Annotated in this window: 55 protein-coding genes, 4 tRNA genes and 1 pseudogene (1 of these 60 cut by a window edge); 43 read left to right on the top strand and 17 right to left on the bottom strand. The window is 59.4% G+C overall.

The genetic code is table 11. The annotated features are described in order from the left end of the window. On the bottom strand, positions 1 to 948 hold the 5' portion of the coding sequence (locus tag ACM6IR_RS05580) for an ATP-binding protein (RefSeq protein WP_414906768.1). 954 nt of this gene lie to the left of the window's left edge; the window shows 948 of its 1902 coding nt (coding positions 1–948); its start codon is at positions 946 to 948; the stop codon falls past the left edge of the window. Further along, the gene (locus tag ACM6IR_RS05575) at positions 945 to 1886 is read right to left on the bottom strand and encodes an ABC transporter substrate-binding protein (RefSeq protein ID WP_414906767.1); all 942 of its coding nucleotides are present in this window, start codon (positions 1884 to 1886) and stop codon (positions 945 to 947) included. Before ACM6IR_RS05575 ends, ACM6IR_RS05580 begins: the two co-directional genes overlap by 4 nt. Positions 1887 to 2170: 284 nt before the next feature. On the opposite strand from ACM6IR_RS05575, the gene ACM6IR_RS05570 reads away from it, so the two are divergent. The 10 genes from ACM6IR_RS05570 to ACM6IR_RS05525 all read left to right on the top strand — a co-directional run bounded on the left by ACM6IR_RS05570 (position 2171) and on the right by ACM6IR_RS05525 (position 11043). Next, entirely contained in the window at positions 2171 to 3196 is a 1026-nt protein-coding gene (locus tag ACM6IR_RS05570) for an NAD(P)H-dependent glycerol-3-phosphate dehydrogenase (RefSeq protein WP_414906766.1), read from the top strand. 33 nt (positions 3197 to 3229) lie between these two features. Next, on the top strand, positions 3230 to 3577 hold the full coding sequence (locus tag ACM6IR_RS05565; RefSeq protein WP_414906765.1) for a DUF4389 domain-containing protein: 348 nt from the start codon (positions 3230 to 3232) through the stop codon (positions 3575 to 3577). Continuing rightward, positions 3574 to 4026 (top strand): phosphohistidine phosphatase SixA, encoded by a 453-nt coding sequence (gene sixA, locus ACM6IR_RS05560; RefSeq protein ID WP_414906764.1) that lies wholly within the window; start codon positions 3574 to 3576, stop codon positions 4024 to 4026. Before ACM6IR_RS05565 ends, sixA begins: the two co-directional genes overlap by 4 nt. A gap of 299 nt (positions 4027 to 4325) precedes the next feature. Continuing rightward, on the top strand, positions 4326 to 5993 hold the full coding sequence (locus ACM6IR_RS05555) for an AMP-binding protein (RefSeq protein WP_414906763.1): 1668 nt from the start codon (positions 4326 to 4328) through the stop codon (positions 5991 to 5993). A 32-nt stretch (positions 5994 to 6025) separates the two neighbouring features. Further along, complete coding sequence (locus ACM6IR_RS05550) at positions 6026 to 6469, top strand: hotdog fold thioesterase (protein WP_414906762.1); 444 nt, start codon at positions 6026 to 6028, stop codon at positions 6467 to 6469. A gap of 266 nt (positions 6470 to 6735) precedes the next feature. After that, positions 6736 to 7542, top strand: coding sequence for an alpha/beta fold hydrolase (locus tag ACM6IR_RS05545; RefSeq protein ID WP_414906761.1), 807 nt, complete (start codon positions 6736 to 6738; stop codon positions 7540 to 7542). After that, the gene (locus ACM6IR_RS05540; protein WP_414906760.1) at positions 7539 to 8393 is read left to right on the top strand and encodes an alpha/beta hydrolase; all 855 of its coding nucleotides are present in this window, start codon (positions 7539 to 7541) and stop codon (positions 8391 to 8393) included. The genes ACM6IR_RS05545 and ACM6IR_RS05540 overlap by 4 nt, the downstream gene beginning before the upstream one ends. 50 nt (positions 8394 to 8443) lie before the next feature. Then, positions 8444 to 9103, top strand: coding sequence for a glutathione S-transferase family protein (locus ACM6IR_RS05535; RefSeq protein ID WP_414906759.1), 660 nt, complete (start codon positions 8444 to 8446; stop codon positions 9101 to 9103). A gap of 8 nt (positions 9104 to 9111) precedes the next feature. Further along, a complete protein-coding gene (locus ACM6IR_RS05530; protein ID WP_414906758.1) occupies positions 9112 to 9918 on the top strand; it encodes a DUF4892 domain-containing protein in 807 nt (268 codons plus the stop codon). A 69-nt stretch (positions 9919 to 9987) separates the two neighbouring features. Next, a complete protein-coding gene (locus ACM6IR_RS05525) occupies positions 9988 to 11043 on the top strand; it encodes an AI-2E family transporter (protein WP_414906757.1) in 1056 nt (351 codons plus the stop codon). A gap of 76 nt (positions 11044 to 11119) precedes the next feature. On the opposite strand, the gene xopAW is transcribed toward ACM6IR_RS05525, so the two are convergent. The 3 genes from xopAW to ACM6IR_RS05510 all read right to left on the bottom strand — a co-directional run bounded on the left by xopAW (position 11120) and on the right by ACM6IR_RS05510 (position 14004). Then, positions 11120 to 11974 (bottom strand): XopAW family type III secretion system calcium-binding effector, encoded by an 855-nt coding sequence (gene xopAW, locus ACM6IR_RS05520; protein WP_414906756.1) that lies wholly within the window; start codon positions 11972 to 11974, stop codon positions 11120 to 11122. A 201-nt stretch (positions 11975 to 12175) separates the two neighbouring features. Next, complete coding sequence (locus ACM6IR_RS05515; RefSeq protein ID WP_414906755.1) at positions 12176 to 13234, bottom strand: sensor histidine kinase; 1059 nt, start codon at positions 13232 to 13234, stop codon at positions 12176 to 12178. Beyond that, complete coding sequence (locus tag ACM6IR_RS05510) at positions 13234 to 14004, bottom strand: response regulator (protein WP_414906754.1); 771 nt, start codon at positions 14002 to 14004, stop codon at positions 13234 to 13236. Before ACM6IR_RS05510 ends, ACM6IR_RS05515 begins: the two co-directional genes overlap by 1 nt. Before the next feature lie 281 nt (positions 14005 to 14285). Between ACM6IR_RS05510 and pyrF the strand changes: the two genes are divergently transcribed. Further along, the gene (gene pyrF / locus ACM6IR_RS05505) at positions 14286 to 14984 is read left to right on the top strand and encodes an orotidine-5'-phosphate decarboxylase (protein ID WP_414906753.1); all 699 of its coding nucleotides are present in this window, start codon (positions 14286 to 14288) and stop codon (positions 14982 to 14984) included. A gap of 139 nt (positions 14985 to 15123) precedes the next feature. Here pyrF and ACM6IR_RS05500 read toward each other — a convergent pair whose 3' ends face one another. Then, the gene (locus ACM6IR_RS05500) at positions 15124 to 16128 is read right to left on the bottom strand and encodes an NADP-dependent oxidoreductase (RefSeq protein WP_414906752.1); all 1005 of its coding nucleotides are present in this window, start codon (positions 16126 to 16128) and stop codon (positions 15124 to 15126) included. 235 nt (positions 16129 to 16363) lie between these two features. Here ACM6IR_RS05500 and ACM6IR_RS05495 point away from each other — a divergent pair, with 235 nt between their 5' ends. The 4 genes and pseudogenes from ACM6IR_RS05495 (at position 16364) to ACM6IR_RS05480 (ending at position 20888) form a co-directional block, all read left to right on the top strand. Continuing rightward, the gene (locus ACM6IR_RS05495; protein ID WP_414906751.1) at positions 16364 to 17125 is read left to right on the top strand and encodes an SDR family oxidoreductase; all 762 of its coding nucleotides are present in this window, start codon (positions 16364 to 16366) and stop codon (positions 17123 to 17125) included. Positions 17126 to 17429: 304 nt separating this feature from the next. Then, on the top strand, positions 17430 to 18815 hold the full coding sequence (locus tag ACM6IR_RS05490) for a PLP-dependent aminotransferase family protein (RefSeq protein ID WP_414906750.1): 1386 nt from the start codon (positions 17430 to 17432) through the stop codon (positions 18813 to 18815). Positions 18816 to 18923: 108 nt separating this feature from the next. Next, a pseudogene (locus ACM6IR_RS05485) lies at positions 18924 to 20027 on the top strand (HAMP domain-containing protein); the annotation flags it as partial. Next, positions 20007 to 20888, top strand: coding sequence for a methyl-accepting chemotaxis protein (locus ACM6IR_RS05480; protein WP_414906813.1), 882 nt, complete (start codon positions 20007 to 20009; stop codon positions 20886 to 20888). The pseudogene ACM6IR_RS05485 and the gene ACM6IR_RS05480, both read left to right, overlap by 21 nt. A 393-nt stretch (positions 20889 to 21281) precedes the next feature. Here ACM6IR_RS05480 and ACM6IR_RS05475 read toward each other — a convergent pair whose 3' ends face one another. Further along, positions 21282 to 22052, bottom strand: coding sequence for a hypothetical protein (locus ACM6IR_RS05475; protein ID WP_414906749.1), 771 nt, complete (start codon positions 22050 to 22052; stop codon positions 21282 to 21284). A gap of 381 nt (positions 22053 to 22433) precedes the next feature. Here ACM6IR_RS05475 and ACM6IR_RS05470 point away from each other — a divergent pair. From ACM6IR_RS05470 to ACM6IR_RS05455, 4 genes are all read left to right on the top strand, one after another. After that, positions 22434 to 22509, top strand: a tRNA-Glu gene (locus ACM6IR_RS05470). A gap of 2 nt (positions 22510 to 22511) precedes the next feature. Next, a tRNA-Gly gene (locus ACM6IR_RS05465) sits at positions 22512 to 22587 on the top strand. Positions 22588 to 22692: 105 nt separating this feature from the next. After that, a tRNA-Glu gene (locus tag ACM6IR_RS05460) sits at positions 22693 to 22768 on the top strand. 3 nt (positions 22769 to 22771) lie between these two features. After that, positions 22772 to 22847 (top strand) — tRNA-Gly (locus tag ACM6IR_RS05455). A gap of 58 nt (positions 22848 to 22905) precedes the next feature. Here the strand turns inward: ACM6IR_RS05455 and ACM6IR_RS05450 are convergent. Continuing rightward, the gene (locus tag ACM6IR_RS05450) at positions 22906 to 23775 is read right to left on the bottom strand and encodes a helix-turn-helix domain-containing protein (protein WP_414906748.1); all 870 of its coding nucleotides are present in this window, start codon (positions 23773 to 23775) and stop codon (positions 22906 to 22908) included. A gap of 410 nt (positions 23776 to 24185) precedes the next feature. Between ACM6IR_RS05450 and ACM6IR_RS05445 the strand changes: the two genes are divergently transcribed. From ACM6IR_RS05445 to ACM6IR_RS05395, 11 genes are all read left to right on the top strand, one after another. Next, positions 24186 to 24386 carry a Flp family type IVb pilin gene (locus ACM6IR_RS05445; protein WP_414906747.1) on the top strand — a complete coding sequence of 67 codons (201 nt, stop codon included), beginning with the start codon at positions 24186 to 24188 and terminating at the stop codon, positions 24384 to 24386. Between the two features lie 28 nt (positions 24387 to 24414). Next, on the top strand, positions 24415 to 24945 hold the full coding sequence (locus ACM6IR_RS05440) for an A24 family peptidase (protein ID WP_414906746.1): 531 nt from the start codon (positions 24415 to 24417) through the stop codon (positions 24943 to 24945). 2 nt (positions 24946 to 24947) lie between these two features. Further along, positions 24948 to 26279 carry an AAA family ATPase gene (locus ACM6IR_RS05435; protein WP_414906745.1) on the top strand — a complete coding sequence of 444 codons (1332 nt, stop codon included), beginning with the start codon at positions 24948 to 24950 and terminating at the stop codon, positions 26277 to 26279. Positions 26280 to 26294: 15 nt separating this feature from the next. Further along, on the top strand, positions 26295 to 27110 hold the full coding sequence (gene cpaB, locus ACM6IR_RS05430; protein WP_414906744.1) for a Flp pilus assembly protein CpaB: 816 nt from the start codon (positions 26295 to 26297) through the stop codon (positions 27108 to 27110). A gap of 75 nt (positions 27111 to 27185) precedes the next feature. Next, entirely contained in the window at positions 27186 to 28511 is a 1326-nt protein-coding gene (locus tag ACM6IR_RS05425; protein ID WP_414906743.1) for a pilus assembly protein TadG-related protein, read from the top strand. A gap of 8 nt (positions 28512 to 28519) precedes the next feature. Then, a complete protein-coding gene (locus tag ACM6IR_RS05420; protein WP_414906742.1) occupies positions 28520 to 29014 on the top strand; it encodes a TadE/TadG family type IV pilus assembly protein in 495 nt (164 codons plus the stop codon). Continuing rightward, positions 29014 to 29493 carry a TadE family protein gene (locus ACM6IR_RS05415; protein WP_414906741.1) on the top strand — a complete coding sequence of 160 codons (480 nt, stop codon included), beginning with the start codon at positions 29014 to 29016 and terminating at the stop codon, positions 29491 to 29493. The genes ACM6IR_RS05420 and ACM6IR_RS05415 overlap by 1 nt, the downstream gene beginning before the upstream one ends. Then, positions 29487 to 30707, top strand: coding sequence for an AAA family ATPase (locus ACM6IR_RS05410; RefSeq protein WP_414906740.1), 1221 nt, complete (start codon positions 29487 to 29489; stop codon positions 30705 to 30707). Before ACM6IR_RS05415 ends, ACM6IR_RS05410 begins: the two co-directional genes overlap by 7 nt. A 3-nt stretch (positions 30708 to 30710) precedes the next feature. Next, positions 30711 to 32144: a CpaF family protein gene (locus tag ACM6IR_RS05405; RefSeq protein ID WP_414906739.1), complete on the top strand. Its 1434-nt coding sequence runs from the start codon at positions 30711 to 30713 to the stop codon at positions 32142 to 32144. Then, on the top strand, positions 32141 to 33127 hold the full coding sequence (locus ACM6IR_RS05400; protein WP_414906738.1) for a type II secretion system F family protein: 987 nt from the start codon (positions 32141 to 32143) through the stop codon (positions 33125 to 33127). Before ACM6IR_RS05405 ends, ACM6IR_RS05400 begins: the two co-directional genes overlap by 4 nt. Before the next feature lie 29 nt (positions 33128 to 33156). After that, on the top strand, positions 33157 to 34125 hold the full coding sequence (locus ACM6IR_RS05395) for a type II secretion system F family protein (protein ID WP_414906737.1): 969 nt from the start codon (positions 33157 to 33159) through the stop codon (positions 34123 to 34125). A gap of 300 nt (positions 34126 to 34425) precedes the next feature. On the opposite strand, the gene ACM6IR_RS05390 is transcribed toward ACM6IR_RS05395, so the two are convergent. The 6 genes from ACM6IR_RS05390 to ACM6IR_RS05365 form a co-directional block, all read right to left on the bottom strand. Continuing rightward, entirely contained in the window at positions 34426 to 34698 is a 273-nt protein-coding gene (locus ACM6IR_RS05390; protein WP_414906736.1) for a DUF3613 domain-containing protein, read from the bottom strand. Positions 34699 to 34716: 18 nt separating this feature from the next. Beyond that, positions 34717 to 35427 (bottom strand): tetratricopeptide repeat protein, encoded by a 711-nt coding sequence (locus ACM6IR_RS05385; protein ID WP_414906735.1) that lies wholly within the window; start codon positions 35425 to 35427, stop codon positions 34717 to 34719. A gap of 119 nt (positions 35428 to 35546) precedes the next feature. Next, a complete protein-coding gene (locus ACM6IR_RS05380) occupies positions 35547 to 36770 on the bottom strand; it encodes a type II and III secretion system protein family protein (RefSeq protein WP_414906734.1) in 1224 nt (407 codons plus the stop codon). Between the two features lie 641 nt (positions 36771 to 37411). Beyond that, positions 37412 to 38053 carry a LysE family translocator gene (locus ACM6IR_RS05375; protein WP_414906733.1) on the bottom strand — a complete coding sequence of 214 codons (642 nt, stop codon included), beginning with the start codon at positions 38051 to 38053 and terminating at the stop codon, positions 37412 to 37414. 1 nt (position 38054) lies between these two features. Further along, entirely contained in the window at positions 38055 to 38825 is a 771-nt protein-coding gene (locus ACM6IR_RS05370; protein ID WP_414906732.1) for a 2OG-Fe(II) oxygenase, read from the bottom strand. 83 nt (positions 38826 to 38908) lie between these two features. Beyond that, the gene (locus ACM6IR_RS05365) at positions 38909 to 39535 is read right to left on the bottom strand and encodes an alanyl-tRNA editing protein (protein ID WP_414906731.1); all 627 of its coding nucleotides are present in this window, start codon (positions 39533 to 39535) and stop codon (positions 38909 to 38911) included. A gap of 91 nt (positions 39536 to 39626) precedes the next feature. Here ACM6IR_RS05365 and ACM6IR_RS05360 point away from each other — a divergent pair, with 91 nt between their 5' ends. Continuing rightward, on the top strand, positions 39627 to 40625 hold the full coding sequence (locus tag ACM6IR_RS05360) for a LysR family transcriptional regulator (protein WP_414906730.1): 999 nt from the start codon (positions 39627 to 39629) through the stop codon (positions 40623 to 40625). Between the two features lie 152 nt (positions 40626 to 40777). Here ACM6IR_RS05360 and ACM6IR_RS05355 read toward each other — a convergent pair whose 3' ends face one another. Then, on the bottom strand, positions 40778 to 41185 hold the full coding sequence (locus tag ACM6IR_RS05355) for a PA2817 family protein (RefSeq protein WP_414906729.1): 408 nt from the start codon (positions 41183 to 41185) through the stop codon (positions 40778 to 40780). Positions 41186 to 41259: 74 nt separating this feature from the next. Next, complete coding sequence (locus ACM6IR_RS05350; protein WP_414906728.1) at positions 41260 to 43707, bottom strand: acyl-CoA dehydrogenase; 2448 nt, start codon at positions 43705 to 43707, stop codon at positions 41260 to 41262. A gap of 228 nt (positions 43708 to 43935) precedes the next feature. Between ACM6IR_RS05350 and ACM6IR_RS05345 the strand changes: the two genes are divergently transcribed. The 4 genes from ACM6IR_RS05345 (at position 43936) to ACM6IR_RS05330 (ending at position 47104) form a co-directional block, all read left to right on the top strand. Beyond that, on the top strand, positions 43936 to 44595 hold the full coding sequence (locus ACM6IR_RS05345) for a transglutaminase-like domain-containing protein (RefSeq protein WP_414906727.1): 660 nt from the start codon (positions 43936 to 43938) through the stop codon (positions 44593 to 44595). A 43-nt stretch (positions 44596 to 44638) separates the two neighbouring features. After that, positions 44639 to 45262 carry a glutathione S-transferase family protein gene (locus tag ACM6IR_RS05340; protein ID WP_414906726.1) on the top strand — a complete coding sequence of 208 codons (624 nt, stop codon included), beginning with the start codon at positions 44639 to 44641 and terminating at the stop codon, positions 45260 to 45262. Positions 45263 to 45395: 133 nt separating this feature from the next. Next, the gene (locus ACM6IR_RS05335) at positions 45396 to 46328 is read left to right on the top strand and encodes an ABC transporter ATP-binding protein (protein ID WP_414906725.1); all 933 of its coding nucleotides are present in this window, start codon (positions 45396 to 45398) and stop codon (positions 46326 to 46328) included. Continuing rightward, on the top strand, positions 46325 to 47104 hold the full coding sequence (locus tag ACM6IR_RS05330) for an ABC transporter permease (RefSeq protein ID WP_414906724.1): 780 nt from the start codon (positions 46325 to 46327) through the stop codon (positions 47102 to 47104). The genes ACM6IR_RS05335 and ACM6IR_RS05330 overlap by 4 nt, the downstream gene beginning before the upstream one ends. A gap of 170 nt (positions 47105 to 47274) precedes the next feature. Here ACM6IR_RS05330 and ACM6IR_RS05325 read toward each other — a convergent pair whose 3' ends face one another. Then, positions 47275 to 47790 (bottom strand): DUF2062 domain-containing protein, encoded by a 516-nt coding sequence (locus ACM6IR_RS05325; protein ID WP_414906723.1) that lies wholly within the window; start codon positions 47788 to 47790, stop codon positions 47275 to 47277. Between the two features lie 135 nt (positions 47791 to 47925). Between ACM6IR_RS05325 and ACM6IR_RS05320 the strand changes: the two genes are divergently transcribed. The 8 genes from ACM6IR_RS05320 (at position 47926) to murB (ending at position 54772) form a co-directional block, all read left to right on the top strand. Further along, positions 47926 to 50148: a DNA internalization-related competence protein ComEC/Rec2 gene (locus ACM6IR_RS05320; RefSeq protein ID WP_414906722.1), complete on the top strand. Its 2223-nt coding sequence runs from the start codon at positions 47926 to 47928 to the stop codon at positions 50146 to 50148. A gap of 98 nt (positions 50149 to 50246) precedes the next feature. Further along, positions 50247 to 50882, top strand: a complete 636-nt coding sequence (locus ACM6IR_RS05315) for a MotA/TolQ/ExbB proton channel family protein (RefSeq protein ID WP_414906721.1) — start codon at positions 50247 to 50249, stop codon at positions 50880 to 50882. After that, complete coding sequence (locus tag ACM6IR_RS05310; protein ID WP_414906720.1) at positions 50879 to 51310, top strand: ExbD/TolR family protein; 432 nt, start codon at positions 50879 to 50881, stop codon at positions 51308 to 51310. Before ACM6IR_RS05315 ends, ACM6IR_RS05310 begins: the two co-directional genes overlap by 4 nt. Next, positions 51310 to 52320 (top strand): tetraacyldisaccharide 4'-kinase, encoded by a 1011-nt coding sequence (gene lpxK / locus ACM6IR_RS05305; protein WP_414906719.1) that lies wholly within the window; start codon positions 51310 to 51312, stop codon positions 52318 to 52320. The genes ACM6IR_RS05310 and lpxK overlap by 1 nt, the downstream gene beginning before the upstream one ends. Before the next feature lie 25 nt (positions 52321 to 52345). After that, positions 52346 to 52531, top strand: coding sequence for a Trm112 family protein (locus ACM6IR_RS05300; RefSeq protein WP_007945752.1), 186 nt, complete (start codon positions 52346 to 52348; stop codon positions 52529 to 52531). Continuing rightward, entirely contained in the window at positions 52528 to 53292 is a 765-nt protein-coding gene (kdsB, locus tag ACM6IR_RS05295) for a 3-deoxy-manno-octulosonate cytidylyltransferase (RefSeq protein WP_414906718.1), read from the top strand. The genes ACM6IR_RS05300 and kdsB overlap by 4 nt, the downstream gene beginning before the upstream one ends. Beyond that, positions 53292 to 53756 carry a low molecular weight protein-tyrosine-phosphatase gene (locus ACM6IR_RS05290; protein ID WP_414906717.1) on the top strand — a complete coding sequence of 155 codons (465 nt, stop codon included), beginning with the start codon at positions 53292 to 53294 and terminating at the stop codon, positions 53754 to 53756. Before kdsB ends, ACM6IR_RS05290 begins: the two co-directional genes overlap by 1 nt. After that, positions 53753 to 54772 (top strand): UDP-N-acetylmuramate dehydrogenase, encoded by a 1020-nt coding sequence (gene murB / locus ACM6IR_RS05285; RefSeq protein ID WP_414906716.1) that lies wholly within the window; start codon positions 53753 to 53755, stop codon positions 54770 to 54772. Before ACM6IR_RS05290 ends, murB begins: the two co-directional genes overlap by 4 nt. The last annotated feature ends 291 nt before the right edge of the window (positions 54773 to 55063 follow it).

Below are 55063 nucleotides of genomic sequence, written 5' to 3'. Positions count from 1 at the left end.
GACTTTGAGCAAATGTTCGGTGGACTCCGAGGCCAGCGCCGCGTATTCGAGCTGCTCCTCGGTCATGTTGGTGGTTTCCAGCAACTGCAGCATGCCGAGCACGCCATTCATCGGCGTGCGCAATTCGTGGCTCATCATCGCGAGGAAATCGGATTTGGCGTTGTTGGCTTTTTCCGCCTCTTCGTGGGTCCTGATCAACTGTGCCATCGCCTGATGCTGCTCGCGACTCGCTTGCTCGAGACCATGGGCGAGGTTATTGATGTGTTGCGACAGCGCACCCAGCTCGGCGTCATCGACAATCGGCAGCGGGGTTTTGTAGTCGCCCTCTTGAATCGCCTTGACCGCGTTGCCGATATCACGGATCGGTTGCGACAGGCTACCGGCCAGGCGCCGAGCCACGAGGAACGTAAACAGCAGGGCGAACAGCGCCAGGATGCCGGCCTTGAGCAGGATTTCCTGCTGACGCTGATTGAACGCGTCGCTGGACAGGCCAACGATGACCCGCCCCAGGTAATCCCCGGCGGGAGCATTGCCGGTGACTTTGCTGTTCTGGAAAAAATCATTGTGCAGCGGGATCCGTTGCAACCGCACCGGGGCCTGGAACACTTCGATCTGTTGCGAGCGGTCGTGGTCTTGCGACGGCTGCTCGACGTACACCAAACTCCGGTTGGCGCTGTCCTGCACTTCCATAAAACGCACATTGGGCGTGGCCAGGGTCGCCTTGAGCAAGCTGTCGAGTACTTCATTGTTACCCGAGATCACCCCGTATTCCGTGGCGGGTGCCAGTTGATTGGCGATCAACTGACCGGTGTGGTTGAGTTCCTGACGCAGGTCCTGGATCCGCACGAAGGTGAAAAAGCTGATCAACAGCAACGTCAGCAACAGGGCCGGGCCGAGGCTGATGATTTGGGTACGGGTATTGATGTCCCAGCGACTCCGGAAGGTCATTGGCGGCGTTCCCCTTCGGTCAACTCTGTGGCGAGAGACGCTTCATTCGTTTGTTCAATCCCTAATGAACGAGCTACTTGTGCGTTGCTCAAGACTTTGAAGTGGTGCGGGTAGCGCGCGCGCGGCCAGGTGTCGGGTGGTTGGTCGAGCAGTTCGTTGAGAATCGCCAGCCAATCGCTCTGATCGCTGTAGGTGCTGGCCAGACTGCCCGCCTTGACGAACCCGGCGTTGGGGCCGATCAGCGCCCGTTGCTGCAGGTAGCTGCTGAGCAGCAGGTTTTTCGCGGTTTTCGGGTTGTACAGGTCGGGATCGTCGAGCCCCAGTAACACGTCGCTGTTTTTTAGCAGGTTTTGCAATGGTCGACTGTCATTGGTGTTGTCCCAGCGCTCAGTGACGATTTCAAAGCCCAAGGGCCGGGCGGCTTGACGCAATTCTTTCAAGAGGAATTCGCTGCGGCTGTCGTACAGCACACCGATCCGTCGGACCTGCGGCAGCAGGAGTCGCGTCAGGCGCAATTGCCGGTCCAGTTGCGGATCGCTCCAGAGCAGACTGAAGTGTTGGGGCTGGGCAGCCCCCATATATTGGCGGGCTTGCAGGCGACTGATGCGCAACACCAGCGTCGCCGGGCCCTGGTTGTCTTGCAGGCGCCAGTCGAGGCTTGGCAGGTCAAGCAAAATCAAGCGGCTGCTGGCGGGTAGTTTGTCCGGAGTCGGCAGGCTGAGCAGTGACTGGAAACGCACGCTGTCGGCCGGACGCAAGTCGCCAAGGGCCTTGGCGAAAGACCGCACCCCGGGGCCGTCTTCGGCGCCGACCAACAGGATGTCTGCGGCGTCCGTCGGCAGGCTGCTCAGTAAGCCGGCAAACATAAGGCACAGCATGGCCAGCAGGCGGCCAAAGATTGGCGTCATCCATGACGAATAACGCGTCTTATAACGCATCTTAGAGCGCCCGTTCCGCGCTGAAGCGTTGCGCAAGCATACCGGCCAGTGCCAGTGGCGAGCGGATTGAAGGAGAGCCAAGAGACACAAGATAGCCTTGATCGCGATTAACTGGTGCGCATGTTAACCGAGACGGTCGAGTTTTCCAGTCACGATGCCGGCATTTTCCTCGGTTTTGCTGGTCTTCTTTCTACAAGTGCCGGTAATTGACGCGGGGGCTGGCCGCCACTGGGCCGCTCCGTATAATGCCGACATCGTCACTGGTATGGATTAACGGATTGCATATGACTGAACAGCGCCCAATTGCGGTCCTGGGAGGCGGAAGTTTTGGTACCGCCGTGGCTAATTTGCTGGCCGAGAACGGGCATCAGGTCCTGCAGTGGATGCGTGATCCTGAGCAGGCCGAATCTATTCGGGTCAATCGCGAGAACCCGCGCTACCTCAAAGGCATCAAAATTCTTCCGGGCGTGGAGCCGGTCACTGACTTGCAAGCCACGCTGGACACCTGCGAGCTGTGTTTCGTCGCGCTGCCGTCCAGTGCGTTGCGCTCGGTATTGATGCCGCATGCGGACCGTTTGAGCGGCAAGCTGCTGGTGAGCCTGACCAAGGGCATCGAAGCCCACACGTTCAAGCTGATGAGCGAAATTCTCGAAGACATCGCCCCGCAAGCGCGTATCGGCGTGCTGTCCGGGCCGAACCTGGCGCGTGAAATCGCTGAGCACGCGCTGACCGCCACGGTGGTCGCCAGCGAAGACGAGGAACTCTGCCAGCGCGTCCAGGCCGCGTTGCATGGCCGCACCTTCCGCGTCTATGCCAGCGCCGACCGATTCGGCGTGGAGTTGGGCGGGGCCCTGAAGAACGTCTACGCGATCATCGCCGGTATGGCGGTGGCGCTGGGCATGGGCGAGAACACCAAAAGCATGCTGATCACCCGGGCGCTGGCGGAAATGACCCGCTTCGCGGTCAATCAGGGCGCCAACCCGATGACCTTCCTCGGCCTGGCCGGCGTGGGCGATTTGATCGTCACCTGTTCGTCGCCGAAAAGCCGTAATTATCAGGTTGGGTTCGCCCTCGGTCAGGGTTTGAGCCTGGAAGAGGCGGTGACGCGCCTGGGCGAAGTCGCCGAAGGCGTGAACACCCTCAAAGTGCTCAAGGCCAAGGCTCAGGAGGTCGGCGTGTACATGCCACTGGTCGCCGGGCTGCACGCGATCCTGTTCGAAGGGCGCACGCTTAATCAGGTGATTGAGCTGTTGATGCGCGGTGAACCAAAAACCGATGTCGACTTTATTTCCACCAGCGATTTTAACTGAGCACACTCCCTATAAGGAGCAGGAGAGCGAGACATGAACGATCCGAAAACAGAAGCCAAGTACGAATCCATCCTGCTGCGGGTGTTGTGGATGATCGTCTTCGTGCTGGTCTGGCAGGTGGCGCAATTCATCCTTGGCGCAGTGGTACTGGTGCAGTTGATCTATCGTTTGATCTATGGCGCCCCGAGCGCCAGCCTGATGAACTTCGGCGATAGCCTGAGCCAGTACCTGGCACAGATCGGGCGTTTCGGCAGTTTCCACAGCGACCAGAAACCCTGGCCGTTCGCCGACTGGCCGACGCCGCGTACACCGGAAGGTGAAGCGCCGCACGTTGTGGCACCAGCCCCGCATCCGGCCCGAGATGAGGAACCCAAGCTATGAAACTCTGGGTATTGCGTCATGGTGAAGCCGAGCCCTATGGCTCGCGTCCAGACTCCGAACGGGAATTGACGCCCCACGGTCGCGAAGAAGTGCTGCGAAGCGCCGCCGAGCTGATCGGCCAGCCGATCACGGCTATCTACGCCAGCCCTTACTTGCGAGCGCAACAGACTGCGCAGCTGGTGAGTGACGCGTTGGGGTTCCAGCCGGACATTCGCACTGTTGAATGGCTGACCCCAGACAACCGTCCGCAAGCGGTGGCAGAGCAATTGGTGTCCGTGGACTACGCGTTGCTGGTCAGCCATAACCCATTGGTGGCTAACCTCTTGGGTTATTTGCAGCACGGTCATGTACAGGACCCGGAAACGGTGAAAACCGCCAGCCTTGCCGAGCTTGAAGGTGACTTGCCGCTCGCCGGCGCGATGAAGCTCAAGGGCATCAAGCATCCTTAGAAGCAAAAGATCGCAGCCTCGTTGCACTCGACAGCTCCTGCAAGGATTGCGCATTACCCTGTAGGAGCGAGCTTGCTCGCGAAGGGCTTGAAGGCAACGCGTTTACTCGGGAAGGGCGCGTTATCGTTAACGTCCTTCGCGAGCAAGCTCGCTCCTACATTCTCCGGTCAACATACAAGGAGCTGTCGAGTGCAACGAGGCTGCGATCTTTTGATCCCGCTTTTGCCCTTAAATATTTAACCAAGCAACTGCTTGGTTGACTACGCTTGCTCCAGATCAAAAAAACAGGAGCGAGTCGTATGTCTGCTGCTTTGCGTTTGCCGCTGGACGTCTTCTATGAGCGGGAGGCCCGTCATCCCCGCCAGCGCTTTCTGGTACAGCCCATGGGTGGTGGACAGGTCGAGACACTGACCTGGGAAGACGTCGGTCATCAGGCCCGTTGCGCTGCGCACTGGCTGCGAGCACGCGAACTGCCTCAAGGTAGTCACATCGCCTTGATCTCGAAAAACTGTGCCCACTGGATCATCGCCGACCTGGCGATCTGGATGGCCGGGCATGTCTCGGTGCCGCTGTACCCGAACCTGACAGCCGAGTCCGTGGCTCAAGTGCTCGAACATTCCGAAGCCGTGCTGGTATTCATCGGCAAACTCGATGACTGGTCTGGCATGTCCCGTGGGGTTAAACCGGAACTGCCCACCATCAGTCTGCCGTTGCATCCGCCAGGCCACTTCGATTTCAGCTGGGCCGACCTGCAGCGCAGCTCGCCGATCCAGGACGATCCGAAACCCGCCGCCGATCAATTGGCGACCATCATTTATACCTCCGGCACGACCGGCCTGCCCAAAGGGGTGATGCACAGCTTCGGCAATCTTGGGTTTGCGGCCAGCCGTGGCACGCAACTATTCGGCCTCAACGAGTCGGACCGATTGCTGTCCTACCTGCCGCTATGCCATGTCGCCGAGCGGATGTTCGTCGAGCTGGCGTCGATCTACAGCGGGCAAACCGTATTCTTTGCCGAGAGCCTCGATACCTTCCTCACCGATTTGCAGCGTGCACGGCCCACCGCATTGTTCGGCGTGCCGCGTATCTGGACCAAGTTCCAGATGGGCGTCTACAGCAAGATCCCGGCAAAGCGCCTCGACTTTTTGCTCGGCCTGCCGATCATCGGCAAGCGGGTTGGACACAAGGTCCTTGCCGGGCTTGGGCTCGATGCCTTGCGCATTGCCTTGTCCGGCGCAGCGCCGGTTCCGCAGACCTTGTTGCTGTGGTATCGCAAGCTGGGGCTGGATGTGCTGGAGGTCTACGGCATGACCGAAAGTTGCGGCTATTCGCATGTTTGCCTGCCGGGCCAGAACAAACCGGGCTGGATCGGCAAGCCTTGCCCGGACGTCGAGGTACGGATCGCCGAGTCCGGCGAGGTCATGGTGCGCAGCGGCGCGACCATGCTCGGGTATTTCAAGGAGCCTGAAAAAACCGCTGAAACCATCACCGAGGACGGCTTCCTGCGTACCGGTGACAAGGGCGAGGAAGACGCCGAAGGCAACCTGCGCCTGACCGGGCGGCTGAAAGAAATCTTCAAGACCAGCAAAGGTAAATACGTGGCCCCCGCGCCCATCGAAAATCGGCTGGCGGTGCATTCGCGGATCGAGCAGGTCTGCGTGGTCGGCGATGGGTTGAGTGCGCCACTGGGCTTGTGCGTGCTTTCGGCGGTCGGTCAGCAGGACGCGGGCGGAACGGCGCGCGCCGGCCTGCACTCGAGCCTGGAAAAACTGCTGGAGGAGGTTAATGGCTCCCTCGACAAGCATGAACGCTTACGGCGGCTGGTGGTGGTCAAGGACAGCTGGGCAGTGGAAAACGGCTTTCTGACGCCGACCCTGAAGATCAAGCGCAATATGATCGAAGCCACTTACGGCGCCCGGTTCGAAGAATGGAGCGAGCGCAGCGAAGCGGTGCTGTGGCAGGATTGAGTCACGAACAACACCTACAAAGGAAATTGGCGATGAGTCTGTGGCGAACCCCTCCCAACATCGAGCAGTTGAACGCGATCCAGAAAAACACCATCGGTGAAGTGCTGGATATTCGCTTTGAAGCCTTCGACGACGCCTCCCTGACCGCGAGCATGGTCATCGATCACCGCACCCATCAGCCCTACGGCTTGCTGCATGGCGGTGCCTCGGTGGTGCTGGCCGAAACGGTCGGCTCGATGGCCAGTTACCTGTGTATCGATACCCGCAAGTTCTATTGCGTAGGCCTGGAAGTCAACGCCAACCATTTGCGCGGATTGCGCAGCGGGCGGGTAACGGCGGTGGCCACGGCGATACACATTGGTCGCACCACGCATGTCTGGGATATCCGCTTGAGCAGCGATGAGGGCAAGGCCAGTTGCGTGTCACGGTTGACCATGGCGGTGGTGCCGTTGGGTGAGAATCCACCGATACGCTGAGCAATAACGCGCTCTGTGTAGCAGGCTGCGTCCGGCTACTGTAGGAGCGAAGCTTGCTCGCGAAGAACGATAACGCGGAGTGTCAGAACTGACGCCTTCGCGGGCAAGCCTCGCTCCTACAGTAGGCGGACGCAGGCTGCGCCAGCTGCTACGAGGTTTGGTATCACCCTGACCGGACTGTCATCATTCCTGGCAGTTACGGTCATTGCTGTAGGGCGTTGTCTTACGGACAATCAACGCTCGTTTTCGTTGATGGATCGACCGGTATGTCGCAACAGATATTTTTCGCCCACGCCAATGGATTTCCTTCGGGCACCTACGGCAAGTTGTTCGCGGCGCTGGCGCCCGAGTATCAGGTGACGCATCTGGAACAGCATGCCCACGACCCGCGTTTTCCGGCGGATGACAACTGGCACAATTTGGTGGACGAGCTGATTCATCACCTCCAGCAGCAGCCTGAGCCCGTATGGGGTGTTGGCCACTCCTTCGGTGGCGTACTGCACCTGCACGCGGCGTTACGTTGCCCCGAACTGTACCGCGGCGTGGTGATGCTTGATTCGCCAGTGTTGACCCGTACCGATCAGTGGGTCATCCGCGCGGCCAAGCGTTTTGGTTTTATCGACCGCCTGACCCCGGCTGGCCGCACGCTGGGGCGACGCGAAGAGTTCGCCGATCTGGAGGCGGCGCGAGTATATTTCGCAGGTAAGACCCTGTTTCGCGGCTTCGATCCGGAGTGCTTCGACGCCTACCTGCAACACGGTTTGCACACAGTGGGCGACAAGTTGCGCCTGCGCTTCGATCCGGCCACCGAGATCAGCATTTACCGCGGTGTGCCCCATACCAGCCCTGGTCGCGCACGGCAATTGAAAGTGCCGTTGGCCGTGGTGCGCGGGCACAAAAGTCGCGTGGTAATGCGCCATCACGCCCGTTCGGTCGGGAGCATGCCGCAGGGCGAATCCCTGACCATGCCCGGCGGGCACATGTTTCCCCTCGAACGACCACAGGACACTGCCGCCCTGCTGAAGAACCTGTTCAGCCGCTGGGAAAGTCGTCGTCAGCAGGAATGCCTATGAGCCATGTCGTTGAAGAAGTCCGCCTGAGCCTGCCGCACATCGAGTTGGCGGCGCACTTGTTCGGCCCTGAAGACGGCCTGCCGGTGATCGCCTTGCATGGCTGGCTGGACAACGCCAACAGCTTTGCCCGGTTGGCGCCAAAGCTCAAAGGCTTGCGCATCATTGCACTGGACATGGCCGGTCACGGCCACTCCGGGCATCGCCCGCCCGGTGCCGGTTATGCCATGTGGGACTACGCCCACGACGTACTGCAAGTTGCTGAACAGCTTGGACTGAAGCGTTTTGCGCTGATGGGGCACTCCATGGGCGCGATCGCTTCGCTGATCATCGCCGGGTCGCTGCCTGAACGTGTGACGCACCTAGCCTTGATCGACGGCATCATCCCTCCTACAGACAAAGGCGAAAACGCGGCCGAACGTATGGGCATGGCCCTGCAAGCGCAGCTGGATCTGCAGGAGAAGCGCAAGCCCGTCTATAACACACTGGACCGCGCTATCGAGGCGAGAATGAAAGGTCTGGTAGCGGTCAGTCGCGAAGCCGCCGAACTCCTGGCCCGGCGCGGTTTGATGCCGGTGCCGGGCGGTTACACCTGGCGCACCGACAACCGCCTCACGCTGCCATCGCCGCTGCGTCTGACAACCGAGCAGGCCATGGCCTTCGTGCAGCGGGTCAGTTGTCCTGCGTTACTGGTGGTTGCAGCTGACGGCATGCTCGCCAAACATTCCGAGTTGCTGGAGCGTCTACCCTTTAGCCGTGAACAGCTGCCTGGCGGCCATCATTTGCACCTGAATGATGAACCCGGTGCCGACCTTGTCGCAGACTGTTTCAATCGGTTCTTCGCCGCTCCTTGACTTGCGCCGGGCAACTGTCGAGGCTGGGCGGGTTGAAATGGGAGACAACCATGATAGATCTCTACACCGCTGCGACCCCGAATGGCCACAAGGTCTCTATCGTGCTCGAGGAACTCGGCCTGCCCTACACGGTGCACGCCTTGAGTTTCGACAAGAAGGAACAAAAGTCTCCGGACTTTCTCAAGCTCAATCCCAATGGCCGGATTCCGGCGATTGTCGATCGCGCCAACGGTGATTTTGCCGTGTTCGAATCCGGCGCCATCCTCATCTACCTGGCCGAGTTGAGCGGCAAACTGCTGCCCAAGGACCCGAAGGGGCGCTCAGTGGTTTTGCAATGGCTGATGTTCCAGATGGGTGGCATCGGCCCGATGCAGGGGCAGGCCAACGTGTTTTTCCGCTATTTTCCGGAGAAGCTCCAGGGCGCCATCGACCGCTATCAGCATGAAACCCGTCGCCTCTATGAAGTGCTCGACACTCGCCTGCAAACCGTGGAATTCCTCGCCGGCGAGTACAGCATTGCCGACATCGCCACCTACCCATGGGTCCGTGGCCACGAGTGGTCCGGTGTCGCAGTGGATGGCTTGACGGCGTTGCAACGCTGGATGGCGACCATGGAGGCGCGTCCGGCGGTGCAGCGTGGTTTGCTGGTGCCCGAACGCATCGATGATGCCAGCGTCGTCAAAGGTGCCCAGGCCATGCTGATACGATGAGCCTATCCATGCGTTCATTCAGTTTGCTGGCGCTGTGCTGTTTCAGTCCCGTGTTGTTCGCCGCCGATGTTCCGGGCAGCCAGGACCTGCCGATCGTGCCGCGGATGGTCGATGCGCAGATCGTCGACTATCGCCCGGCGGTAGAACTCGAGCGGATCTACCCGCTGGGGTCGATCCGCAAGATCAGTGGTCAGTTGCGTTTCGACGGTCAAGTCAGCGCCCGCGGGCAAACCACCTCGGTAACCTACGAACTGCCGCCGGAGCATTCATCCACGGAAGCCTTCACCGCCGCCCGCGAAGCGTTGCAGAAACAGGGCGCCGAGTTGCTGTTCTGGTGCCAGGCCCGTGATTGCGGTGAAAGCAGCCTGTGGGCCAACGAGGTCTTCGGCAACGCCAAACTCTACGGGGCTGATGATCAACAGGCGTATCTGCTGTTGCGTCTGGCCGCGCCAAAGGACAGCACGCTGGTGGCGCTTTACAGCATCACTCGCGGTAATCGCAAAGCCTATCTGCACGTCGAGCAGTTCGATGCTGCGGCGCCGCTGGGTGATTTGCTGCCTACTTCCGCCACCTTGTTGCGGCAGCTCAAAAGCACTGGCGAGCTCGATTTCCCCAAACTGACCGATGCCCCTGACGATACCTGGCTGCGCTTGCTCTCGCGTGGCTTGAATCTGGACACGACCCTGCGGGTCAACGTTTCCGGGCCGAACGCCGAAGCCTGGCGTCAGGCGTTGATTGGCCAGGGCGTGCGTGCGGCGCGGATGGAAACCGGCAGCGTTGACGGCGCTGGCCTGCACGTGGAACTGTTGCGATAAGCTTCATCAGGCGAACGCGCTTGTCGCGTTCGCCTGCTCCTTTGCGAACTGACTTTTTTCGAGACTTGGATGATCAATAACGATCGGCTGTTGGTGCAGATCCTGCTCCTGGTGCTGTTTGGCGCGAGCTTTTGGGTGATGGCGCCGTTCTGGTCGGCGTTGTTCTGGGGGGCAGTACTGGCGTTTGCCAGTTGGCCGCTGATGCGCTTGCTGACCCGTTTGCTCAATGGTCGGGAGGCGCTGGCGGCGGCATTGCTGACGCTTGGCTGGATGTTATTGGTGGCGGTGCCGCTGGTATGGCTGGGGTTCAACCTGGCGGATCATGTGCGCGATGCCGTCGCATTCATCAAGGATGTGCAGGTCGACGGTCTGCCTGAAGCGCCGACCTGGCTGGCCGGTGTTCCGCTGGTTGGCGGACGGTTGGTGGTTGTCTGGAACAGCATTGATCAGCAGGGCGCGGCGATGCTGCTGGCGGTCAAGCCCTACCTGGGCCAGGTCGGTAATTGGTTGCTGGCGCGCAGTGCGCAGATTGGCGGCGGGATTCTCGAACTGACGTTAAGCATTGTCTTCGTGTTCTTTTTCTACCGTGACGGGCCACGATTGGCCGCGTTTGTTCATGGGTTGCTGGAGCGGCTGATTGGGCAACGGGCCGGCTATTACATCGAGCTGGTGGCGGGGACCGTTCAGCGTGTGGTGAACGGCGTGATCGGGACGGCGGCGGCTCAGGCGGTTCTGGCATTAATCGGGTTTTTGATTGCCGGAGTGCCTGGCGCATTGGTGCTTGGCATCGTGACCTTCCTGCTCAGCCTGATTCCCATGGGGCCTCCGCTGGTGTGGATACCGGCCACGGCCTGGCTGGCCTGGAAGGGCGAGTATGGGATGGCGGTGTTTCTCGGTATTTGGGGGACGTTCATTATCAGCGGCGTCGACAACGTGCTGAAGCCGTATTTGATCAGCCGCGGTGGGAATCTGCCGTTGGTGATTGTGTTGTTGGGCGTGTTTGGCGGGTTGATTGCGTTTGGGTTTATTGGCTTGTTCATCGGTCCGACGCTGTTGGCGGTGGCTTATAGCCTGTTGACCGACTGGAGCAAAAGCCAGGCGCGCGTTGAAGATCACCGGCCTTAAATTATTTATTGAGGCTAATGGCCCCTTCGTCGGAACGCCGCCCGGCTCCGGGCGGCGTTCCGACGAAGCTTTTGACTTAAGTGGCGACGTTCAGGTACTTGCCCACGCTCGCCACCTTGTCGAGTGAATACTGCTTGCTCAGGTTGGCGATCATTTTGTTCAGTGCTTCGCAAACATTCGGCTGAGCGGTGGAGCTGTCGTTGCTCTTCTCGCGACCGGCTTGGAGCACGGCTTTCAACTCGTCGCTGCTGACGCCACCGCTGCTGTCGCTATCGAGCATCTTGAACAGCGCCGCGCTGGTGTCGCTGCTGGTCGATGGGGTGCTGTCGCTGGCCTGTACCGCGCTGCCTGGTTCGGTGGCGGTGGCGGTGACGCTGCCGTCACTGTCCGCATCCAGCTGGCTGAACAGTGCGTCGCTGGACGTCTGCTGTGGCGGCGGTGGAGGCGGGGCGAGGCTGGCGGCGAGTTCGTCTTTGCTGACGGTGCCGTCCTTGTTCTTGTCCAGCGCCGAGAAGATGTCTTTGCTATCGGCACTGCTGCCGGCGCTGGTCAGGCCATTGCTCAGTTCGTCGCTGCTGATGGCGCCGTTACCGTTGGTGTCGAGGGCGCTGATCAACGCATCGGCAAGCTCAGTGTTGGGTGCCTGATCTTGTGGCGGTGGCGGTGGGGCCATCGCGGCCATCTCTTGACTGCTCAGGCTGCCACTATCGTCACTGTCCAGATCGGCGAAATTTTTGCTCAGGCTGGCCAACAGACCGTTGTCGGGTTTCTGCGACAGGGCGCTCTTGAGCTCATCCTGCCCCACCACGCCGTCGCCGTTGGTGTCGAGTTTGGCGAGTAACTCTTTCTGAAATTGCTGGCTACGGGCGCTGTTGGTTGTGGTACTGCTGGTGCTGGAATAGCTCGTGTAATTACTGACGCTACCGATCATTGGGCTCACTCCTTGGAATGGGAAACCGGTGGGTGCACCGGCTTATGCAGCCTCAAGGGGCAAGGTGTCGTGTGTATTTGAGGTTTGTACCGATGGGTACACACGATCCTTGTAATTGAATGGACTCGCCCAAGCCGAGGCGTCTATGCGCCACGGTGGCATTCTATGAAAGCCAACGACAGCGAGGGCGAGTCCATTCAATTACAGCGATCGGGGCAATCGGATGACGGCCGTCAGTCCACCGCCAGGGGTTTCTTCCAGGCTCAACTGTCCGCCCAGCCGTTCGACCGCCTCGCGGGCAATGGTCATGCCTAGACCGACACCGCCGGAGTTACGATTACGTGAACCCTCCAGACGATAGAACGGTTCAAACACCGCTTCACGTTTATCCGTCGCGATCCCCGGCCCGTGGTCGATGACCCGGATCAGCAATTGCTCGCGATGGTCTTCCAGCGTAATCAACCCTTCCCCGGCATAGCGCAGGGCGTTGTCCAGCAGGTTGTTGATGCACGAGCGTAAAGCCATCGGCTGTACCTGCAGGGGGGCGCAGTGGCCGCTGGCCTGGACGTCGGCGCCCTGGTCCTGGGCGTTTTCGCAGAGGGATTCGATCAGCGCCTGCACGTCCATCCACTGTGGTGCCTCGCTGGTGCGCTGTTCGTGAAGGTAGGTCAGGGTGGCGTCGAGCATGCTGATCATGTCATCCAGATCCTGGCGCATCTGGCCTTGCAGCTTGTCGTCGTCGATTTGCTCCAGCCGCAACTTTAGCCGTGACAACGGCGTGCGCAAGTCGTGAGACACCGCCCCCAGCATCCGTGAACGTTGCTGTACTTGTTCACGAATGCGTTGCTGCATCTTGTTGAACGTGTGCGCTGCTTGCCGCGCTTCCCGTGGGCCGGATTCATCCAGAGGCTGGCTGTCGAGGTTTTCGCTCAAGCGTTCGGCGGCGTCGCTCAGGCGCTGGATCGGCCGGCTCAGCAGTTTGGCGCCGTACCAGGCCGCAATGATCAGCGAAATCAGCTGAAAGGTCAGTGGCACCAAGGGACCGCCGAACCACGGCCGAGGTGGCCTGTTTTCGAAGCGAGGGTCCATCGGAGGGCGTTGCCCGTCGTAGTTTTCGGCAAACTCCGGCGGCGGAGGGGGCGGGGGCGGCCGCGGGCCGTAATGGTGGAACCAGGCAAACGCCAACAGGTGCGCCAGGATAATCGCTACCAACAGCACGCCAAACAGGCGGCCGAACAGCGTATCGAAGCGCGCACGCATCAGCCGATATCTCGTGCGTCGAACAGGTAACCCTCACCGCGAACGGTTTTGATCAACTGGGGGGCTTTCGGATCATCGCCGAGTTTCTGGCGCAGGCGTGAGACCAGCAGGTCAATGCTGCGATCAAAGGCTTCGATGGAGCGACCGCGTGCGGCATCCAGCAATTGTTCGCGGCTGAGTACGCGGCGGGGTCGTTCAATGAACACCCAGAGTAAACGGAATTCGGCGTTGGACAGTGGCACCACCAGGCCATCGGCGGCGATCAACTGGCGCAGCACGCTGTTCAGGCGCCAGTTGTCGAAGCGAATGTTGGCCCGTTGTTCGGTGCGGTCGTCGCGCACTCGACGCAAAATGGTCTGAATTCGTGCGACCAGTTCGCGTGGCTCGAACGGCTTGGCCATGTAATCGTCTGCGCCCAGTTCCAGGCCGATGATGCGGTCGGTGGGTTCGCAGCGGGCGGTGAGCATCAGGATCGGGATGTCCGACTCGGCGCGCAGCCAGCGACACAGTGACAAACCGTCTTCGCCGGGCAGCATCAGGTCGAGCACCACCACGTCGAAATGCTCCGCTTGCATTGCCAGGCGCATGGCGGTGCCATCGGTAACGCCGCTGGCGTGGATATTGAAGCGGGCCAGGTAGTCGATCATCAACTCGCGGATCGGGACATCGTCATCGACGATCAGCGCACGAATGCTCCAGCGTTTGTCATCGCCGGGCGCTTTTTGATCATCCTTCACGGTTGCTAGGGTGTTGTGCATGCGTGCGTTCATCTGCCAGGTAGGCTGCCAACCACAAAGATAGGCTGCAAGGTTGTGGCCTCAGCATAGGCGTCCGGCCCAGAGGCGGGAAGTGCTGTAAGGACGTGTTGCGGCTGCCGAAGGTAGCGAGGAAGGGTGTTGAGGGCGTGTCGTGTGTGTATCGTGCTCGACACAATTGCCATGGAGGCTAGTCTTGCCTGAGCGGTCTCGATGATTTACCGATCATCGGGTCCCGCAGCGGCGCTGGTTCCGCTACAATGCGCGCCGATTTCGTCCTGCCTGAGAGCCCGCACATGTCCGTCTGCCAGACTCCTATCATCGTCGCCCTGGATTTCCCCACCCGTGACGCCGCACTGAAGCTGGCCGACCAGTTGGACCCGACACTGTGCCGGGTCAAAGTCGGTAAAGAACTGTTCACCAGTTGCGCCTCGGAAATCGTCGGCACCTTGCGCGACAAGGGTTTCGAAGTGTTCCTGGACCTCAAGTTCCACGACATTCCGAACACCACGGCAATGGCTGTCAAGGCGGCGGCTGAAATGGGCGTGTGGATGGTCAACGTGCACTGTTCCGGCGGTCTGCGCATGATGGCTGCGTGCCGCGAAGTGCTTGACCAGCGTACCGGCCCTAAACCGCTGCTGATCGGCGTGACCGTGTTGACCAGCATGGAGCGTGAGGATCTGGCGGGTATCGGTCTGGACATCGAGCCGCAGGAGCAAGTGCTGCGCCTGGCCGCGCTGGCGGAAAAAGCCGGGATGGACGGTCTGGTGTGTTCGGCGCTGGAAGCCCATGCGTTGAAATCGGCTCACCCGACGCTGCAACTGGTGACGCCGGGCATACGTCCGGCGGGCAGCGCCCAGGACGATCAGCGTCGCATTCTGACCCCGCGTCAGGCACTGGATGCCGGTTCCGACTATCTGGTGATCGGCCGTCCGATCAGCCAGGCGAAGGATCCGGCCAAGGCATTAGCCGCCGTCGTGGCCGAACTCGCTTAACCAGCCGCTAAAGATCCAACTGTGGGAGCGAGCCTGCTCGCGAAGACGGAGTGTCAGTCGACATCAACTTGACTGATACATCGCTTCGCGAGCAGGCTCGCTCCCACATTGGCTTTTGGGGGGGACTTTAATTACCGAGTTAAACCTTCAGAACCAACTTCCCGAAATTCTCCCCGCTGAACAATTTCATCAGTGTCTCCGGGAACGTCTCCAGTCCTTCGACGATGTCTTCCTTGCTCTTGAGCTGCCCCTTGGCTATCCAGCCTGCCATTTCCTGCCCGGCAGCGGCGAACTGCGCGGCGTAGTCCATCACTACAAAGCCTTCCATCCGCGCGCGGTTGACCAGCAGCGACAGGTAGTTGGCCGGGCCTTTGACCGCGTCCTTGTTGTTGTACTGGCTGATGGCGCCGCAAATCACCACCCGCGCCTTCATGTTCAGACGACTCAGCACCGCGTCGAGAATATCGCCGCCGACGTTATCGAAATACACGTCCACACCTTTCGGGCATTCGCGCTTGAGACCGGCGGTGACGTCTTCGTTCTTGTAGTCGATGGCACCATCGAAACCCAGTTCGTCGATCAGGAACCGGCACTTGTCCGCGCCACCGGCGATGCCGATGACGCGGCAACCTTTGATCTTGGCGATTTGCCCGGCAATGCTGCCCACTGCGCCGGCAGCGCCCGACAGCACCACGGTGTCACCGGCCTTGGGGGCGCCGACATCAAGCAGGGCGAAGTAGGCAGTCATCCCGGTCATGCCCAAGGCAGACAAATAGCGCGGCAGCGGTGCCAGGTTCGGATCGACCTTGTAGAACCCGCGTGGCTCGCCGAGGAAAAAATCCTGCACGCCCAACGCACCATTCACATAGTCCCCGACGGCAAACCCCGGGTTGTTCGAGGCAACGACTTTGCCTACGCCCAATGCGCGCATCACTTCGCCAATGCCGACCGGCGGGATGTAGGACTTACCCTCGTTCATCCAGCCACGCATGGCCGGGTCCAGGGAAAGGTATTCGTTTTTGACCAGGATCTGACCCGCAGCCGGTTCGCCGACCGAGACTTCCTGATAGGTGAACGTCTCGCGAGTCGCTGCGCCCACCGGGCGTTTGGCGAGCAGGAATTGGCGATTGGTCTGGGTAGTCATGACAGGCACTCAAGATGAATGAAGCCTTGTTGATAGACCTTCATGACCGAGGTCGCAAGTCTGGCTGATGCGGCGAATGCACCTCTATCCAGCACGGTGATAGTCAGGCGGGCGGTTCTATCACTGCAACTCATGGGCGCTCAACCGGCCCTCTGATAGTGCTGCCGCGCTGCAGATACCTGTGACTAGACTGGGCGCACGCGATCCCCGCATTTCTCTTTTCGAGGACATAACAATGAGCATGACGTTTTCCGGACAGGTCGCCGTTGTGACTGGCGCGGCCAATGGCATTGGCCGCGCGACGGCCCGGGCGTTCGCCGCCGAGGGGTTGAAAGTGGTGGTCGCCGACCTGGACACCGAGGGCGGCGAGGGGACTGTGGCGCTGATTCGTACAGCGGGCGGCGAAGCGACTTTCGTGCGCTGCAACGTCACGCTGGAACGCGACGTAAAAAATCTGATGGACGAAGTGGTAAAGACCTACGGCCGCCTCGACTATGCCTTCAACAACGCCGGCATCGAAATCGAGAAGGGCAAGCTGGCCGAAGGCACGGCCGATGAGTTCGACGCAATCATGGGCGTCAATGTCAAAGGCGTCTGGCTGTGTATGAAATACCAGTTGCCATTGCTGCTCGCCCAAGGGGGCGGCGCGATCGTCAACACCGCGTCGGTAGCCGGTCTCGGGGCGGCGCCGAAAATGAGTATTTACGCCGCGTCGAAGCACGCGGTGATCGGCCTGACCAAATCGGCGGCCATCGAATATGCCAAGAAAAAGATTCGTGTGAATGCGGTGTGCCCGGCAGTGATCGACACCGACATGTTCCGCCGTGCCTATGAAGCGGACCCCAAGAAAGCCGAGTTCGCCAACGCCATGCACCCGGTGGGTCGTATCGGCAAAGTTGAGGAGATCGCGAGCGCTGTGTTGTATCTGTGCAGTGATGGTGCGGCGTTTACCACGGGGCACTCGTTGGCGGTGGATGGTGGTGTTACGGCGTTTTAAAATCAGATACTTATCCATAGAAAACACCGAACCTGTGGGAGCGACGGTGCGACGATTCGACCTGCTCGCGAAGAGCGAGTATCAGCCGGCATTAATGTTGACTGACACAACGCTTTCGCGAGCAGGTCGAATCGTCGCACCGTCGCTCCCACAGGTTTTTCGTTTGCCTTGAGGCCTTAGGGGAGGGCCGGGCATTATGTTTCAAATGGTTAGAACCGTGGGTTTTGGCGGCGTTGTCGCACATCCCGGCGAGCGTTCCTGTGATTAACTGTTCCCCGCCAAACAAACAGGAGTTTGCTTGCTCATGGAGTTGAGAATCGATCGACAGGCATTGGTGCCGGTCGTACAGCAAATCGTCGACGCATTAACCCGCTGGCTCCATTGCAGCGAGGTGCCGCCGGGAACGCGACTGCCTTCCGTACGGCAAATCGCACGAATCAATTTACTCAGTCAATCCAGCGTGGTCGAGGCGTGTGAGCGCCTGGTGGTTCAAGGCGTGCTGGCGCCGCGTCATGGGGCTGGGTTCTTCGTTGCCGCTTCAGCACTGGCAGCTCAAGATCAACAGGGGTTTCTGCGGTTCGAGGGCGCAGGGGTCAACCAGGGCAGTTTTTCGAGCGAACTGAAGCTGGGTTGTGGCGGACTCCCCGAAAGCTGGCGCGAAACCGACGACCTGAGCTACGCGATCCGTCAGGTCACCCGTACCGACATGGTCAGTCTGTTCAACTACAGCACACCGCTGGGCTTGCCAGCGTTGCGTGAGCAGATCGTCAAGCGCCTGAAACAGCTGGATATCGCAGTGGACGACAGTTGCATCATGACGACGACGGGTGCCAGTCAGGGGCTCGACCTGATTGTGCGCACCTTGTTTAAACCGGGTGATTGCGTGGTCGTGGAAAATCCCGGCTATTGCTTGCTGTTCGATCTGCTGCGGCTGCACGGTGTCAGGATGATAGAGGTGCCGAGAACCCCGCGCGGGCCGGACACTGAAGCGCTCGAGGCGCTTTTGCTGGAGTACAAGCCTCGTGGGTTGTTCATCAACAGTTTCTATCACAATCCGACGGGCAGCAGCCTCACGCCTCTGGTGGCACAGCGAGTGCTGCAACTGGCCAAAACCCATGGTGTGCTGGTCATCGAGGACGACGTCTATGCCGATCTGCACAGCGGCCCCGGTACGCGACTCGCCGCACTGGATGACAGCGTGATTTACGTCGGCAGTTACTCCAAAACGCTCAGCAGTTCGCTGCGGGTCGGCTTTGTCGTGGCGGGTGCTGAGGTTGTTTCGCGACTGGCCGAGGTCAAGATGATCAGCAGCATGGGCGCTTCACGGTTTTGTGAGTCGGTGCTCGCATGCCTGTTGGCCGGCGGTGCCTATCGTAAATTGGTGCAACGTCAGCGTCAGCGGTTGAGCAGTGACAGGGAAGCGGCGTTGCAAGTGCTCGAAGATGCCGAGTGGGAAGTCTTCGGCAAGCCTGTCGGGGGCCTGTTCATCTGGGCGCGATCACGGATGTCCGACTACGCTCAGGTGCGCACCCAGGCAAAGCGCTTCGGTGTGTTGTTGTCTTCTGCGACAGCATTCAGCTCCACGGGTGAGGCCAGCGACTGGCAGCGTATCAATGTGGCCTATGCCTGTGATCCGCGTGCCCGGGCGTTTTTTCAGGCTACCGCTCCGGATCGACCTAAAGCGTTCTGAAAACGACGTTGGCGTAGCTTATTGCCATTATTCAGACGCCAGAGACTTGTGCTGGCACAGGCCCGTTGCGAATCTGCGTCAACTCACAATGGCAGGGGACTAAGCGCAATGATTTCGGCCGTGCAAGGACGTTTTGCCAACCTCGGTATGGCAAAAAAAATGGGAGTCGGTTTTGTCTTGGTGCTGCTACTGACAGCCGTCGTGGCAGCTATCGGCGTATGGTCCCTGCAAACGATCAGTCATCGCTTCGATGGGCTCAAGCAGATGTCTTCGCTCAACAGCGGGTTGCTCAAGGTGAGACTGCTGGAGCAGGAATACGCCTTGCACGGCAATCCGAAAACCGCAGATGCCCTGCACGAGGGCGTTGATGGATTGATCGCCCTGGCGACCCAGCTGAAAGCGGCGTCTGCGGTCAACGTACCGGTAATGAACGACGTCGAGCAGTCCCTGGGGGCCTATCGCAAGGCGTTTGACGAATTCGTCTCGCTCAGCCAGGCCAAGGACCTGGCGCTGGAAATGGCCAGTTGGTCGGTATCTAGCGTGGCCAATAACCTCGATGTATTGCAGTCCGGACTCGCCGATGACGGCGCCTATGCCTTGAAAGAATCCGAAGGCAAGGACGGTTCGCAATTCATCGAGCAAGCCAGTCAAGTCAGCCAGGTGTCACGGTTGATGTTGCAAGCCATGAACGAAGCGCGTGTGCGTCTGGACCAAAGCCGCAAGGGTGATGACAGCGCAGGCCAGGGCAAGATTGAGCAGGCCGACCAGGCGCTGACCCAGGCCGAGCAGTTAAAAACCACGGTCAAGGACGAGGGTTACCAGACTGTCCTGAATGAGGTGGCAGGCCACATCGGCAGTTTCAGCGAAAAACTCGCCGAGTACACCGATCTGCTGGCGCAGGAAAAAACGGTCTATGAACAGCTGCATCAGCGTGCCGCTCAAGTGGTGGAGCGAGTCGATCAGGCTTATGTCGCCGAAGATCACTCAATGCAGACGGAATTGAAAAAGAACTCGCTGCTGATCGTTGGCTCGTCGGCATTGGCTTTGCTGGTCGGGCTGATCGCAGCGTGGATGATTACCCGGTTGATTGTGGCGCCGTTGCGCAGTGTGATTCGTGTGGCTCAACAGATTGCCGCTGGCGATTTGAGTGCGACGGTTGAAGTCACCCGCCGTGACGAGATCGGCCAGTTGATGCAGGCCATGCAGCAAATGGGGGCGGGGCTGAGCAGTATTGTCAGCGGTTTGCAGGCCGGTATCGAGCAGTTGGCCAGTTCGGCGCAATCGCTCGCGTCGGTGACCGAGCAGACCAACCTTGAAGTCAGCAGCCAGAAGGAAGAAACAGAGCAGGTCGCTACGGCGATGAATCAGATGACCGCTACTGTGCACGACGTTGCGCGTAATGCGGAGGAGGCGGCGCAGGCCGCACAGACAGCGGACGATAAAGTCGAGAGCGGTCAGCAGGTCGTGCGCCAGAGCATGGCGCGGATCGAGCAACTGGCAGGCTCGGCCAGCTCGGCCAGTTCCAGCATTGAAAGCCTCAGCGCAGAAATCCAGAACATCGGCACTGTGCTGAGCGTCATCAAGAGTGTGGCGGAGCAGACCAATCTGTTGGCGCTCAATGCGGCCATCGAAGCGGCGCGGGCGGGCGAGCAGGGCCGGGGTTTTGCGGTGGTGGCCGATGAAGTGCGGGCACTGGCCAAGCGCACTCAACAATCGACCGAGGAGATCGAACGACTGGTCAGTGCCTTACGCTCTGCAGCGCAGTCTTCGGTGCAACAGATTCAGAGCAGTGGCGAGTTGGTGAAGCTTGCGGTGAGTGATGCGTTGCAGACCGAGAGCGCGCTGGGAAGTATTGCGGCGGCGGTGTCATTGATTCAGCAGATGAACCAGCAGATTGCGGCAGCGGCCGAGGAACAGAGCTCGGTGGCCGAGGAGATCAATCGCAGCGTGACAAGTATTCGCGCCAGCGCGGATCAATCATCGTTGGCGATGCAGGGGAATGCGGCATCGAGTATTGAGTTGGCGCAGTTAGGAGTTGAGTTGAAGGGGATGGTGGGGCATTTCCGGCTCTAGCGGCTACCGGTTAGCCGCTAAAAGATCGCAGCCTGCGGCAGCTCCTACATTGGAATGCGTTCCCTGTAGCTGCCGCAGGCAGCGATCTTTTCAGGTTAATACCAGTCAGTTAAGCCGTAACACGATCCGTAGCAGCTGGCGAAGCCTGCGTTCGGCTGCGTAGCAGTCGTGAAATCAGGCGGCGCGGTGTATCAGGAAGACCTCATGCTCAGGTTTTACGACTGCTACGCAGCCGAACGCAGGCTTCGCCAGCTGCTACTCCTACATTGGAATGCATTCCCTGTAGGAGCTGACGCAGGCTGCAATCTTTTGATCTTTCTATTGAGCGAATACCCGCCAGGTGCAACATAAAAAAAGCCACCGGTTCAGGTGGCTTCTTTGTTTTTTTGCGGATCAATCGTAAATGACTTTCTTCTTCCAGTCCGCATCGGCCTCGACCACTTTGAGGCCCGCGTTCAGTTGATTGGCTTCGTCTTCAACCGACGCGATGTTGTCCATCACCATGCCATTGGCACGCGCCAGGAGTTTTTCCAGGTATTCCAGTTGTTCGGCATACACCTGCGGTTCCTGCTGTTTGCGCAGGTATTGCACACCGCGTTCGAACGCCAGGCGGGCCTGGCCAGGCTGGTTCTGTTGCAGGTATTGCTGACCGAGGTTGTTGAAGAATTCGATGTGCAACAGGACCAGGATGTGGCGAACTTCGCGGACCCAGCGTTTGGCTTCATTGGGCGGCAGGAAGCCATCCTGTGCGGCGCGGGTGATCTGGCCGTGCAGCGCTTCGAGCAGGAAGCGGACATCCTTGGCTTTGGCTTCGGTCTGGATCGGAGCCGGCGGGTTGTTGACCGGGATCGATTCGCCTTGGGCGGCCAGGGCCGTCAGCTCGTCAATGTGTGCCCTGAGGTTGCTGCTGGTCTTTTCCAGGTTGAGCAAGCGTTGGCAGACGTTCAGTTCCAGACGGGTCAGCAGGAGCTTGAGCGCTGGCGTCATCAACTGACCTGGGAACGTCTCGGTGATTTCACCGCAGCGACGCAGGCGATCGTTGAGTTCTACCTTGGTGCGGGCTTTTTCCAGCTTATTGTTTTCCACCACATGGTTGATGTAGCCAATGGCGATCAATAGTGCGATCCCGGCTACGACTAGCAGGGTGATCATGAGTGGTGTCACCGGTAAGACCTCTTTATAGGGTTCGCGTGCGAGTGTAGTAGCTTGCCATTAGGGCGCATAGCGCCGCTGGGCGAGTTGAACCGGCTACGGTTCTGTCTATTATCGGCCGCGTTCCTGCTTATGTAAGTAATGCTGTGCGCGGTGCACATTGCCATCATGTCTGGCGTGGTGGACTATAGCGCCTTGGCAGGCGTCAGAATATAGGCGTCAAACACCGGGACACGGAAAAGCTGGAATGGCGTCTCAAAGCAGGGCGAAGTCATTGATTTAAATAAATTTATATCAGGGGGTTGACGACCTCTCAATCCATCCATAGAATGCGCGCCACTTACAGCGTAAAGCACACAGCGAAACGCGGTAGGGAGTGAATGTTGTACGTGTGTCCCCTTCGTCTAGTGGCCTAGGACACCGCCCTTTCACGGCGGTAACAGGGGTTCGAGTCCCCTAGGGGACGCCAATGCGGGAATAGCTCAGTTGGTAGAGCACGACCTTGCCAAGGTCGGGGTCGCGAGTTCGAGTCTCGTTTCCCGCTCCATTTTTAAACAGTGTTGCTTTCGGGCAGCACTGAGTGAAACCAGAACCGGTATCTTCGGATACGGATTTGGGCACTGAAATACACACCATGTGTTTCAGTTAGCGTGTCCCCTTCGTCTAGTGGCCTAGGACACCGCCCTTTCACGGCGGTAACAGGGGTTCGAGTCCCCTAGGGGACGCCATTTGCGGGAATAGCTCAGTTGGTAGAGCACGACCTTGCCAAGGTCGGGGTCGCGAGTTCGAGTCTCGTTTCCCGCTCCATATTTAACAAAAACGCCGCTCACTGAGCGGCGTTTTTGTGTGCGCGTATAAAACCGCATCAACCGCTGAGGCTTTGTACCAGGCTTTCGAGCGCTTCAGAGGTTTCTTCATCCAGCTCCAGTTGCACAGCTGCAGCCGCTCTGAGTTGGCGTGCCAAGCGGTATTCGCTTGGTGTGCAGTTTGCGAACTGCTTGAAGGCACGAGCGAAGTAGGAAGGATCCTTGAAGCCGGCCTCATAGCCGATGCTGGTAATCGGCATCTGGCTGTTGTCGAGCAATTCTTTGGCGAAGTTCATGCGCTTGTCCAGGATGTAATCCGTGAAGCCAAATCCATTGGTTTCCTTGAACAGGCGGCTGAAGCGAAATGTCGTCATGCCGCAGCGCTGCGCCAAATCCCTCTGATCGATGCTGTCTCGAAAGTGCTGCTCGATGTACAGCATGACATTGCTCAGCGCCTGGTGTTTTTGGTGTCCTGAGGTCCGCCGGATGCTGTCCGGCAGGGTCGGGGAGTGGTCGATTTGCGATGACTTGCCCTGGCCGTTGGCATTTCGGCGCAGCTCGCAGAGCTGCACCACCGCCGTCAGGTAACGCTTCTTCTCGGTGGTCGAGAGCGGGAGCACCATGTATTCCCAGACGCTGGAGCGCATAGCCCATACAGCCAGTTCCTCCGAGTGCTGCACGGTGAACATGGTGATCGGGATGCTGGGGGTGGTGCGTTTGATCTCCAGCAATAGCCTCAAGCCTGGCGTGTCGGGGCGATCAAAATGGATGCAGATCATGTCTGCCTGTTCCCCGATGGGCAACACCGAGGTTTTCGCCAGATTGCAGTCGCAGGTACCGTCGAACTGCGCAATGAGTTCTTTCGTGGATCGATCATGAGTCAGATCGAACCAAAGGAGCGTTGGCCTTCTGGTCAAGTTGGACGTCATGTCTCTACTCTTGGATTCTTAGTGACTCTTTTCGCTACGTAGTATCGTCAATGTGCCATCACCTCGCAGATTTAATTTCGATAGGAAAGACGATTTTTAGTTCTTTTCGCTCTATGGGTTGCCTGGAAAGCAGCCGCGGGCGACTGTTTGCTCGTGTGTTGTCGATGAGCCCGGGTTGAACCGCTTATCGCTTGTGAATTAATGACAATCGCATTTGCCCTGCCATGCCTTGTTTACCCCTCCCGTTACTTCTGCAAAGGCCAATGACCCCTATTTGGCCGCCCCGCAAAAAAGTCCTAGCAATGTGCAAAATCCTCCTAACGCCTATGCCTTCACACTGACTAGGGTTGCATCAGGCAGTGCATAAAGTGCTGCTCCCCGGAAGAACAACATTCGATGAGGTGGGCAAAATGATTATGCAAACAATCAAGGCGTCGGTACTGAAGTTCGTCAAAGACGAGGATGGCCTGACCATTGTTGAATACGCAGTAGCGGGTGGATTGATTACGGCAGTTGTTGCTGTCGCTTTCACTGATCTCGGAGCCGTCGTACATACCAAAATCACTGCTCTGTGCACTGCCGTTGGTGGTGCTACTGCTACCTGCGGTTAACGATGATTCCAGATAGGGAGATGCGGCGATGTCCATGGAGCAGCTGGTAGCAACTGTTCTGCTGATAGGGCTGCTGGGCGTGGCGGTGGTGAGCGATCTTCGTCACCACCGCATTCCCAACCTGTTGATCCTGGTGGGCTTGGCCCTGGGACTGGCCGGCCAGGCTTATTCAGGTGGAGTCAGCGGGTTGGGGGATGGCCTGTTGGGCATCCTGGTCGGTTTTGGGGTGTTTCTGCCACTGTACGCCCTGGGCGGCATGGCCGCCGGCGATGTCAAGCTGATGGCCATGGTCGGCAGTTTCCTACCGGCCCATTACGCGTTATGGGCTGCGTTATACAGTCTGGTATTCGGCGGCCTGTGCGGTCTACTGATAGTGCTGGTGCATGGGCAGTTGTTGCAAACTCTAGGGCGTTATTGGCTGATTCTGAAGGCTCGGGCTTATTTTGCGCCGACCGCAGATGAGGTGGCCGGCAAGCCCTTCCCTTATACGATTGCGATCCTGCTCGGCACGTTGGGCAGCGTCTACTGGCAACTCGTTGCCAGTGGGTTGGGAGGCTAGTCATGCAAGTCATCGTCAATAGAGAGGCTTCCCCCAGCCAACGGACAGCGGTACAGCGACTGGCTCCTCAGCCGCGCGCTATCTGCGAGACGGGGCTGACGGACAGTTTTCTGGGTGAACTGGTGTGCAAGCATTTGTACGAAGCCGGCGTACTGGACATGTCACGACTGGTGGAGCGCCTGGCGCTGACCGGCGCCGTACTGGAAGAAGTCCTGGCGTTTCTGCGCAAGGATGGCCGCGTTGAGGTGCTTGGCCAGGTGGGTGCGCAAACGGGCGGGCAATCGCTGCGTTATGGCCTGACCGAGCGCGGTCGCAGTGCCGCCCGCGATGCCCTGTCTCGCAGCGGCTATGTCGGCGCGGCACCCTTTCCGGTCAGTTCTTACCGTTCCCTGCTCAAGTTGCAGACCATTCACCATGGCCGCATCAATGCGAACGATATGCACGCGGCCCTGTCTGGCGTAGTGCTCACGGAGCGTATGCTCGATCAACTGGGTGTGGCGCTGAACTCCGGGCGCGCGATCATGATTTATGGTCCGGCGGGTACCGGCAAGACCTATGTCAGCAGCCGGCTGATTCGTCTGTTCGCTGAGGCCATCTGGGTACCTCATGCCATCGTGATCAACGATTCGGTGATCGAGATCTATGACCCGCAGGTACACCAGCGTCTGGATGATGACGGCCAACAGAACAATCTGATGCTCAACGAAGGGATCGACCGTCGACTGCTGTGCTGCAAACGCCCGATTGTCATCACCGGCGGTGAGTTGAGCATGGAGCAGCTGGACGTTCGTTATGACCCCTTCACCCGCCAGTACCAGGCCGCCTTGCAGCTCAAGGCCAGCAATGGCCTGTTCATCATCGACGATATGGGGCGCCAGCGCATGCCCCCGGCCGAGCTGTTTAATCGCTGGATCGTTCCGATGGAAGAAAAACGCGACTTCCTCAACCTGGGGGGCGGGCGGCATTGCGAACTGCCGTTCGATCTGATTCTGGTGTTCTCCACCAACCTCAATCCCCTGGAGTTGGCCGATGAGGCCTTCCTCCGCCGGATTGGCTACAAGCTGCAGTTCGGTTACCTGAAGCCTGAGGAGTACGAAAAAATCTGGCGTCAGGAAAGCGAGCGCCTGGGCATTAATTATGACCCGCTGCTGGTGCGTTATGTGCTGCAGCGGCTGTATGCAAGTGAAGGCATGCCCCTGGTGCCTTGCCATCCCCGCGACCTCCTGAACATGGCGCTCGATCGTCAGCGTTACCAGGGCGGTTCCGGGCCACTGACGCCGCAGGAACTGGAGTGGGCCTGGCACAACTACTTCGTCCAGCTCGACTTTCTTTGAGTAGGAGATACAGACATGAGTTCTCGTACTGTCACCCTGATTGGTGTTTCCCTGGTCTTGGGCCTGGGTGCTGCATGGATGGCCAACACCTGGCTGAGCGCACGGCTCAATGCCAGCCCGGATGACCACCTTCGAAGCGTGGTGGTCGCCACGGTAGAGATTCCTTTCGGGCAGATGGTCGAGGCCCAGCAGGTCACGACCATGCGCATGCCCATGGACACGATCCCGGACGATGCCTTTGATGCCACTGACAAGGCGGTGGGCAAGATCGCCACGTTCGACATCCTGCGGGGCGACATCGTGCGCGGCGCACGACTGAGCGAGCACTTGGGTGGCAGCACCCTGGCCTCTTTGATTGCGCCCGACAAACGCGCCATATCGGTACGCGTGGACGATGTGGTCGGTGTCGGCGGGTTCCTGTTGCCGGGTAATCGGGTCGATGTGCTGGCGACCAAACACGCTGACGGCAGCAGCAATAACGCCGTGTCCAGGACCATCCTCGAGAACTTGCGGGTGTTGGCGGTGGACCAGACGGCGGGCACTGACAAGACCCAACCGGTGGTGGTGCGTGCGGTGACGCTGGAGATGACCGCCACTGAGGCGGAAACCCTGGTCACGGCGCAAACAGAAGGGAAGTTGCAGCTGGCTCTGCGTAACCCGCTGAACCTCGATAAAAAGCCCGCGACCGTCGCAACTGCCGCGCCTGTTGCGCAGGCCATTGCCATGGTCCAGGCGCCACAACCCATGGTGCACCGTAGCAGCAGTGGCAGTGCCAGCGGGCATATAACCATTATTCGCGGGACCGGAGTCGAGGTCGTAAAAACACCCTGACAGGGCGGCAGAAGTGCCTGGGCGCCAAGGTAGTAGCGGAGCCGATCCGGATCAGTATCGGCAAATGAGGACTTGATGATGAATCCCCATATTCAACGGCCGTTCACTGCGACGCCAAGGCGCCAGAGGGGGGCGGTGAGCGTACTGATGGCGATCGCGTTGGCGGCGATCTTCATGATGGCGGCGTTGGCGCTGGACGGCGGCCACATGTTGCTGAACAAGACGCGCCTGCAGAACGCTGTGGACGCTGCGGCCCTGAGTGGCGCCAAAACCCTGAGTGAAGTGACAGGGGGGGTCAATGTTGCCAGCACCACGCGCGCGGCCGCGCTGAGTACGTTGACGCAAAATGCCAATGCCACGGGTAACAACGAATTGGCAACGGCCATCGGCGGCAGCGTGGGCACATTCGCTGTGGTGGAGCTGGCAAGCACTATCGGTGGACCTTTCGCCTATCCCGGGCCGACAGATGCCAAATACGTTCGGGTATCGGTACCGAGCTATCGCCTGACGGGATTTTTCTGGAACTTCGTCCAGTCATTCGGCGCTGGCGGCCTGGGCAACAAGGCGGTGGCGGCGATCGCCACTGCCGGACCCAGTCCGGCCAGCCCTTGTGATCTCGCGCCACTGATGATTTGTGGCGACCCGACCAAGAGCAGCCCGTTCGGCTTCAACTTCGGTGATTTGAAGGTATTGAAGACCGCCGCTGGTAATTCTTCCCCCATTGGTCCGGGAAACTTTCAATTGCTCGATTTCGGTTCGGGCGGCAGCACGGTCAGGGAGGATCTGGCCGGAGGTGGCTCGGAATGCCGGAATGTGGGGGACAATGTTCAAACCGCCCCTGGCAACAAGGCTGGCCCTACGTCTCAAGGCATGAATACTCGCTTCGGCATCTACAACGGGCCGCTCAGTTCTTCGGACTATCCGCCGGACCTGGTGACGACCTCCAGCTCACCCGCGATCACTTGGAACGACACAAGCGCACGGGCCGAGTACAAAGGGCAGCCTGTCACGGCGAGCAACGGCAATCTCTCTGCCGGCGGCCAGGCGGTGCTTGGCTACAACGACTGGCTGGCGAGCTCCGCCGCGTGTGTCGCAGGCGCAGGCAGTGGCTGTCAGAGTAATGGGGTTTTCGAACGGCGGATGCTGAAAGTGGTGATTGGCGACTGTACCGGGAAAAATAGTGGTTCAACCTCGATTCCAGTCCTGGGGTTTGGCTGCTATTTCGTGGTGCAGCCGCTCGATGGCGGTGGGCAGGAATCGCAGATTTTCGGCCAGTTCGTGAGGCAGTGCGACGGCGACAATGTGGCTGGCCCCAATCCTTCAAGCAATACCACCGGCCCGCAGATCATTCAGCTCTACAAAACCTATACCAATAGCGGCACTCCGAGCACTGACTCTTAGGAGGCGTCATGGGACTTCACGCGTTTATACAGCCCAAGGGCCAGCGAGGAATGGCAATAGTGGAGTTCACTATCGTCCTGCCGTTGTTGCTGTTGCTGTTGCTGACCCTCGGCGAGTTCGGCCGCATGCTCTACCAGTACAACAGCCTGTTACAGGCCAGCCGTGATGCCGGCCGCTTCGTCGCCAACCAGGCTTGGAACTCGACGCTCGGCGCTGTCACTCTGAGCAGCACGCTGAAGACCCAAACGCAAAACGTTGCGGTGTATGGCGTGCCTGCCAGCACCGGGGCTGCAGTGGTTTCAGGGTTGAAGACCACTGACGTGGCCGTCGTCCCGGAGGGCACCGACCCCGTCCACCCCGACCATGTACGGGTCACCATCACCTATATCTTCTGCCCGGTGATTGGCGGCGGCAATTGTACCGGAGCGATTCCGGCGCTCTTTGGCAATCAGATTGCGCTGAGAATTCCGCTGGTCGCCACCACCGTCATGAGGGCACTGTGATGAACCGCAAAGGCATGCGCGGCACTTATTCGGTGGAGTTCGCCATCGTTGGCCTGCTGGTGTTCACGCTGTTGTTCGGTGTGCTGGAAATGGGCCGCCTGTACTTCACGATGAATGCCCTCGATGAAGCCGTACGGCGCGGCGCGCGCCTGGCGGCGGTGTGCAACATCAGCGATCCGGTGGTCCTGCAACGGGCGATTTTCAATGCGTCGGGCGACACGGGTGCGAGCCAACTGATCGGCAATCTGAAAACCAGCAACCTGACGCTGACCTATCTGGATGCAAATGGTGCTCAGGTAACTAGCCCAAAAACCACTGGGTATCCTGCCATCCGTTATGTCCAGTTGAGCCTGCAAGGCTTTACTTTCAATCTGTTTATCCCCGGGTTTGGCGCGTCCATTACCTTGCCCGTCTTCAGGGCGACTTTGCCACGCGAAAGCCTCGGGCGTAATCCAACAGGGGAGATCACGACATGTTGAGTACTAGAGAAGCCCCGTTATCCACTGCGACCGGCAAACCCGGGCTGCGGTTGCTGATCAGCAGCCGTGATGCCACGTCTTTGCGTGATCTGCAAAGCGTCTGCCAACGCATGCCCAGCCTGGAGGTGAGTACTCGCCTGGTGAGCAATGGGCATGTCGACCCGCTCTACGGTCTGGACCGGATGCCCGATCTGTTGCTGTTGCGCGTTAGCCACCTGTGGCGTGAAGAGCTGTCGGCATTGTTGCAGCGCCCGGCCCATGAGCGTCCGCCGATGTTGGTGTGCGGACTGCTGAGCGAACAGGAAGCCATGCGCCTGGCGATGCAGGCCGGTGCCCGGGACGTGCTGCCGGAGCCCATCGCCGAGACCGAACTGGTCGCCGCCTTGAATCGTCTGGTCACGGAAGTTCGGACCGGCAGTGGGGCAGAAGGAAAGTTGATCGCCGTGATCAGCGCCAAGGGCGGCTCTGGCGGAACCCTGCTGGCCTGCAACCTGGCTCAGCAACTCAGCGTCAAGGGTGGCAGCACCCTGTTGCTGGATATGGACCTGCAATTTGGCAGCGTGACGCATTATCTGGATGTGGCACAGACGCACAGCCATCTGGAGGTGTTGCACCAGATCGACGGCATGGACAGCGTCGCGTTACGCGGTTTTTGCAGTCACTTCAGCCCGACCTTGCATGTGCTGGGCGGTCGGGCCGGTGAGCTGTGTTTGCCGCAGGATACCCAACCCGAGCAACTTGACACCCTGTTGCAGTTGGCCCGCGCCAGCTATGGCTGGGTGGTGATCGACCTGCCTCGGCAAATCGATCACCTCACCGGCGCTGTGCTGGAGCAGGTGGATCGGGTGTACGTGGTGGTGCAACAGAGCGTTAGTCATCTGCGCGATGCCAGCTCCCTGGTGCGGATTCTTCGCGATGACCTGGGCGTGCGAGGGGATCAATTGCAAATAGTGGTCAACCGCTATGACAAGGCGGCAGCGGTCAGCCTCAAAGATATCGGCGAGGCGCTGCGCTGCACCAATCTGTCGAAGTTACCCAACGACTTCAATCTGGTCAGCCAGAGTCAGAACACTGGCGTGCCGTTGGGGCTGCATGCGCCGAGGGCAGCGATCACTGCTGCACTGCGCAACATGACCGAGGACTTGGTCGGTCAACAGGTGGCCGGCAACAAAGGCTTGCTCAAACGTGCCTTCAACCGTTTTTTCGGGGGATGACCCATGATCAGCGACTTTCGTAACCGCTTGCGCAAACAGTCCGGTAAACCCGCCGCTGCCCAACCGGGCGACGATCTGCTGGATCCGGCAGAGGAAATAATGGCGTGGGAGCGTGCGGCACCGGACGTTCTTTACGAAACCAAAAGCCAGGTCACCCCGGTGGAGGCCGAGTGGCGGGAAAAGATCTACCAGCAGTTGCTCAAGGTCATGGACCTGTCCTTGCTGGACTCCCTTGAACAGGCCGAGGCCACGCGGCAGATTCGCGATATTTGTCTGCGCCTGCTCGATGAGCATTCGGCTCCGGTGAGTACCGTCAGTCGCCAGTTGATCATCAAGCAGATCACCGATGAGGTGCTCGGTCTGGGCCCTCTGGAACCGTTGCTGGCCGATCACAGCGTGTCCGACATTCTGGTCAACGGTTTTGCCTCGGTCTATGTCGAGCGCTTCGGCAAACTGCAACGGACCGATGTGCGCTTTCGCGATGATCAGCATTTGCTGAATATCATCGACCGCATCGTCTCCAATCTGGGGCGGCGTATCGACGAGTCCTCGCCGTTGGTGGATGCCCGGCTCAAGGACGGTTCGCGGGTCAACGCGATTATCCCGCCGCTGGCCATCGACGGTCCGAGCATGTCGATCCGGCGCTTTGCGGTGGACCTGCTCAATACCGACAGCCTGATCCAGGTGGGGACGTTGACCCCGGCCATTGCTTTGCTGCTCAAGGCGATTGTCCGTGGGCGATTGAACGTACTGATTTCCGGCGGTACCGGCAGCGGCAAAACCACCATGCTCAATGTGCTGTCCAGTTTCATTCCGCAAAACGAGCGGATCGTCACCATCGAAGACTCGGCCGAACTGCAACTGCAGCAGCCCCACGTGGTACGCCTGGAAACCCGGCCGTCGAATATCGAGGGGCGTGGCGAGGTGAGTCAGCGGGAGTTGGTGCGTAACAGCCTGCGGATGCGCCCGGACCGCATTGTGATCGGCGAAGTGCGCGGCGCCGAGGCGCTGGACATGCTGACGGCCATGAACACCGGCCACGACGGCTCATTGACCACGATCCACGCCAACACTGCGCGCGATGCGTTGGGGCGGGTCGAGAACATGGTGTCGATGACCGGGGCGACCTTCCCGATCAAGGCCATGCGTCAGCAGATCGCTTCGGCCATTGATGTGGTGATCCAGTTGGAACGTCAGGAGGACGGCAAGCGCCGGCTGGTCAGCGTGCAGGAGATCAATGGCATGGAGGGCGAGATCATCACCATGACCGAAATATTCTCCTTTGCGCGCCAAGGCATGGGCGAAAACGGCGAGGTGCTCGGCGATTATCGTCCCAGCGGCATGATCCCGGCCTTCCGCGATGTGCTGGCCAAGCGCGGTATCGAGTTGCCGCTGACGATGTTCAGGCCTGAGTGGATGGAGGCACGGCAGTCATGAGCCATATCCCTGGTGAATACATTCTGATCTTCCTCGGTATGGTGTTTATCGCTGTCTTCCTCCTGGCTCAGGGGGTGGCGGTGCCGGTGTTCGGCGAGGCTGGCAAGATGCGCAAGCGCATCCGCGGCCGCTTGCATGTATTGGAGAGGGCCAACAATCTGCCCAACATGCAAACGGTGTTGAGGCAGAAGTATCTGACACGTTTGTCGCCTCTGGAGGCCAGGCTTGAGCAGCTGCCTTTTATGAGGACATTGACGCAAATGATTGAGCAGTCCGGGCACGAATACCGGGCCTATCGGGTATTACTGCTCGCTCTGGTGCTTGGCATCTGGGCGGGTATCTTGATCTGGATGGTCTCGTCCATCTGGTGGATGGCGCTGGTGGCGGGTGTCGGGGTGTTCTCGTTACCCCTGCTGAAAATCTCTCGTGACCGTGGCAAACGTTTCGCCGCGTTTGAAGAGGGCCTGCCGGATGCGCTGGATGCCATGTGCCGGGCCTTGCGCGCCGGGCACCCGTTCAATGAGACCCTGCGTCTGGTAGCCGAGGAGCACAAGGGGCCAGTGGCTCAAGAGTTCGGCCTGACCTTCGCCGACATCAACTATGGCAACGATGTACGCCGGGCCATGCTCGGCCTGCTTGAGAGGATGCCGAGCATGACGGTGATGATGCTGGTGACCTCGATCCTCATCCATCGCGAGACCGGCGGTAATCTGACCGAGGTGCTGGAACGTTTGAGTTGTCTGATCCGAGGGCGCTTCCGTTTCCAGCGCAAGGTCAAAACCTTGTCGGCCGAAGGACGCATGTCAGCTTGGGTGCTGGTGGCCATTCCGTTTGTGTTGGCTGCGGTGATCCTGGTCACAACCCCCAGTTATATGCCTTTGCTGCTGAACGATCCGTTTGGCCACAAGTTGATCATCGGGGCTTTCGGCGCCATGTTGCTCGGGATTCTCTGGATCCGCAAAATCATCCGGATTCAGGTTTAAGCGGTATTCGTTTTGCGGAGGTGCAGGTCATGGACTATTTGCTCGGGTTGTTCAGTCGGGTGGTGGGCAATGCGGAGCTGGCGCGTATGTTGTTCGTCAGTGCTATCGGTTTAAGTGCGATGCTCGCGGCCGTTACCGTGGCGTTGCTGGTATTGGGGCTGCAGGATCCGGTGCAGCGTCGACTGGCGCTGATCAAGCGCGGTCATTCAGGGAATATCGCTGGGCAGGACGCACCGGGGAATCTGCAATTATTGCTGGAGCGAGTCGGCCAACGCTTTGGGTCGACTGGGACGGCTCATACGTCCGCCACCCAAACCCTGTTGATGCACGCCGGTTACCGCTCACCGTCGGCGGTACAGATGTACTGGGCGGTGCGCTTGCTGTTGCCGCTGATATCGGTTGGCATTGCACTGTTGTTGTTGCCGATGTTCTCCAGGGTTTCTCTGAATATGGGGTTGTTGCTGGTGTCTATTGCTGCTGCTGCCGGGTGGTTACTGCCAGCGATTTATGTCGAAAAGCGCAAGCAGGCTAGACAGGGCAGACTGCGTGCGGCCTTTCCGGACGCCCTGGACCTTATGGTGGTCTGTGTGGAGTCGGGTCTGGCATTGCCGCAGACCATTGAGCGGGTGGCTGAGGAAATGTCGGTCAGTCAGGTTGAACTGGCTGAGGAATTGGCGCTGGTCAACGCGCAAATCCGCGCCGGCATTCCCAGTACCGAAGCGCTCAAGCAACTGGCTGTACGCACCGGACTGGAGGAGATACAAGGGCTAGTCAGCCTGTTGGCGCAGAGTATCCGCTTCGGCACCAGCGTGGCTGATACCCTGCGCATCTATGCCGATGAGTTCCGTGACCGGCGTACGCAGGCCGCCGAAGAAGCAGGGGCGAAAATCGGTACCAAGCTGATATTCCCGTTGATTTTCTGTCTGTGGCCGAGCTTCTTTCTGGTAGCCGTTGGCCCCCCCCTGATCGGGGTGCTCAGAGCATTCGGGAAGCTTTGATATGAACAGGGGGCATGTGCTGTCGAGTCAGATGGCCTTGCCTCCTAAGCCTGATCTGCACGTCCTGCCATAAATCTACATCTTTCCTGAGCTGCCGAAGGCTGCGATCTTTTGCTTTTGATCTGTTGAGGCAATGAAATTGCCTGCCAGAAAAAGCAAAAGATCGCAGCCTTCGGCAGCTCCAGGGTAATCCGGCCAGGATTAGATAATTTCACTGCTTTCCTGCACACGACATTAAGCCCGGCTTTGCAGCCAGGCTACTCTGGACTACGCCAGAGGCTGATCACCCATCGACATGCCTCAGTTGTTGCCGCTAGGGACCTGTCCCCCGGTATCCTGTTTATAAAACTCCGGAATCGGGTAGTTGAAGCTGTTCAACCAGCGCTGCATGGCCAGGTCACGTTCGGTGGCCGAAGCGGTTTGCAGTTTAGGGGAGGCAACCACACCGCGAATCTGGAGCTGCATCCACTGTTCGGTGCCTTGTTGCTGCGGCGAAGAGGGGCCGGGTTCAATAGCCCAGGCAGTGGTAGACAGGCAAGCCATGCACACGATCAACAGCCTTTTGGTATTCATCTCGACTCCTCGTACGTTCTACTTGATCGCACTGGAAGAGGCATCGGCTACCTCAGTCCTGCGATTCCCCTCGGAAGCCACCACTTTTTTGGCGGAGGCCTTGAGCTTTTCCGCGCGGATTTGAGCCTCTGTGACTTGCTGAGGACTCAAGCTGGCGCGTGTCACAAGTTCGGAAGCCGCCTTCCAGTTATCCTGGTAGATCAGCAGCGTCACCATATTGAGTGCCGCCAGTGAATCTGACTGCTTGAGCTCCATGGAGGTCATAAACTCGAAGCGTGCTTCAGGGATCCGTCGCTGATTGAGGTAGACGACCCCCAGGTCATTGCGCATCCTGTCGTCAGTGGGGGCCATCTTCACCGCACGCTCAAGGTGAGTGGTAGCAGTGACGTAATCATTTTTGGCCGCGGCCAACTGGCCCAGACCATGTTCCCCATCAGCAGCCAGACAGGTGCCGAGCAGACTTTCGTACAACGGCCCCGCCTCGCTACGCCCCATCAAGCGCAGCACCCGAGCCTTGCGCAGGCGAACCTGGACCAGGTTATCGGGCAATCCTTCCAGATTCGCCAGGCTGGCATACAAACGGCCTTCGTTGGCCATGTTGTCGGCCAGGTTCAGGGCCAGTTCTTGATCTGAACCGGGCTTGGCACAGTTAGCCGGTCGCGAAGACAGGCCATTGCTGGCACAACCTGCGAGCATTATTGTCGCCGCTATTGCAATGACTGCTTTCATCGAATGTCCTCTGGCTACAACACGTTGAACGCTTGGCCAATGGCAATAAAGCTGGCCTGGCAAGTGTTCAAAGTCACCATTACGAGTCAGGGCAAGGCACGACTGGTTCAGGCTTCGGTTCATTGCGAGAGCCCGCTGCGACTGTCGAAGTCGCCATTTTCCAGGAAGAACATGCGGTAGAAGTTCGGGTCGTAATTGCGCAGTTGCTCGCCAGGCAATGACGGTAGTTGTGCATTGGCAGCCAGTGGCTGGACCAGATGGGGGGTGACGATCATCAACAGTTCGCGCTCTTCACGGTTGATGGTGTTGTCGCGGAAAAACGCGCCCAGAATCGGGATATCGCCCAACCCCGGAAACTTGTTCACCCGGGAATCGTTGTGGGTGCTGATCAAGCCGCTGATAACGAAGCTTTCGCCGTCGGCCAGGGAGATGCTGGTATCGGTACGGCGTATGGTCAGGGCCGGGACAATCGTGCCGGCGATGCTCACTGCGTTGCTGAAGTCCAGTTCACTGACTTCCGGCGCCACCTTCAGCGCGATACGGTTTTTCCCGACGATGGTCGGCGTCAGGGTCAGGCGGATACCGAACTCCTTGTACTCGATGGACACGTTATCGCTGCCTGAACTGGGCACCGGAATCGGTACTTCACCGCCGGCCAGGAAGCTCGCACTCTGCCCGCTGAGCGCTACCAGGCTTGGCCGCGCCAGGGTGTAGGCGAAACCACTGCCCTCCAGCGCGTTGAGCGCCACCAGGGTATTGCCGGTAGCAAAAGTGAGGTTGAAATTGTCGTTGTTCACTGGCAGCGCCGGCGTGACAATGCCGTTGATGGTGGGCAAGGTTCTCGGCGAGCCGAACAGGAAGTTGCCCCGGACGCCGAAAATCGAGGCGGAGGCTTCCTTGAGCTTGGTCCGGCTGACTTCAACGAAGCGGATATCGGTCTGCACCTGGCTCGGTAGCAGCGGGTCGTCGGAAGGTACCGACGACACGCTGGTCAGCGCCGACGTCGCTTTACCCTTGACGAACACCATGCCTTGGCGCGGTGTTTTCGAACAGGCGGTCCAGACCATCAGGCTGGTGGTCCCCGGCGCAATGCCCGTGAGTATGAACGCGTTGTTGCCGCTGGGTTGCACGTCGGCAATTTTCGGGTCACCCACCGCCAGTTTTGTTACCGGAACAGGGCTGCGCAGTTCACTCTGCAGCCCCTGACCGACCTCGAACGTAGTCGGCCAACTGTCCAGTTGCGGACAACTGTCCGTCGCGGCGTGAGCCGCATCCACGCTGAGGCCAATCCAGAACAGGCCATGGATAATTCGCTTTAAAGCGGGCACGGGACGAAGGCTCATTTAATACATCCTCACTGGATAGGCCATCTTTAGGCTGACTGATTTGTCACGGATCACTTCACGGGGACCGGACTATCCCCCCCAATGCGTCAGACCACTTGTCCATGGCCTTGGTGTTATTCCTTGCGTGCTACATATGAGCGGGCGCAATTCGCTGATCTGCCTGGACAGCGAGCGACCTTTGCTAAAACAGTTTTTAGTGATCCGGTTATCTGGACTGCCCGCCAGAGCGACGCTCGTGGCTATGGACGGTACTGTCCGTCGACCTGGCTCCCCTGGAAAGTAATCGGCAATGAAGGTACAGAGCCGGAAAACGCCCGACAGGATCATAGAGAGGTAACTCCTTTTGCCAATTCACCATCTGATCACTGAAGCTAACGTGGAAATTCGAGCCGTTATGACTTCTTATTGCTTGAAGGTAGTTCAATCAAACCAAAGTGCCATGATTTTTAAAAAAAACCGCGGGTGCAAAGGCTGGAGAAAGGCGGGCGGGCGAGCGGTGCGGGCAAGGTCATAGCGCAGTGTTGACGGGGTATGCTGTAAAGAAAAAAGGCCCGTCAGTCAGACTGAGCGGGCTTTTTCTTTTTGCGAAAAATTCAGGATCACCAATTTAATAAATGTGCTTGATGATCCCTGCGTATTTACATCGATAAAATCAATCGGCCCGCAAACAGGATCAGGATTACCCCCATACTCCGCTCGAACCAGTGCCCCAGGCGCATGAACAGCAACCGCACCCTGCTGCTGGAAAAGAACAGCGCAACGATGACAAACCACAGTGCGTTCACGAAACACATCCAGAGACCGTATAGTGCCTGAATCTTGAGCGGTGTCGTGGCGCTGATGATCGTGGTGAAGATCGCCAGGAAGAACAGTGTCGCCTTGGGGTTGGTGGCATTGGTCAGAAACCCGGTGGTGAATGCTTTTAGCAGTGTTTGCTCGACCCTCGGTTCGTCTGCATCTTTTTCACCCTCCGGCACCGATTTGGGTTGGCTGCGCAACAGGCTGACGCCGAGGTACAGAATGTAGGCGCCGCCCACGACCTTGGCCACGGTCAACAGCCAAGGCGTGGTGTGCATCAATGCGCCGACGCCGAGCAGGGTGTAAAGCACATGCACGGAAATGCCCGCACCGATGCCCAGTGCCGTACATATCCCCACCCATCGACCGAAACGCACGCTCTGGCGGATGGTGACCGCGAAGTCCGGTCCGGGTGCGACGACGGCCAGAAAGTGGATAGTCGCCAGCGCCAGGAACTCGCCCAGGTAATTTGAAAACTGCATCTCAACTCCAGAAGGTGAGGGGTGAAGCATTGCCGCGATAGCCGACAAAAAATGACAGGCTCAAGCGCGGATCGGCCACGCCCGGTGTCACCGAGTGCATGCGGCGTGAATTGAACATGATGAAATCTCCCGGATCTGGACGAATCTCCAGGGTCGGCGGGCCGAGCAGGGACGGATCGATGCCGTAACTGTCGCCGCGCATGTCATCGAACTGCTCCGGGGAAATATCGTCGTCCCACATCTGCAGCGCGCCGCCCTCGATTGGCATGTTCAGGTAAACATTGCAGGCGAACTGCGACTCCAGACTCCGCGCCTGGAAACTGTCCGGAGCATCCTTGGCGAAAATGTCGTGATGGGCCAGAAAGCACACTCCGGGTTTCACCACCCGGGAAAGCCTGACGTACATTTTGCGACCGTAGAGGTTTTCCAGATGCGCACCCGCCGGCCAGGACTCGTCGAGCATGCAGCGCAGGGTGTCGACCGGGGACGAGTAGGGCGCGCAACGGCTGCGCAATTCCGCGATGTTGCGCGTAGCACGCTCGAAGTAATCTTCGATCAGGAGCGGCTGGTTTTCCGCTTCATAAAACGCCATGCCGATGCGACCGATACTCGGTGCGTTGATGTAACCCTCGAAGCCAGGGGCGAGAATCTTGTCGCCGATCTGAACAGCCAGCGGCCGGGGCAGAAAGCCTTTGATGCGGATGGCGAGGATTTCTTCGTTGGCGAGTTTTTTTATGCACGTCTCATCGAGACGCTCGACGTCAAGCATCATGTCTTAGGTCCATCTATCAGAGAGTCAACGGAGCCCGCGAATGGGGGCTCCCCCGGCGTCAGGCGATGACATCGCCCAACTGTTCAGTCCATGCTGTAGTGGACTGACAGCGTTCCCTTCTTCTGTGAAAGCGACGCGATTGTGACCGTGCCCAAATCCTTCAGGCTACGTACATGGGTGCCGCCGCAGCCATAGGCGGGCAGCTCGCCGAAACCGATTTCCCGGGCGCCTTCGCGCAACGAGGTCAGACGCGGCAAGTCCTCGGCGATCCACTGCGCGATGCCGTGCTGGAGAGTCGTGCCATCAACCTCTTGTGCGCTGTCCGTCGGGTTGAACTGCACCCGACCTTCGCCCGGCCAGTGGTGAGCCTTGATCGGCATCCAGCCCATGGCCTGGACAAAGTGGCCGATCAGATGGCCGGCGGAATGCATGCGGGTATTGAACTGGCGACGTTGTTCATCGACCCGGATCGGGTTCATGCCGGGTTTCACCGGTTGATCGACGAAATGGATGATCCGGTCCGGGTCCTGTACCACACGCAGCACCTGGCTTTCGCCGATCCAACCGGTATCGCAGGGTTGCCCGCCGCCCTGGGGATGGAACAACGTGGCCCGCAGCACCACGGCAAACTCGTTCTCATGGGGCGTGCACTCCAGGACTTCCACGTTGGCCTTGAGGTCATCACTATGGAAAAAGAGGCGGAGCGTCATATTCCATGCCCTTATCAGAATTTCTGTTTTTTATTATATGAAGGGTGGAATTGCGTGATAATCCGTTCAAACTTCAAAGGACTGTTGCGCTGTGAGCATAAATCTTCCACTGCCGCTGCTCGGTGAAATGGCGATTTTCGTCAAGGTTGTCGAAACCGGCAGCTTCTCCGAGGCCGCGCGCCAGCTCGGCGCTTCCCCCTCGGCGGTCAGTCGCAGCATCTCCCGTCTGGAGAAGGCACTCGCCACCCGTCTGCTGCAACGAACGACGCGCAAACTGCGCTTGAGCGATGGTGGCGAGGAAGTGTTCAAGCGTTGCCAGGAAATGGTCAGCGCGGCCAAATCGGTGATGGAAATCAGCGGCCAGTTCAGCCAGGAAGCGGAAGGGCTGATACGTGTAAGCGTGCCGAAGGCGGTGGGGCGCTTCGTGATACATCCGCATATGCCCGAATTTCTTCGGCGTTATCCCAAGGTGGATGTGGAGTTGATGCTCGAAGACCGTCAGGTGGATTTGATTGACGACAATGTCGACCTGGCGATTCGCATTACTGATCGGCCACCCGCCGGGCTGGTAGGGCGGCAATTGCTGACCATCGACCATATGCTCTGTGCCACGCCGCAGTACCTGGCCGATCACGGCACGCCGACCCATCCCCATGATTTGCTCAATCACAGTTGCATTTACCTGGGCGAAACCCCGAGCGATGCTCGCTGGAAATTCAAGAAAGGCACCAAAGCCGTGACGGTCGGTGTGCGCGGGCGTTATGCCGCCAATCACACCGGCGTCCGATTGGGCGCGGTGTTGCAACACATCGGCATCGGCAGCCTGCCGTATTTCACCGCGCGTTATGCACTGGAGCAGGGCTTGATCGTGCAGGTGCTGCCGGACTGGACCTTCCTGGCTTCCTACCACGGCGGCGCCTGGTTGCTGCATTCGCCGACCCGATATTTGCCGCCGAAGTTGCGGGTGTTTATCGATTATCTGGTGGAATGCCTGGAGAAGGAGCCGACCTTGAGTAAGCCGGGCAAGCCAACTGCATTGGGCAAGGTCGCGGCGCAATATGAGTTGCCCGAGAGTGACGGGTTGCTCTAAAGGGCCTCATCGCGAGCAAGCTCGCTCCCACAGTGGATCTGTGGTGTTCACAACCCTAATGTGGGAGCGAGCCTGCTCGCGAATGCATCACCGGCAACAAAAAAAAGCCCGCATGTTCAACCATGCGGGCCTTTTGTATTTCTGATCGAAGATCAGTGCTTGCTGTCTTCGTTCGACATCGCCAGCAGTTGTTTTTCCTGATTCCAGTCGAATGGTTCGTCATTCTGTTCGGCTTCGAAACGACGTTCCTCCAGCGCCTGATACAGGTTGATTTCATCATCGGGCATGTAGTGCAGGCAGTCACCGGCGAAGTACCACAGCAAGTCGCGCGGGACCAGGTGGGCGATTTGCGGATAGCGGGCGATCACCTGGCACAGAATGTCCTGGCCCAGGTATTGGCTTTCGATCGGGTCGACCGGCAGCAATGCACGCAGTTCATCGAAGCGCTCCAGGAACAAGGCATGGCTTTCTTCGGGAACCTGATCGGCCTCACCTACGGCGACCAGGATGCTGCGCAGGTGGTCGAGCAAAACGAGATGATCGGCAACGATGTTGGACACGAGATAAGTCCTCAAGAGCAAAACGGGCGCAGGAGTATAAAGCTCCTGCGCCCGTTTTTACATGGTAGAGAAGATCAGCGGACCTTTCCTTGCGCCAGCGCCAACGCCTCTTTGTCGAAATCGTCGACGTCGATCACCTTGCGTCGCGCCGCTTCCGCCTCACGCAGGGTCTGCGCTTCCCTGGGTTGTAACACGCCAGCCTCAAGCGCTGCGTCGATGAGATGTTCCCCGGCAGCCGGTTTGACCTGTCCACTTTTGAGTCCCAAATGCAGCTTTTTCTGCAATGGCTGCGCCGCGTTCAACAAGTCACAAGCGTGCTGCAGGGCGCCGACGGCGTCATCGCTCGATTGCGGACGGTAGCAACCACCCAGCAACTCCTCCAGGGCCGGATCGCCCTTGGCGCGGCCGATCACTGCAGCCACTTCGACGCCGAGTGTGTCCGACGGTCCTTTGTGGCGGCGACCAAACGGGAACACGATCACCCGCAACAGGCAACCCAGCACCTTGTTCGGGAAGTTGCTCAGCAATTCATCCAGTGCACGTTCGGACTGCCCCAGGCTTTCTTCCATGGCCCAGGTAAACAGCGGTGTCATGTGATCCGCAGAGTCGAGGTCGTGGTAACGCTTGAGCGCCGCCGAAGCCAGGTACATGTTGCTGAGCACATCCCCCAGGCGTGCCGATAAACGTTCGCGGCGTTTCAGTTCACCGCCCAGCATCATCATGCTCAGGTCGGCGAGCAGGGCGAACGCAGCAGCCTGACGGTTGAGGGCACGGAAGTAGCCCTGGCTGAGCTTGTTGCCCGGCGTATGCTCCAGGTGTCCGAAACCGAGGTTCAGCACCAGGGTGCTGGCGGCATTACCCACCGCGAAACCGATGTGCTTGAGCATTAGGTCATCGAACTCGGTGAGTGCCTGATCCCTGTCCTCGCGATCTGCGAGGGCCATTTCCTTGAGCACGAACGGATGGCAGCGAATCGCGCCTTGGCCGAAGATCATCAGGTTGCGCGAAAGAATGTTCGCGCCTTCCACGGTGATGAAGATCGGCGCGCCATTCCAGCTGCGCCCGAGGTAGTTGTTCGGCCCCATGATGATCGCCTTGCCGCCATGCACATCCATCGCGTGGCTGATGCATTCGCGACCACGCTCGGTGAGGTGGTACTTGAGAATCGCCGACAGCACCGACGGTTTCTCCCCCAGGTCCACGGCATTGGCGGTCAGCATTCGCGCGGCGTCCATCATCCAGGCGTTGCCGCCGATACGCGCCATGGCCTCCTGAATGCCTTCGAAAGCAGCGAGTGGAACGTTGAACTGCTCGCGTATCTGCGCGTATTGACCGGTCACCAGGCTGGTGAACTTCGCCGCGCCAGTGCCGACCGCCGGCAGCGAAATCGAACGCCCGACCGACAGGCAATTCATCAGCATCATCCAGCCTTTTCCGAGCATTTCCTGGCCGCCAATGAGGAAGTCCAGCGGCACGAATACGTCCTTGCCCGAGTTCGGGCCGTTCATGAACGCAGCACCCAGTGGCAGATGACGGCGACCGATTTCAACGCCCGCGGTGTCCGTCGGGATCAGCGCCAGACTGATGCCCAGGTCTTCGTTGTCACCCAGCAAGTGGTCTGGGTCGTAGGCCTTGAAGGCCAGGCCGAGGAGGGTAGCCACCGGGCCCAGCGTGATGTAGCGCTTTTCCCAGTTCAGGCGCAGGCCGAGGGTTTCCTTGCCTTGCCATTCACCTTTGCAGATCACCCCGGTGTCGGGCATGGAGCTGGCGTCGGAGCCCGCGAGTGGGCCGGTCAGGCCGAAGCACGGGATGTCGTCACCGCGTGCCAGTCGTGGCAGGTAATGGTTGCGTTGTTCTTCAGTGCCATAGTGCAGCAACAGGTCTGCCGGGCCGAGGGAGTTAGGCACCATCACGGTGGACGCGAGGTCGCCGCTGCGAGTCGCCAGTTTCATCGCGACCTGCGAGTGGGCGTAGGCAGAAAAGCCCTTGCCGCCGTACTCCTTGGGAATGATCAGGGCGAAGAAGCCGTTTTCCTTGATGTAGCTCCAGGCTTCGGCCGGCAGGTCCATGGTTTGGCCGATCTGCCAGTCGCTGACCATGGCACACAGCTCTTCGGTCGGGCCATCGATAAAGGCCTGTTCCTCTTCGCTCAGGTGCGCTTTGGGATAGGACAGCAGTTTGTCCCAGTCCGGGCGGCCGCTGAACAGTTCGCCGTCCCACCACACCGTGCCTGCCTCGATGGCTTCGCGCTCGGTTTGCGACATGGGCGGCAGGGTTTTCTGAAACCAGTTGAACAAAGGCGCACTGAAAAATTTGCGGCGCAGGTCGGGCAGCAACAATGGCGCTGCGACCGCCGCGATCAACACCCAGAAAATCAGCAGCAGCCAACCCGGTGCGCGGCTGAAGGCACCCATCGCAACGACATAGACAGCAACGATCCCCAGCGCGGGCAGTGGGGAGATGCGGCGGTGGGCCAGATAGGCTATCCCGACAACCAGAACCAGTATCCACAACAACAGCATATTTAATCCTCCGTGAACCAGGGCAAAACCAACCTTCAGAGCTTAGACGGCATCCGCAAAACAGGGTGGTCAGAGCGATGTGTTTGAATTCGTGGGAAACCTTGGATGAAGCGGACCTCGGAAAGCGTTGGTAGTGCGGGCGACAAAGCGGCCATATTTGGCCGAAACGCCGTTATCTCTGTGCTGAACCTGTCGCTAGACTCGTGGCTTCCCCAGGAGATTGTTCTCATGCTCGAGTATCTGAGTCCCGGCCGCTTCATCGATAGTGACCATCCGTCAGTGGTGGAGTTCGCCGAAAAACATCGCGGCGCCAGTCGCAACCCGATTGAACAGGCGACCAGTCTCTATTACGCAGTGCGTGAGGCCGTGCGTTACAACCCGTACACGTTCAGCCGCGATCCGGACACATTGCGTGGCAGTTATGCACTGACCACCGGGGAAAGTTATTGCGTGCCCAAAGCCACGCTGCTGGCCGGGTGCGCCCGGCATTGCGCGATTCCCGCGCGGATCGGCCTGGCGGACGTACGCAATCATTTATCGACGCCGCGCCTGCTCGAATTGCTCAAGAGCGACGTGTTCGCCATGCACGGTTACACCGAGCTGTATCTGGGCGGCCGCTGGGTCAAGGCCACCCCGGCGTTCAATCAAGGTTTGTGCGAACTGTTCAATGTCGCGCCGCTGGAATTCGACGGGATCAACGACAGTGTGTTTCACCCTTTCAATCGAGACGGCGAAAAACTGATGGAGTACCTGGTCGACCACGGCCAGTTCAGCGACGTACCCGAAGCGTTCTTTTTCGAGCACCTTGAAAAGTGCTATCCGCATCTGTTCAGCGAGCAACTGCCGCCGCTGCCGGGTGATATGCAGAGCGATTTGAGTCGCGCCTGATCCGGCGTATGCTGCCTGCGCATTCATCCATAAAGAGGCGGTCATGCTGAAGATTTGGGGTCGGAAAAATTCGTCGAATGTCAGAAAGCCTTTGTGGGCTGCCGAAGAGCTGGGCCTGGCCTATGAAGCCATCAATGCGGGCGGCGCCTTTGGCGTGGTCGATACGCCTGATTACCGAGCGATGAACCCCAATGGTCGTGTGCCGGTGATTGAAGACGACGGCTTCGTGCTGTGGGAGTCCAACACCATCGTGCGTTACCTGATGGCCGTCCACGCCGGCGGCACTGCCTGGTACCCGACCGATCTGAAGGCCCGCGCCTCGGCCGAGAAATGGATGGACTGGACCACTTCAAGTTTCGCCGGCCCGTTTCGCACCGTGTTCTGGGGCGTGTTGCGCACGCCGGCAGACAAGCAGGACTGGCCGGCCATTCACGCCGCGATCAAGGAGTGCGACGAGCTACTGGCCATGGCCGATCAGGCGCTCGCGACCAAACCGTACCTGTCCGGCGATGACATCGGCATGGGCGACATCCCCTTGGGCAGTTTCATTTATGCCTGGTTCGAGATGCCGATCGAGCGCGCGCCACAGCCCCATCTGGAGGCTTGGTACGCACGGCTTAAGCTGCGTCCGGCGTATCAGAAAGCCGTCATGACCGCGTTGACTTAATACTCACTATCGACACACTTGACTGTACTTGTGGGGCGGCGACAAGCACCATTGCGCTCGTGCGCCGCGGTTGCATTGTGCGCCGCTCGCCCTTATTGATCCCTTTCTTCCCTTCTTGGTGCGTAAATCCGATATGAGTTCCGCTCTGTCCATCCGGCAGCTAACCAAAACCTACGGCAACGGTTTCCAGGCCCTGAGTGGTATCGATCTGGACGTCGCCGAAGGTGACTTTTTCGCCTTGCTCGGCCCTAACGGCGCCGGCAAATCCACGACCATCGGCATTCTCTCGACCCTGGTGAACAAGACCAGCGGAACGGTGAATATCTTCGGTCACGACCTGGACAAGGATCCTGCGGGACTCAAGCGCTGTATCGGCGTGGTGCCTCAGGAATTCAACTTCAACCAGTTCGAAAAAACCTTCGATATCGTGGTGACCCAGGCGGGTTACTACGGCATCCCGCCGAAAATCGCCAAGGAACGCGCCGAGCAATATCTGACCCAGCTGGGTTTGTGGGACAAGCGCGATGTGCCGTCGCGTTCGCTGTCCGGTGGCATGAAGCGTCGACTGATGATCGCCCGTGCGCTGGTTCATCAACCGCGCTTGCTGATCCTCGATGAACCGACGGCGGGCGTGGACATCGAACTGCGTCGCTCGATGTGGACCTTCCTCACCGAGCTGAACAAGAAAGGCATCACTATCATCCTTACCACGCACTACCTGGAAGAGGCTGAGCAGTTGTGCCGCAACATCGGCATCATCGACCACGGCACCATCGTCGAGAACACCAGCATGAAGCAGTTGCTCAGCCAACTGCATGTGGAAACTTTCCTGCTCGACCTCAAGAACACCCTGAGCGCGGCGCCGCAGTTGCTTGGCTACCCGACGAAGCTGCTCGACAGTCACACCCTTGAAGTTCAGGTCGATAAGGCCATGGGCATCACCGCGCTGTTCACCCAGTTGGCGCAGCAGAACATCGAAGTGCTGAGCCTGCGTAACAAAACCAATCGCCTCGAGGAGCTGTTCGTGTCCCTGGTGGAGAAAAATCTGTCGAAGGTGGCGTTATGAGTTCCGAGCTGCAACCCAACCTCGTTGCCCTCAATACCATCGTTTACCGCGAGGTTCGGCGCTTTACCCGAATCTGGCCGCAGACGCTGCTGCCGCCAGCCATCACCATGGTTCTGTATTTCGTGATCTTCGGCAATCTGATTGGTCGGCAGATTGGTGGTATGGGCGGCTTCACGTACATGGAGTACATCGTGCCGGGGCTGATCATGATGTCGGTGATCACCAACTCCTACGGCAACGTGGTCTCGAGTTTCTTTGGCAGCAAGTTCCAGCGCTCCATCGAAGAGTTGATGGTGTCGCCGGTATCGCCGCACACGATTCTGATCGGTTACACCCTGGGCGGTGTGTTGCGCGGGTTGATGGTCGGGATCATCGTCACACTGCTGTCGCTGTTCTTCACCCATTTGCAGGTGCATCACCTGGGCGTGACCCTGCTGGTGGTGGTGCTGACGGCAACGATTTTTTCGCTGCTAGGTTTTATCAATGCGGTGTTTGCGCGCAACTTCGATGACATTTCGATTATCCCGACTTTTGTGCTGACGCCGCTGACGTACCTGGGTGGGGTGTTCTACTCGATTACTTTGCTGCCACCGTTCTGGCAGACCGTGTCCCTGGCTAACCCGGTGCTGCATATGGTCAATGCTTTCCGTTACGGCATTCTTGGGGTTTCGGACATCAAGATCAGTGTGGCGATCACCTTTATGCTGGTGGCGACGGTGGCGCTTTACATTGGGTGCGCGAGGTTGCTGGTCAGTGGGCGTGGGATGCGTACGTAATAACGGTCGCGTCGCCTGCATCGCGAGCAAGCTCGCTCCCACAGGGAACTGTGTCGATCACAAATAATGTGGGCAGCACCAATCTACTGTGGGAGCGAGCTTGCTCGCGATGGCGTCAGTACTGACAGCGCAAAAAAACGGCCTCCTGAAATGAAGGCCGTTTTGCATTCTCACATCCGGTTTTTCTTGCGCCGTTTCCATTGCCGCCCCACCCACCAGCGCCAATACAGCATGGTCAGGCAATAGGCGAGGGCACCGAGTACCAGTCCCGTCACCACTGAACCGAGCAACAACGGCTGCCACAACGTAGAGAGTTCACCGCTGATCCATTCCCAGGTCAGTTCGTCCGGCAGATGACGGGCGGGGACGTCCATCATCCAGGCGCCGGTCTGGTACGTGCAGTAGAACACCGCCGGCATGGTGATCGGATTGGTCAGCCAGACCAGGCTCACCGCAATCGGCAGGTTGCCGCGCACCATGATCGCAAGGATGGCAGCCACTAGCATTTGCAACGGGATCGGCAGGAACGCTGCGAACAAACCGACCGCCATGGCCCGGGCGACGGAGTGGCGATTAAGGTGCCAAAGGTTCGGGTCATGCAGCAGGCTGCCGAGAAAACGTAAGGATTTGTGTTCCCTGATGCTCGTCGGGTCTGGCATGTAGCGTTTGAATAAGCGCCGGGGCATAAGGCTTCTCGGTCGGTTAAGGCGACAAGTATGTCTGGATTCTATAAGGCGCCCATTCAGACTTTGTGACAATTAATAACGACAGCTGTGCAATGAGCCGGCTACGCCTAGGGAGGGACTCTCAAGGATGGGCGTATGCGCACGGGGATGATGGCGCTGGCGTTGGGTCTGTTGGCCTTGCGTTTTTTGCCGGTATTACCACCGGTCTGGTTGTGGCTGTTGCTGCCGGTAGCCGGTTTGATGTTGCTGCCGTTCAGGACTTATCCGTTGGCGTTTTTCCTGTTCGGCTTCAGTTGGGCGTGCGCGAATGCGCAGTGGGCGCTGGACGATCGGCTGCAGGTGAGTCTCGATGGCGAAACCCGTTGGGTCGAAGGTCGGGTGGTGGGATTGCCGCAGAACAACGACGGGGTTGTACGTTTTGAATTGGCAGGCGCTCGGTCGCGGCAGGCAAAGGTGCCGCAACTGATGCGCCTGGTCTGGTATGACGGACCGCCCGTCAACAGTGGCGAGCGGTGGCGGCTGGCAGTGAAATTGAAGCGGCCGGCGGGCCTGCTCAATCCGCAGGCTTTCGATTACGACGCCTGGCTGCTGGCGCAACGCATCGGCGCTACCGGGACCGTCAAGGATGGACAGCGACTGACCGAGGCTCGATGGGCCTGGCGCGACGGCATTCGCCAACGCTTGCAGGCCGTTGATGCCCAGGGGCGAACGGGGGCGCTGGCGGCGTTGGTGCTGGGGGATGGCACCGGGCTCAGTCGCGAGGACTGGCAGGTGTTGCAAGACACCGGCACCGTGCACCTGCTGGTGATTTCCGGGCAGCACATCGGTTTGCTCGCGGGACTGGTGTATCTGTTGATCGCCGGGGCGGCCCGGTATGGTCTGTGGCCGAACCGTTTGCCTTGGCTGCCTTGGGCGTGTGGTCTGGCATTCTCTGCGGCACTCGGTTACGGGCTGCTGGCCGGGTTTGAGGTGCCGGTGCGCCGGGCCTGCGTGATGATCGGTCTGATGCTGTTATGGCGCCTCAGATTTCGTCACCTCGGCGCCTGGTGGCCGCTGTTGTTGGCGCTTGATGGTGTGTTGTTGCTGGACCCGCTGGCGAGTTTACAACCGGGGTTCTGGTTATCTTTTGCAGCGGTGGCGGTGCTGATTTTCACCTTCGGCGGTCGGCTGGGCCCTTGGCGCTGGTGGCAAACCTGGACGCGCGCGCAATGGCTGATCGCAATCGGACTGTGTCCGTTGTTATTGGTGCTCGGGTTACCGATCAGCATCAGCGGGCCGGCGGCCAATCTGCTGGCAGTGCCCTGGATCAGTCTGGTGGTATTGCCGCCAGCCTTGCTCGGGACGCTGTTGTTGCCAGTGCCTTACGTGGGTGAAGGGTTACTGTGGCTGGCGGGTGGCCTGATCGATGGGCTGTTCAAGGGCCTGGCTTTGATGGCCGGTGAATTGCCGGCGTGGGTGCCAGTGGCAGTGCCGTGGTGGATCTGGGCGCTCGGCGCGCTGGGGGCGCTTCTATTATTGCTACCGCGAGGCGTACCGCTGCGGCCGCTGGGGTGGCCATTGTTGCTGTTGCTGGTTTTTCCACCGCGCGAATCCATGCCGCCAGGCATTGCCGAAGTATGGCAGCTGGATGTTGGCCAGGGGTTGGCCATCCTGGTGCGCACTCGCCATCACACCTTGCTGTATGACGCCGGGCCGCGCTTCGGTGATTTCGACCAGGGGGCGCGGGTGGTGCTGCCGTCGTTGCGTAAGCTGGGCGTGGAAGCACTCGACCTGATGCTGATCAGCCACGCCGACGCCGATCATGCCGGCGGTGCCCTGGCGGTCGCCAATGGCCTGGCGGTAAAACGAGTGCGCAGTGGCGATCCACTGGCCTTGCCGCTCGAATTGCGAGCCGAGGCCTGTGAGAGCGGCGAGCAATGGGCCTGGGACAATGTGCGGTTCGAACTCTGGCAATGGTCTTCCGCCACCGACAGCAATCAGAAGTCCTGCGTCCTGCAAATCGAAGCCAGTGGCGAGCGATTGCTGCTGACCGGTGACATCGACAGCGCCGCCGAGCGAGCCTTGCTCGACAGTCCACTGGCCGTGTCTACCGATTGGTTGCAGGCGCCGCACCACGGCAGTCGGAGTTCGTCGTCCATGGCGCTGCTTAATAGATTGCGACCCAAAGCAGTGCTGATCTCCCGCAGCCGGGGCAACGCCTTTGGCCATCCCCATCCCACGGTGATCGCTCGGTATCAAAAACGCGGCATGGCGATCTACGACAGCGCCGAGCAGGGTGCCATCCGTCTGCAGCTTGGGCACTTCACTCCACCCTCGACGATGCGTCTGGAACGGCGTTTCTGGCGTTCGGCGCAATAACCTTGAGTGATTAATGCCCGACCGGATGCGACATCACGGTCTTCGGTGCGCCGACCCCCTATGTTAGAGTGGCGCACTTTTTCGAGGGGACTGTCACTGTGTGGGAATTGGTCAAATCCGGCGGCTGGATGATGCTGCCGATCATTCTGAGTTCCATCGCGGCCATGGCGATCGTCGCCGAGCGTCTCTGGACCCTGCGAGCCAGCCGTGTGACCCCGGATCACTTGCTCGGACAGGTCTGGGTGTGGATCAAGGACAAGCAACTCAATAAAGAAAAACTCAAGGAACTGCGCGCCAACTCGCCGTTGGGCGAAATCCTCGCCGCAGGCCTGGCCAACTCCAAGCATGGTCGCGAGATCATGAAAGAGTGCATCGAAGAGGCCGCCGCCCGGGTCATCCACGAACTGGAGCGTTACATCAACGCCCTGGGCACCATCGCCGCCATGGCCCCGCTGCTCGGCTTGCTCGGGACAGTCCTGGGCATGATCGATATCTTCAGTTCGTTCATGGGCACGGGCATGGCCACCAACGCCGCAGTGCTGGCCGGTGGTATTTCCAAAGCCTTGATCACCACGGCTTCGGGCCTGATCGTCGGTATCCCGTCGGTATTCTTCCACCGGTTCCTGCAACGGCGCATCGACGAGCTGGTGGTGGGGATGGAGCAGGAAGCCATCAAGCTGGTTGAAGTGGTGCAGGGCGACCGTGACGTTGATCTGGCTGAGGGCAAAGCGTGAAATTCCGCCGCAAGCAACGGGAGAACGTGGACATCAATCTCGTGTCGCTGATCGACGTGGTGTTTGTCCTGCTGCTGTTTTTCGTTGTGACCACCACTTTTACCCGTGAAACCCAGCTGCGCGTCGAGCTGCCGGAGGCGGTCAGCGGCTCGCCTGCCGAAGATCCGCAGGTCAAGCAACTCGACATCGCCATCAACGCCGAAGGTACGTTCTCGGTGAACAACCAGGTATTGCCGAAGAATGACCTGGCCACGCTCATGGAGGCGCTGAAAAAGGAGTCCAGCGGCGACACTAACCTGCCGTTGTCCATCAGCGCTGACGGCAAGACCCAGCATCAATCAGTCATCACCGCCATGGACGCCGCCGGCAAGCTCGGCTTCAGCCACCTGCGCATGACCACTGTCGAGGCGGCACCGCCCGCACCCTGATGGCCATCTCCGATCGCTTCCTCGCCGCTTGGTACGAAGGTCATCCGGCCCTGAAGCTGTTGCAGCCACTGGAATGGCTGTACCGGCGCGTGGTCATGGGTAAGCGCAAGCGTTTTCTGGCGGGTGAGGGCGAGATCTATCAGCCCCCCGTGCCGTTGATCGTGGTCGGCAACATCACAGTGGGCGGCACCGGCAAGACGCCGTTGATTCTGTGGATGATCGAACACTGTCAGCGCAGCGGCTTGCGGGTGGGTGTGGTCAGCCGCGGTTACGGCGCCAAACCGCCGCAATTGCCGTGGCGCGTCGAGTCGGATCAAAGTGCCGATATCGCAGGCGACGAGCCGCTGTTGATCGTCCAGCGTACCGGCGTGCCGTTGATGATCGACCCGGACCGCAGCCGCGCGGTCAAAGCATTGCTGGCGAGCGAGCCACTGGACTTGATCCTCTCCGACGACGGCATGCAGCATTACCGTCTGGCCCGAGACCTTGAACTGGTGCTGATCGACGCTGCCCGTGGCCTGGGCAACCGGCATTGCCTGCCTGCCGGGCCGTTGCGTGAGCCGGTTGAGCGTCTGCAAAGCGTCGATGCGGTGCTCTACAACGGTGCCACGGCCGATCGCGGTGATGGTTTTGCCTTCCAGCTACAACCCACGGCACTGATCAATCTGCACAGTGGCGAACGACGTCCCCTCGATCACTTCCCCGCAGGCCAGGCGCTGCATGCGGTGGCCGGCATTGGCAATCCGCAACGTTTCTTCACAACCCTCGAAACGCTACACTGGCAGCCAGTCCCGCATGCATTTGCCGACCACGCCGAGTACAGCGTCCAGGCCTTGAATTTCACCCCGTCATTGCCATTGGTGATGACCGAAAAGGACGCGGTGAAGTGCCGTGCCTTCGCCGCCGCCGATTGGTGGTACCTGGCGGTCGATGCTGCGCCATCACCGGCCTTCGTGGCCTGGTTCGATACGCAGCTGATGCGACTGCTGCCGGATCGTCTTTTGCCTTAAATCCGTTTTTACCAAGGGAATGCTCATGGACACCAAATTGCTCGACATCCTCGCTTGTCCGGTCTGCAAAGGCCCGCTCAAGCTTAGCGCTGACAAAACCGAGCTGATCAGCAAGGGCGCCGGCCTGGCTTACCCGATTCGCGACGGCATCCCGGTGATGCTCGAAACCGAAGCCCGCACCCTGACCACCGACGAGCGTCTGGATAAATGACCACAGCCTTTACCGTCGTCATTCCGTCGCGTTACGCGTCTACCCGTCTGCCGGGCAAGCCACTGCTGTTGATCGCCGGCAAGCCAATGATCCAGCATGTCTGGGAACAGGCGAGCAAAAGCAACGCCCAACGCGTGGTGGTCGCCACTGACGATGCGCGCATCGTCGAGGCTTGCAACGGGTTTGGTGCCGAAGTGGTGCTGACTCGCGAAGATCACAATTCCGGCACCGATCGTTTAGCCGAAGTGGCCGAAAAACTCGGTCTGGCGCCTGACGCCATTGTGGTCAACGTCCAGGGTGACGAACCGTTGATTCCGCCGAGTGTGATCAACCAAGTCGCCGCCAACCTGGCCGCCCACACCGAAGCCCGCATGGCCACCCTGGCCGAGCCGATCGAAGACGTGGAAACCCTGTTCAACACCAACGTAGTCAAGGTCGTCAGCGACCTCAACGGCCTGGCGCTGACGTTCAGTCGCGCAACCTTGCCTTGGGCGCGGGACGCGTTTGCCAACAATCGCGAGGTGCTGCCGGAAGGCGTGCCATACCGCCGCCACATTGGCATCTATGCCTATCGCGCCGGTTTCCTGCATGACTTCGTCAGCTGGGGTCCGTGCTGGCTGGAAAACATCGAATCACTGGAACAACTGCGGGCCCTGTGGCACGGCGTACGCATTCACGTGGCCGATGCACTGATCGCGCCGCCCACCGGTGTCGATACCATCGAAGACCTTGAGCGCGTTCGTCGCCTGCTGGAGGCCTGATGCGGGTTCTGTTCGTGTGCATGGGCAACATCTGCCGTTCTCCCACGGCCGAAGGTGTGCTGCGGCACAAATTGCGCGAAGCGGGGCTGGCCGATCAAATCGAAGTCGCCTCGGCTGGTACCGGTGACTGGCATGTCGGCAAGGCGCCGGACGAGCGCAGCCAGGCCGCGGCCGAACGGCGGGGTTACGACCTGTCCGCCCAGCGCGCCCAGCAAGTGGATCGCGCCGATTTCGACACCTACGACCTGATCCTGGCAATGGATAACAGTAACCTGCGCCACCTCAAGGCCCTGCAACCGGCCAAGGGCAAGGCCGAGCTGGACCTGTTTCTGCGTCGGTGCCAGTTGAACATCGAAGAAGTACCGGACCCGTATTACGACAGCGAACACGGCTTCGAGCAGGTGCTGGACCTGATTGAGCACGCCAGCGATTTGCTGGTGATCGAACTGAAGGGACGGCTATGAGTTTGCAGATTCGGCCTCAGGTGTCGCTCAAGCCGTTCAACAGCTTTGGCGTGGACGTGCAGGCGCGGTTGTTTGCCGAGGCCCACAGTGACGCCGATGTGCGCGAAGCCCTGGCCTATGCGACGGAACACGACGTGCCGCTGCTGGTGATCGGCGGTGGCAGCAACTTGCTGCTGACGGCCGATATCCAGTCGCTGGTGCTACGCATGGCCACTCGCGGGATTCGCATCCTCAGCGATGATGGCAGCAAGGTGGTGATTGAAGCCGAGGCTGGAGAGCCTTGGCATCCATTCGTGCAATACACGCTGGCGCAGGGTTTGTCGGGCCTGGAAAACCTCAGCCTGATCCCCGGCACCGTGGGCGCGGCACCGATGCAGAACATCGGCGCCTACGGTGTGGAAATCAAAGACGTGTTCGCCGGCCTGACTGCTCTTGATCGTCAGAATGGCGAACCGCGCGACTTCAGCCTGGAGGAATGCAACTTCGCCTACCGCGACAGCCTGTTCAAACAGGAGCCGGGGCGCTGGTTGATTCTGCGGGTTCGTTTCAACCTCGACCGTGCCGCGCACCTGCACCTCGAATATGGCCCGGTGCGCCAGCGCCTGACCGAGCAAGGCATCGATCATCCGACCGCCACCGACGTCAGCCAGGCGATTTGCAGCATCCGCAACGAAAAGCTCCCCGACCCTGCCGTGCTCGGCAATGCCGGCAGCTTCTTCAAAAATCCGTTGGTGTCAGCGGCGCTGGTCGCGCAGCTCAAAGGCGAATACCCGGACGTGGTGGCTTACGCGCAACCCGACGGGCAGATGAAGCTGGCCGCCGGCTGGCTGATCGAACGGGCAGGGTGGAAAGGTTTCCGTGAAGCCGACGCCGGCGTGCATAAGTTGCAGGCGCTGGTGCTGGTCAACTACGGTGGCGCCACCGGCCTGCAATTGCTGAGCCTGGCGCAACGGATCCAGAAAGACATTTTGGATCGTTTCCATGTTGAACTGGAAATGGAGCCCAATCAGTATTGAAGCTACGCTTTAAAGACTGACCTCCAAGCCCTGCACACTTGCACTGTGCAGGGCTTTTTTGTTAATCCCGAGTTAACTTAGCCACCTGACGATCAAGCATTTGCTTCACTAAAGGCCCGGTGCAGACCTTATCGTCCGCATAAGAGAGCCTCATTAGCCTGAGCCGATCTGCGTGATGCCAACCGCCACCCCCCAGGCGGCAGATTGCTCGACCCCATGACTTACCAATATGCGGGCGTGCCCATGATTACCCTGAAGCTCAACGGTCAAGACCATCAACTCGACGTCACG

The sequence above is a fragment of the Pseudomonas sp. IT-P253 genome (genome assembly GCF_949768125.1).
Classification (GTDB): domain Bacteria; phylum Pseudomonadota; class Gammaproteobacteria; order Pseudomonadales; family Pseudomonadaceae; genus Aquipseudomonas.
This window is presented reverse-complemented; position numbering and strand designations above follow the sequence as displayed.

Excerpts from the sequence above, each read along its gene's own strand:
- ACM6IR_RS05575 (WP_414906767.1), bottom strand. The coding sequence starts at position 1,886 with ATGCGTTATAAGACGCGTTATTCGTCATGGATGACGCCAATCTTTGGC.
- ACM6IR_RS05570 (WP_414906766.1), top strand. The coding sequence starts at position 2,171 with ATGACTGAACAGCGCCCAATTGCGGTCCTGGGAGGCGGAAGTTTTGGT.
- ACM6IR_RS05565 (WP_414906765.1), top strand. The coding sequence starts at position 3,230 with ATGAACGATCCGAAAACAGAAGCCAAGTACGAATCCATCCTGCTGCGG.
- sixA (WP_414906764.1), top strand. The coding sequence starts at position 3,574 with ATGAAACTCTGGGTATTGCGTCATGGTGAAGCCGAGCCCTATGGCTCG.
- ACM6IR_RS05555 (WP_414906763.1), top strand. The coding sequence starts at position 4,326 with ATGTCTGCTGCTTTGCGTTTGCCGCTGGACGTCTTCTATGAGCGGGAG.
- ACM6IR_RS05550 (WP_414906762.1), top strand. The coding sequence starts at position 6,026 with ATGAGTCTGTGGCGAACCCCTCCCAACATCGAGCAGTTGAACGCGATC.
- ACM6IR_RS05545 (WP_414906761.1), top strand. The coding sequence starts at position 6,736 with ATGTCGCAACAGATATTTTTCGCCCACGCCAATGGATTTCCTTCGGGC.
- ACM6IR_RS05540 (WP_414906760.1), top strand. The coding sequence starts at position 7,539 with ATGAGCCATGTCGTTGAAGAAGTCCGCCTGAGCCTGCCGCACATCGAG.
- ACM6IR_RS05535 (WP_414906759.1), top strand. The coding sequence starts at position 8,444 with ATGATAGATCTCTACACCGCTGCGACCCCGAATGGCCACAAGGTCTCT.
- ACM6IR_RS05530 (WP_414906758.1), top strand. The coding sequence starts at position 9,112 with ATGCGTTCATTCAGTTTGCTGGCGCTGTGCTGTTTCAGTCCCGTGTTG.
- ACM6IR_RS05525 (WP_414906757.1), top strand. The coding sequence starts at position 9,988 with ATGATCAATAACGATCGGCTGTTGGTGCAGATCCTGCTCCTGGTGCTG.
- xopAW (WP_414906756.1), bottom strand. The coding sequence starts at position 11,974 with ATGATCGGTAGCGTCAGTAATTACACGAGCTATTCCAGCACCAGCAGT.
- ACM6IR_RS05515 (WP_414906755.1), bottom strand. The coding sequence starts at position 13,234 with ATGCGTGCGCGCTTCGATACGCTGTTCGGCCGCCTGTTTGGCGTGCTG.
- ACM6IR_RS05510 (WP_414906754.1), bottom strand. The coding sequence starts at position 14,004 with ATGAACGCACGCATGCACAACACCCTAGCAACCGTGAAGGATGATCAA.
- pyrF (WP_414906753.1), top strand. The coding sequence starts at position 14,286 with ATGTCCGTCTGCCAGACTCCTATCATCGTCGCCCTGGATTTCCCCACC.
- ACM6IR_RS05500 (WP_414906752.1), bottom strand. The coding sequence starts at position 16,128 with ATGACTACCCAGACCAATCGCCAATTCCTGCTCGCCAAACGCCCGGTG.
- ACM6IR_RS05495 (WP_414906751.1), top strand. The coding sequence starts at position 16,364 with ATGAGCATGACGTTTTCCGGACAGGTCGCCGTTGTGACTGGCGCGGCC.
- ACM6IR_RS05490 (WP_414906750.1), top strand. The coding sequence starts at position 17,430 with ATGGAGTTGAGAATCGATCGACAGGCATTGGTGCCGGTCGTACAGCAA.
- ACM6IR_RS05480 (WP_414906813.1), top strand. The coding sequence starts at position 20,007 with ATGCAGGCCATGCAGCAAATGGGGGCGGGGCTGAGCAGTATTGTCAGC.
- ACM6IR_RS05450 (WP_414906748.1), bottom strand. The coding sequence starts at position 23,775 with ATGACGTCCAACTTGACCAGAAGGCCAACGCTCCTTTGGTTCGATCTG.
- ACM6IR_RS05445 (WP_414906747.1), top strand. The coding sequence starts at position 24,186 with ATGATTATGCAAACAATCAAGGCGTCGGTACTGAAGTTCGTCAAAGAC.
- ACM6IR_RS05440 (WP_414906746.1), top strand. The coding sequence starts at position 24,415 with ATGTCCATGGAGCAGCTGGTAGCAACTGTTCTGCTGATAGGGCTGCTG.
- ACM6IR_RS05435 (WP_414906745.1), top strand. The coding sequence starts at position 24,948 with ATGCAAGTCATCGTCAATAGAGAGGCTTCCCCCAGCCAACGGACAGCG.
- cpaB (WP_414906744.1), top strand. The coding sequence starts at position 26,295 with ATGAGTTCTCGTACTGTCACCCTGATTGGTGTTTCCCTGGTCTTGGGC.
- ACM6IR_RS05425 (WP_414906743.1), top strand. The coding sequence starts at position 27,186 with ATGATGAATCCCCATATTCAACGGCCGTTCACTGCGACGCCAAGGCGC.
- ACM6IR_RS05420 (WP_414906742.1), top strand. The coding sequence starts at position 28,520 with ATGGGACTTCACGCGTTTATACAGCCCAAGGGCCAGCGAGGAATGGCA.
- ACM6IR_RS05415 (WP_414906741.1), top strand. The coding sequence starts at position 29,014 with ATGAACCGCAAAGGCATGCGCGGCACTTATTCGGTGGAGTTCGCCATC.
- ACM6IR_RS05410 (WP_414906740.1), top strand. The coding sequence starts at position 29,487 with ATGTTGAGTACTAGAGAAGCCCCGTTATCCACTGCGACCGGCAAACCC.
- ACM6IR_RS05405 (WP_414906739.1), top strand. The coding sequence starts at position 30,711 with ATGATCAGCGACTTTCGTAACCGCTTGCGCAAACAGTCCGGTAAACCC.
- ACM6IR_RS05400 (WP_414906738.1), top strand. The coding sequence starts at position 32,141 with ATGAGCCATATCCCTGGTGAATACATTCTGATCTTCCTCGGTATGGTG.
- ACM6IR_RS05395 (WP_414906737.1), top strand. The coding sequence starts at position 33,157 with ATGGACTATTTGCTCGGGTTGTTCAGTCGGGTGGTGGGCAATGCGGAG.
- ACM6IR_RS05390 (WP_414906736.1), bottom strand. The coding sequence starts at position 34,698 with ATGAATACCAAAAGGCTGTTGATCGTGTGCATGGCTTGCCTGTCTACC.
- ACM6IR_RS05385 (WP_414906735.1), bottom strand. The coding sequence starts at position 35,427 with ATGAAAGCAGTCATTGCAATAGCGGCGACAATAATGCTCGCAGGTTGT.
- ACM6IR_RS05380 (WP_414906734.1), bottom strand. The coding sequence starts at position 36,770 with ATGAGCCTTCGTCCCGTGCCCGCTTTAAAGCGAATTATCCATGGCCTG.
- ACM6IR_RS05375 (WP_414906733.1), bottom strand. The coding sequence starts at position 38,053 with ATGCAGTTTTCAAATTACCTGGGCGAGTTCCTGGCGCTGGCGACTATC.
- ACM6IR_RS05370 (WP_414906732.1), bottom strand. The coding sequence starts at position 38,825 with ATGATGCTTGACGTCGAGCGTCTCGATGAGACGTGCATAAAAAAACTC.
- ACM6IR_RS05365 (WP_414906731.1), bottom strand. The coding sequence starts at position 39,535 with ATGACGCTCCGCCTCTTTTTCCATAGTGATGACCTCAAGGCCAACGTG.
- ACM6IR_RS05350 (WP_414906728.1), bottom strand. The coding sequence starts at position 43,707 with ATGCTGTTGTTGTGGATACTGGTTCTGGTTGTCGGGATAGCCTATCTG.
- ACM6IR_RS05345 (WP_414906727.1), top strand. The coding sequence starts at position 43,936 with ATGCTCGAGTATCTGAGTCCCGGCCGCTTCATCGATAGTGACCATCCG.
- ACM6IR_RS05340 (WP_414906726.1), top strand. The coding sequence starts at position 44,639 with ATGCTGAAGATTTGGGGTCGGAAAAATTCGTCGAATGTCAGAAAGCCT.
- ACM6IR_RS05335 (WP_414906725.1), top strand. The coding sequence starts at position 45,396 with ATGAGTTCCGCTCTGTCCATCCGGCAGCTAACCAAAACCTACGGCAAC.
- ACM6IR_RS05330 (WP_414906724.1), top strand. The coding sequence starts at position 46,325 with ATGAGTTCCGAGCTGCAACCCAACCTCGTTGCCCTCAATACCATCGTT.
- ACM6IR_RS05325 (WP_414906723.1), bottom strand. The coding sequence starts at position 47,790 with ATGCCCCGGCGCTTATTCAAACGCTACATGCCAGACCCGACGAGCATC.
- ACM6IR_RS05320 (WP_414906722.1), top strand. The coding sequence starts at position 47,926 with ATGCGCACGGGGATGATGGCGCTGGCGTTGGGTCTGTTGGCCTTGCGT.
- lpxK (WP_414906719.1), top strand. The coding sequence starts at position 51,310 with ATGGCCATCTCCGATCGCTTCCTCGCCGCTTGGTACGAAGGTCATCCG.
- ACM6IR_RS05300 (WP_007945752.1), top strand. The coding sequence starts at position 52,346 with ATGGACACCAAATTGCTCGACATCCTCGCTTGTCCGGTCTGCAAAGGC.
- kdsB (WP_414906718.1), top strand. The coding sequence starts at position 52,528 with ATGACCACAGCCTTTACCGTCGTCATTCCGTCGCGTTACGCGTCTACC.
- ACM6IR_RS05290 (WP_414906717.1), top strand. The coding sequence starts at position 53,292 with ATGCGGGTTCTGTTCGTGTGCATGGGCAACATCTGCCGTTCTCCCACG.
- murB (WP_414906716.1), top strand. The coding sequence starts at position 53,753 with ATGAGTTTGCAGATTCGGCCTCAGGTGTCGCTCAAGCCGTTCAACAGC.